Annotated in this window: 49 protein-coding genes (2 of these 49 only partly in view); 19 read left to right on the top strand and 30 right to left on the bottom strand. The window is 63.8% G+C overall.

Annotated elements, in window-relative coordinates:
- On the top strand, positions 1 to 1601 hold the 3' portion of the coding sequence (locus AC13GA_RS17520) for an EAL domain-containing protein (protein WP_482998642.1). 346 nt of this gene lie to the left of the window's left edge; the window shows 1601 of its 1947 coding nt (coding positions 347-1947); its start codon lies off the left edge, out of view; it ends in the stop codon at positions 1599 to 1601.
- On the opposite strand, the gene AC13GA_RS17515 is transcribed toward AC13GA_RS17520, so the two are convergent.
- The gene (locus tag AC13GA_RS17515) at positions 1598 to 2209 is read right to left on the bottom strand and encodes a TetR/AcrR family transcriptional regulator (protein WP_337303024.1); all 612 of its coding nucleotides are present in this window, start codon (positions 2207 to 2209) and stop codon (positions 1598 to 1600) included. The two genes, AC13GA_RS17520 and AC13GA_RS17515, sit on opposite strands and share 4 nt — an antisense overlap.
- Positions 2210 to 2313: 104 nt before the next feature.
- Between AC13GA_RS17515 and AC13GA_RS17510 the strand changes: the two genes are divergently transcribed.
- The 3 genes from AC13GA_RS17510 (at position 2314) to AC13GA_RS17500 (ending at position 7063) form a co-directional block, all read left to right on the top strand.
- Positions 2314 to 3390, top strand: coding sequence for an MBL fold metallo-hydrolase (locus AC13GA_RS17510; protein ID WP_482998641.1), 1077 nt, complete (start codon positions 2314 to 2316; stop codon positions 3388 to 3390).
- 162 nt (positions 3391 to 3552) lie between these two features.
- Positions 3553 to 6672 (top strand): discoidin domain-containing protein, encoded by a 3120-nt coding sequence (locus AC13GA_RS17505; RefSeq protein WP_482998640.1) that lies wholly within the window; start codon positions 3553 to 3555, stop codon positions 6670 to 6672.
- The gene (locus AC13GA_RS17500; protein WP_482998639.1) at positions 6635 to 7063 is read left to right on the top strand and encodes a hypothetical protein; all 429 of its coding nucleotides are present in this window, start codon (positions 6635 to 6637) and stop codon (positions 7061 to 7063) included. Before AC13GA_RS17505 ends, AC13GA_RS17500 begins: the two co-directional genes overlap by 38 nt.
- Before the next feature lie 126 nt (positions 7064 to 7189).
- On the opposite strand, the gene AC13GA_RS17495 is transcribed toward AC13GA_RS17500, so the two are convergent.
- From AC13GA_RS17495 to AC13GA_RS17455, 9 genes are all read right to left on the bottom strand, one after another.
- Positions 7190 to 8164 (bottom strand): ABC transporter substrate-binding protein, encoded by a 975-nt coding sequence (locus tag AC13GA_RS17495; RefSeq protein WP_337303027.1) that lies wholly within the window; start codon positions 8162 to 8164, stop codon positions 7190 to 7192.
- Positions 8165 to 8180: 16 nt separating this feature from the next.
- A complete protein-coding gene (locus AC13GA_RS17490) occupies positions 8181 to 9926 on the bottom strand; it encodes an amino acid ABC transporter permease/ATP-binding protein (protein ID WP_482998638.1) in 1746 nt (581 codons plus the stop codon).
- Positions 9923 to 10474 (bottom strand): GNAT family N-acetyltransferase, encoded by a 552-nt coding sequence (locus tag AC13GA_RS17485; RefSeq protein ID WP_482998637.1) that lies wholly within the window; start codon positions 10472 to 10474, stop codon positions 9923 to 9925. The genes AC13GA_RS17490 and AC13GA_RS17485 overlap by 4 nt, the downstream gene beginning before the upstream one ends.
- Positions 10471 to 11691 carry a M20 aminoacylase family protein gene (locus tag AC13GA_RS17480; protein ID WP_482998636.1) on the bottom strand — a complete coding sequence of 407 codons (1221 nt, stop codon included), beginning with the start codon at positions 11689 to 11691 and terminating at the stop codon, positions 10471 to 10473. Before AC13GA_RS17480 ends, AC13GA_RS17485 begins: the two co-directional genes overlap by 4 nt.
- A gap of 4 nt (positions 11692 to 11695) precedes the next feature.
- Positions 11696 to 13039 (bottom strand): LLM class flavin-dependent oxidoreductase, encoded by a 1344-nt coding sequence (locus tag AC13GA_RS17475; RefSeq protein WP_111113774.1) that lies wholly within the window; start codon positions 13037 to 13039, stop codon positions 11696 to 11698.
- An 18-nt stretch (positions 13040 to 13057) separates the two neighbouring features.
- Entirely contained in the window at positions 13058 to 14035 is a 978-nt protein-coding gene (locus AC13GA_RS17470; protein ID WP_482998635.1) for an MsnO8 family LLM class oxidoreductase, read from the bottom strand.
- Positions 14036 to 14049: 14 nt separating this feature from the next.
- The gene (locus tag AC13GA_RS17465; protein WP_482998634.1) at positions 14050 to 14427 is read right to left on the bottom strand and encodes a DUF3088 family protein; all 378 of its coding nucleotides are present in this window, start codon (positions 14425 to 14427) and stop codon (positions 14050 to 14052) included.
- 142 nt (positions 14428 to 14569) lie between these two features.
- Positions 14570 to 15151, bottom strand: coding sequence for an FMN reductase (gene msuE, locus AC13GA_RS17460; protein ID WP_136638699.1), 582 nt, complete (start codon positions 15149 to 15151; stop codon positions 14570 to 14572).
- Positions 15152 to 15202: 51 nt separating this feature from the next.
- Positions 15203 to 17779, bottom strand: a complete 2577-nt coding sequence (locus AC13GA_RS17455; RefSeq protein WP_482998633.1) for a TonB-dependent receptor plug domain-containing protein — start codon at positions 17777 to 17779, stop codon at positions 15203 to 15205.
- Between the two features lie 261 nt (positions 17780 to 18040).
- On the opposite strand from AC13GA_RS17455, the gene ftrA reads away from it, so the two are divergent.
- Positions 18041 to 19042, top strand: coding sequence for a transcriptional regulator FtrA (gene ftrA, locus AC13GA_RS17450; RefSeq protein WP_337303034.1), 1002 nt, complete (start codon positions 18041 to 18043; stop codon positions 19040 to 19042).
- A gap of 33 nt (positions 19043 to 19075) precedes the next feature.
- Here ftrA and AC13GA_RS17445 read toward each other — a convergent pair whose 3' ends face one another.
- The 3 genes from AC13GA_RS17445 to AC13GA_RS17435 form a co-directional block, all read right to left on the bottom strand.
- Complete coding sequence (locus AC13GA_RS17445) at positions 19076 to 19570, bottom strand: hypothetical protein (protein WP_482998632.1); 495 nt, start codon at positions 19568 to 19570, stop codon at positions 19076 to 19078.
- Between the two features lie 91 nt (positions 19571 to 19661).
- Positions 19662 to 20249 carry a TetR/AcrR family transcriptional regulator gene (locus tag AC13GA_RS17440; RefSeq protein WP_428709024.1) on the bottom strand — a complete coding sequence of 196 codons (588 nt, stop codon included), beginning with the start codon at positions 20247 to 20249 and terminating at the stop codon, positions 19662 to 19664.
- Positions 20250 to 20371: 122 nt separating this feature from the next.
- Positions 20372 to 21316 carry an AraC family transcriptional regulator gene (locus AC13GA_RS17435; protein WP_482998631.1) on the bottom strand — a complete coding sequence of 315 codons (945 nt, stop codon included), beginning with the start codon at positions 21314 to 21316 and terminating at the stop codon, positions 20372 to 20374.
- Positions 21317 to 21418: 102 nt separating this feature from the next.
- Here AC13GA_RS17435 and AC13GA_RS17430 point away from each other — a divergent pair, with 102 nt between their 5' ends.
- Positions 21419 to 22258: an oxidoreductase gene (locus tag AC13GA_RS17430; RefSeq protein ID WP_482998630.1), complete on the top strand. Its 840-nt coding sequence runs from the start codon at positions 21419 to 21421 to the stop codon at positions 22256 to 22258.
- A gap of 48 nt (positions 22259 to 22306) precedes the next feature.
- Here the strand turns inward: AC13GA_RS17430 and AC13GA_RS17425 are convergent, their stop codons facing one another.
- Positions 22307 to 24076, bottom strand: a complete 1770-nt coding sequence (locus AC13GA_RS17425; RefSeq protein ID WP_482998629.1) for an oleate hydratase — start codon at positions 24074 to 24076, stop codon at positions 22307 to 22309.
- Between the two features lie 120 nt (positions 24077 to 24196).
- A complete protein-coding gene (locus AC13GA_RS17420; protein WP_482998628.1) occupies positions 24197 to 25291 on the bottom strand; it encodes an FAD-dependent oxidoreductase in 1095 nt (364 codons plus the stop codon).
- A gap of 82 nt (positions 25292 to 25373) precedes the next feature.
- Between AC13GA_RS17420 and AC13GA_RS17415 the strand changes: the two genes are divergently transcribed.
- Positions 25374 to 25829 carry a MarR family winged helix-turn-helix transcriptional regulator gene (locus AC13GA_RS17415; RefSeq protein WP_482998627.1) on the top strand — a complete coding sequence of 152 codons (456 nt, stop codon included), beginning with the start codon at positions 25374 to 25376 and terminating at the stop codon, positions 25827 to 25829.
- 12 nt (positions 25830 to 25841) lie between these two features.
- Here the strand turns inward: AC13GA_RS17415 and AC13GA_RS17410 are convergent, their stop codons facing one another.
- On the bottom strand, positions 25842 to 26366 hold the full coding sequence (locus tag AC13GA_RS17410) for a GNAT family N-acetyltransferase (protein ID WP_136638694.1): 525 nt from the start codon (positions 26364 to 26366) through the stop codon (positions 25842 to 25844).
- A gap of 290 nt (positions 26367 to 26656) precedes the next feature.
- Between AC13GA_RS17410 and AC13GA_RS17405 the strand changes: the two genes are divergently transcribed.
- The 3 genes from AC13GA_RS17405 to AC13GA_RS17395 are packed head-to-tail and all read left to right on the top strand — an operon-like array spanning position 26657 to position 27896.
- Positions 26657 to 27112 carry an SRPBCC family protein gene (locus AC13GA_RS17405; protein ID WP_480982470.1) on the top strand — a complete coding sequence of 152 codons (456 nt, stop codon included), beginning with the start codon at positions 26657 to 26659 and terminating at the stop codon, positions 27110 to 27112.
- Positions 27113 to 27120: 8 nt separating this feature from the next.
- Positions 27121 to 27435: an ArsR/SmtB family transcription factor gene (locus AC13GA_RS17400; RefSeq protein WP_046982874.1), complete on the top strand. Its 315-nt coding sequence runs from the start codon at positions 27121 to 27123 to the stop codon at positions 27433 to 27435.
- Between the two features lie 2 nt (positions 27436 to 27437).
- The gene (locus AC13GA_RS17395) at positions 27438 to 27896 is read left to right on the top strand and encodes an SRPBCC family protein (RefSeq protein ID WP_482998626.1); all 459 of its coding nucleotides are present in this window, start codon (positions 27438 to 27440) and stop codon (positions 27894 to 27896) included.
- 39 nt (positions 27897 to 27935) lie between these two features.
- On the opposite strand, the gene AC13GA_RS17390 is transcribed toward AC13GA_RS17395, so the two are convergent.
- A complete protein-coding gene (locus AC13GA_RS17390) occupies positions 27936 to 28607 on the bottom strand; it encodes a hypothetical protein (protein ID WP_482998625.1) in 672 nt (223 codons plus the stop codon).
- A 178-nt stretch (positions 28608 to 28785) separates the two neighbouring features.
- Between AC13GA_RS17390 and AC13GA_RS17385 the strand changes: the two genes are divergently transcribed.
- On the top strand, positions 28786 to 29550 hold the full coding sequence (locus AC13GA_RS17385; RefSeq protein WP_482998624.1) for a COG4705 family protein: 765 nt from the start codon (positions 28786 to 28788) through the stop codon (positions 29548 to 29550).
- Here AC13GA_RS17385 and AC13GA_RS17380 read toward each other — a convergent pair.
- Together AC13GA_RS17380 and AC13GA_RS17375 are read right to left on the bottom strand one after the other, a co-directional pair.
- Positions 29547 to 30329 (bottom strand): 3-hydroxybutyrate dehydrogenase, encoded by a 783-nt coding sequence (locus tag AC13GA_RS17380; RefSeq protein ID WP_482998623.1) that lies wholly within the window; start codon positions 30327 to 30329, stop codon positions 29547 to 29549. The two genes, AC13GA_RS17385 and AC13GA_RS17380, sit on opposite strands and share 4 nt — an antisense overlap.
- A gap of 61 nt (positions 30330 to 30390) precedes the next feature.
- Complete coding sequence (locus tag AC13GA_RS17375; protein ID WP_482998622.1) at positions 30391 to 30870, bottom strand: tetratricopeptide repeat protein; 480 nt, start codon at positions 30868 to 30870, stop codon at positions 30391 to 30393.
- Between the two features lie 166 nt (positions 30871 to 31036).
- Here AC13GA_RS17375 and AC13GA_RS17370 point away from each other — a divergent pair, with 166 nt between their 5' ends.
- The 5 genes from AC13GA_RS17370 (at position 31037) to AC13GA_RS17350 (ending at position 36604) form a co-directional block, all read left to right on the top strand.
- Positions 31037 to 32455, top strand: a complete 1419-nt coding sequence (locus AC13GA_RS17370; RefSeq protein WP_482998621.1) for a M1 aminopeptidase family protein — start codon at positions 31037 to 31039, stop codon at positions 32453 to 32455.
- A gap of 133 nt (positions 32456 to 32588) precedes the next feature.
- A complete protein-coding gene (locus AC13GA_RS17365) occupies positions 32589 to 32936 on the top strand; it encodes a hypothetical protein (RefSeq protein ID WP_482998620.1) in 348 nt (115 codons plus the stop codon).
- 101 nt (positions 32937 to 33037) lie between these two features.
- A complete protein-coding gene (locus AC13GA_RS17360) occupies positions 33038 to 33388 on the top strand; it encodes a hypothetical protein (RefSeq protein ID WP_482998619.1) in 351 nt (116 codons plus the stop codon).
- Complete coding sequence (locus AC13GA_RS17355) at positions 33388 to 36354, top strand: zeta toxin family protein (RefSeq protein ID WP_482998618.1); 2967 nt, start codon at positions 33388 to 33390, stop codon at positions 36352 to 36354. The genes AC13GA_RS17360 and AC13GA_RS17355 overlap by 1 nt, the downstream gene beginning before the upstream one ends.
- The gene (locus AC13GA_RS17350) at positions 36239 to 36604 is read left to right on the top strand and encodes an XVIPCD domain-containing protein (RefSeq protein ID WP_482998680.1); all 366 of its coding nucleotides are present in this window, start codon (positions 36239 to 36241) and stop codon (positions 36602 to 36604) included. Before AC13GA_RS17355 ends, AC13GA_RS17350 begins: the two co-directional genes overlap by 116 nt.
- A gap of 98 nt (positions 36605 to 36702) precedes the next feature.
- Here the strand turns inward: AC13GA_RS17350 and AC13GA_RS17345 are convergent, their stop codons facing one another.
- Together AC13GA_RS17345 and AC13GA_RS17340 are read right to left on the bottom strand one after the other, a co-directional pair.
- Complete coding sequence (locus AC13GA_RS17345) at positions 36703 to 37440, bottom strand: hypothetical protein (RefSeq protein ID WP_482998617.1); 738 nt, start codon at positions 37438 to 37440, stop codon at positions 36703 to 36705.
- 98 nt (positions 37441 to 37538) lie between these two features.
- The gene (locus AC13GA_RS17340) at positions 37539 to 38378 is read right to left on the bottom strand and encodes a type 1 glutamine amidotransferase domain-containing protein (protein WP_482998616.1); all 840 of its coding nucleotides are present in this window, start codon (positions 38376 to 38378) and stop codon (positions 37539 to 37541) included.
- A 96-nt stretch (positions 38379 to 38474) separates the two neighbouring features.
- Here AC13GA_RS17340 and AC13GA_RS17335 point away from each other — a divergent pair, with 96 nt between their 5' ends.
- Together AC13GA_RS17335 and AC13GA_RS17330 are read left to right on the top strand one after the other, a co-directional pair.
- Positions 38475 to 39398, top strand: a complete 924-nt coding sequence (locus AC13GA_RS17335; protein WP_482998615.1) for a LysR family transcriptional regulator — start codon at positions 38475 to 38477, stop codon at positions 39396 to 39398.
- A 549-nt stretch (positions 39399 to 39947) separates the two neighbouring features.
- Positions 39948 to 40304: a hypothetical protein gene (locus tag AC13GA_RS17330; RefSeq protein ID WP_482998614.1), complete on the top strand. Its 357-nt coding sequence runs from the start codon at positions 39948 to 39950 to the stop codon at positions 40302 to 40304.
- Between the two features lie 402 nt (positions 40305 to 40706).
- Here the strand turns inward: AC13GA_RS17330 and AC13GA_RS17325 are convergent, their stop codons facing one another.
- The 9 genes from AC13GA_RS17325 to AC13GA_RS17285 all read right to left on the bottom strand — a co-directional run bounded on the left by AC13GA_RS17325 (position 40707) and on the right by AC13GA_RS17285 (position 56832).
- Positions 40707 to 42215 carry an SMODS-associated NUDIX domain-containing protein gene (locus tag AC13GA_RS17325; protein WP_482998613.1) on the bottom strand — a complete coding sequence of 503 codons (1509 nt, stop codon included), beginning with the start codon at positions 42213 to 42215 and terminating at the stop codon, positions 40707 to 40709.
- Positions 42215 to 43990: a phospholipase D-like domain-containing protein gene (locus AC13GA_RS17320; RefSeq protein ID WP_482998612.1), complete on the bottom strand. Its 1776-nt coding sequence runs from the start codon at positions 43988 to 43990 to the stop codon at positions 42215 to 42217. The genes AC13GA_RS17325 and AC13GA_RS17320 overlap by 1 nt, the downstream gene beginning before the upstream one ends.
- Entirely contained in the window at positions 43987 to 47571 is a 3585-nt protein-coding gene (locus AC13GA_RS17315) for a DEAD/DEAH box helicase (RefSeq protein WP_482998611.1), read from the bottom strand. Before AC13GA_RS17315 ends, AC13GA_RS17320 begins: the two co-directional genes overlap by 4 nt.
- A 380-nt stretch (positions 47572 to 47951) precedes the next feature.
- On the bottom strand, positions 47952 to 49517 hold the full coding sequence (gene guaA / locus AC13GA_RS17310; RefSeq protein WP_482998610.1) for a glutamine-hydrolyzing GMP synthase: 1566 nt from the start codon (positions 49515 to 49517) through the stop codon (positions 47952 to 47954).
- A gap of 111 nt (positions 49518 to 49628) precedes the next feature.
- On the bottom strand, positions 49629 to 51086 hold the full coding sequence (gene guaB, locus AC13GA_RS17305; protein WP_032976170.1) for an IMP dehydrogenase: 1458 nt from the start codon (positions 51084 to 51086) through the stop codon (positions 49629 to 49631).
- A 430-nt stretch (positions 51087 to 51516) separates the two neighbouring features.
- Positions 51517 to 52395 carry a bifunctional methylenetetrahydrofolate dehydrogenase/methenyltetrahydrofolate cyclohydrolase FolD gene (folD, locus tag AC13GA_RS17300; protein WP_014036908.1) on the bottom strand — a complete coding sequence of 293 codons (879 nt, stop codon included), beginning with the start codon at positions 52393 to 52395 and terminating at the stop codon, positions 51517 to 51519.
- Positions 52396 to 52572: 177 nt separating this feature from the next.
- Complete coding sequence (locus AC13GA_RS17295) at positions 52573 to 54405, bottom strand: monovalent cation:proton antiporter-2 (CPA2) family protein (RefSeq protein ID WP_482998609.1); 1833 nt, start codon at positions 54403 to 54405, stop codon at positions 52573 to 52575.
- Positions 54406 to 54682: 277 nt separating this feature from the next.
- Complete coding sequence (gene moeB / locus AC13GA_RS17290) at positions 54683 to 55819, bottom strand: molybdopterin-synthase adenylyltransferase MoeB (protein WP_482998608.1); 1137 nt, start codon at positions 55817 to 55819, stop codon at positions 54683 to 54685.
- A gap of 92 nt (positions 55820 to 55911) precedes the next feature.
- Positions 55912 to 56832, bottom strand: a complete 921-nt coding sequence (locus AC13GA_RS17285; RefSeq protein WP_429000991.1) for a LysR family transcriptional regulator — start codon at positions 56830 to 56832, stop codon at positions 55912 to 55914.
- A 119-nt stretch (positions 56833 to 56951) separates the two neighbouring features.
- On the opposite strand from AC13GA_RS17285, the gene AC13GA_RS17280 reads away from it, so the two are divergent.
- Positions 56952 to 57671, top strand: the 5' portion of a protein-coding gene (locus tag AC13GA_RS17280; RefSeq protein ID WP_482998607.1) for an alcohol dehydrogenase catalytic domain-containing protein. Its footprint extends 315 nt past the window's final position; the window shows 720 of its 1035 coding nt (coding positions 1-720); its start codon is at positions 56952 to 56954; the stop codon falls past the right edge of the window.

Below are 57671 nucleotides of genomic sequence, written 5' to 3'. Positions count from 1 at the left end.
AGTTCTTCCTTCCCGCAAGCATCGAAGCCACCCTGCAGATGATGGCCGGCATCTGGCTGCGCACGCGCCTGCACCCACGCATGCTCGGCGAGCTGTCAGCGCGCATGATCCTGCAGGCGTGGGGCGTGCGCATCGCAGTGACGGCGCTGGGGCTGGCGCTGGGCGTGGCCATCATCGGGGCCGCGCAGCTGCCGGTTGCCGAGCTGGCGATCCAGCGCGTACTGGCGCTGCCGGTGTCGCTGCTGGTGCTCGGCGCAGTGTTCGCGCTGGTCTACAACGATGCACAGATCGATGCACAGCGGCAGCGTGAGCAGGCCTGGCTGCGCATCGACCCGATCAGTGGCCTGCCCAACATGCGCGCGCTCGGCGAGCGGCTGAAGCACTACTGGCGTGACAATGATGGCGTCGGCAAGGCCTGCCTGGTGGTGGCCGAGATGGGCAACCTGCGCGACCTTCGCCTGCGCTATGGGCCGCTGCAGGACAGCGGCCTGTGGCGGCACGACAGCACCGACGAAGTGCATCAGCTGCTGCCCTCGCTACCGGCGCACCAACTGGAGATCTACCAGTTCGGCGACGCGGCGTTGGCGATCTTGGTGCCTGACACCTCGCTGCCCGAGCTGCGCACGCAGGCACAGATCACCGACCTGGCACGCAACCTGGCTGATCTGGTCGGCCGCGACTGGCCGGGTTTCCGCCCACTGTTCCGCTGTGCGGTGGTCGAGCTGAAGCCACCGGCCACTGCCGACGATGGCCATCTACCATTCCGCGCGATCACCCTGGCGCTGAGTGCGATCGAGTCGGGCGTGGTGTTTTTCGATGATCCGGTCCAGCGCGACAGCGAGATCGACGCGTTGATCGAGCGCGCGCTCGAGCACTGGCTGCAGCATGGCGACGCGCCGCTGTGCTACCAGCCCAAGCATCGCCTGCGGGACCGGCAGCTGGTCGGCGCCGAGGCACTGCTACGCATGCGTGACGGCGAGGACCGGCTGATCGCACCGATGCGGGTGATCTCGTTGCTGCGTCGGCACGGCCGGCTGGCCGATCTGGAATGGGCGACGCTGCAGTCAGCCATCCATTTCCTGCAGCGCTGCCATCAGGAAGGCAGCAAGCTGACGATCGCGGTCAATGTTTCCGCCGAGTCCCTGCGCCTGCCCGACTTCGGCCTGCGCCTGCAGGAGCTGCTGCAGTTGCACGACGTGCCGGGGTTGATGCTGCGCCTGGAAATCGTCGAATGGACCGAGATCGTCGAGCGCGATGTGGTCGACGCCAACATCGCGCAGCTGCTGGCCGCCGAGGTGACACTGTCACTGGACGATTTCGGCGCGGGCTACTCGACCCTGATCCTGCTCTCACAGCTGGCCATTGCCGAGGTCAAGATCGAGCAGGCGCTGATCGCCACGCTGCCCGATGCAAAGTCACAGTCCATTGTCCGCTTCATCGTCGAAGTCGCGCATCGCTGCGGCGCCATCGTGGTGGCCGAGGGCACTGAGACCCTTGCCCAGGAGCAGCAGCTGCGCGCCCTGGGCGTGGATGTCGGGCAGGGTTATCTGTACTCCGCAGCGCTACCGGCGGATGAGTTCCGCCGTTTCGCTGCCAGCTAGATCGCGTAGAAACCCAGGAACATCGCCACCGCCGATTCGGCCACGCGTGCGCGCTCCTGTTCGTTCAACGGCGCCTGCCCCATAGTCACCTGCGGCCAGAACGCAAAGCTTTTCACCAGGCCGTGCAGCTGGTGGCCAGCAAACTCCGGATCGACCTTGCGCAGCCGCCCATCGGCGATGGCCGCACGGATCCAGGCACTCTCGCCACTCTCCTTCTCGCCCATGCGGCAAACGATCGCCTGCGCCCGTTCCGGTGAATGGATGATCTCGGCCATCGCCACCCGCGCCAGGTCGATGAAGTTGGCATCGCTGAGCAGTTCCAGCTTCTGGCCCAGCAGCTGCAGCAACTGTGCCTGCAGTGACTGATCGGTGCGATACGGCAAAGCGTCGCTGGCCACGCTGCGCTCCCACAGCTCCTCCAGGATCATCGAGAACAACGCTTCCTTGCTCGGGAAGTGGTTGTAGACGGTGCGCTTGGAGACCCCGGCCACCTCGGCGATGCGATCCATGCTGGTCGCCTCGTAGCCGGCCGCGCGGAACTCCTCCACCGCCGCCCGCACGATGGCTTCGCGTTTGCGGTCGGTCAGGCGTTGCGGGGCACGGGGCATGGCGGAAACCAGATAACTGAACGGATGTGCACATTTTACACCCGAGAGTGTACTTTTGAAAAACACGAAACTACACTGTGCAGTGTACCCAGCGGACGTCACCCATGAAGCGCCTGCTCCTTGTCCTTTTGCTTGGAATCCTCGCCGTGACCGCCTACACCTTCTGCAAGTCCTGGTCCCTCCCCGACTTCCCCGATTCGCCGCAGTACCGCGATGGCAGGTTCCGCAATGCCCTGCCGCGTCCGGCAATGGGCCTGCGCGATGGCGCGGAGATCTGGTGGACCTTCCTGTTCAACAAGCCCAAGGGCACCGTGCCGGCGCACCCCATTCCGGTGCAGCCGCTGGACCGCGCAACCCTGGACGCCGCACCTGATCGCAGCCTGTTCCGGCTTGGGCATTCCACGATCCTGCTGAAGCTGCGCGGGCAGTACTGGCTGACCGACCCGGTGTTCTCCGAGCGCGCCTCGCCGGTGCAATGGATGGGCCCGGCCCGCTTCCACGCGCCGCCGATCAGCATCGACGAACTGCCGCCGATCGCCGGCGTGATCCTCTCGCACAATCACTACGACCACCTGGACCACGCCGCGGTGATGCAGCTGGCCGGCAAGACCACGCGCTTCATCGCCCCGCTTGGCGTGGGCGACCAGTTGATTGCGTGGGGCGTGGACGCCAGCAAGGTGGAACAGCTGGACTGGTGGCAGTCGACCGAAGCCAGCGGCCTGCGCCTGACCGCCACCCCGGGCCAGCACTTCTCCGGCCGTGGGCTGGGCGACAGCGACCGCAGCCTGTGGGCTTCGTGGGTGATCCAGGACGGCGACTTCCGCATCTACTTCAGCGGCGACACCGGCTATTTCGATGGCTTCAAGACCATCGGCGAGAAGTACGGCCCGTTCGACCTGACCATGATCGAGACCGGCGCCTACGACTCGCGCTGGGCGTTCGTGCACATGCAGCCCGAACAGACGTTGCAGGCGCACCTGGACCTGCGGGGCAAGTGGCTGCTGCCGATCCACAACGGCACCTTCGACCTGGCCCTGCACGCCTGGCAGCAGCCGTTCGAGCGCATCACCGCCTTGGCCGCCGCAAAGAACGTGCCGGTGGCCACGCCGATGATGGGCGAAGCACTGGACATGCAGGCGCCCGAAGCGGGCACGCGCTGGTGGGAGATGGTGGAGCTGTAACGGGGTAACTCGACGCAATGCATCCCACGGCTCTACACCGGAAAGCAGACCGCGGTGGCACCGGCCACGCCCAGCAGCGTTGCAGTGCGTCATGTAACCGATTACACGCCCTGCTAGCGTAGCGCCTGCCCGATTCCGGCCGCACCTGCGAGGCTGTCCGCAATGACGTTGCGCGTTGAACGTTCCAGGTTCTCCCCCCTGCCCCCCTTCGTCCGGCCAGCCTTCACGCTGCTGCTTGCCACCCTCGCCTCGGCCGCACACGCGCAGAACCTGCCTCCCCGTACCCAGTGGCAGGCCAGCGCGTCGTCGCAACAGGTTCCGGCGATGGCCATCAGCCACCTGATCGACAACGATCCGAAAACGGTGACCGGTGGCGCGTTCAGCCCCGGCCACTGGTTCCAGGTCGATCTCGGCAAGCCTGCGATGCTGGCCGGTGCACGCCTCACCTGGGATGTCTCCAACCCCGAAGGCTATTCGCTGCAGACCTCGCTCGACGGCAAGCAGTGGCAAAGCGCCTACGTCATGGGCGATTCGCTGGGTGGCATCGAAACCCTGTACTTCGCGCCGCGACAGGCCCGCTACCTGCGCCTGGCCAGCCCGCAGCGCACCTCCGACTGGGGCGTATCCATCTTCGAAATGGAACCGCTCGACACCGCACTCAGCGCACGGGTGACCGGGCTGGACGCCACCCAGTCCGCTGCGCTGTGGCAGGGGGGCGGCACCGTTGCCATCCCCGCAGGCAAAGGCGGCATCCACACGCTCGACATCACCCTGCCCCGCGCCCAGCCCAGCACCGGGCTGGCAGTGGACTGGGCCAACGTGCACGGCGCTGCACGCCTGCAGGCACAGGACGCACAGGGCCGCTGGCACGAACTGGCGCGCGACGCGCAGGCGGCGACCCGGCAGCAGAGCTGGCTGGCGGCCGACGCGCCACTGGACATCAAGGCATTGCGGCTGACCGTGGAAGGTGATGCCCCCCAGGTCAAACGCATCCGCCTGCTCGGTCCGAAGGCGGTGATGACGCCGATGAAGCGCTACCAGATCGCCGCCAGTGGCGCGCAGCGCGCGTTGTTCCCTGCCTCGTTGCACATGCAGCAGACCTACTGGACCGCAGTCGGTGTGCATGCGGGCCGGCAGAAATCGATCTTCGACGAATACGGCAACATCGAAGCCTACAAGGGCGCACCGCTGGTGCAGCCAATCTGGCGCAGTGCCGATGGCCGCGCGACCGGTGCCGCCGAACAACCGGTGCAGCACGCACTGCGCGATGGCTGGAAGCCGATGCCGTCTGCCACGTGGTCACCGCAGCCCGGGCTGGAACTGCGCAGCGAAGCCTTTGCCATCGAGCGCGACGGGCAACCGGTCACCTTCGTGCGCCATCGCCTGCGCAACACCGGCAGTTCGGCCATCGAAGGCACGCTGACCCTCGTAGTGCGACCGATGCAGATGAATCCGCCGTGGCAGAACGGTGGCCTGTCGCCGATCCGCCAGGTGGCCGTCGAAGGCAACCGCGTGCGCGTCAATGGCCGCACGCTGCTGCAGTCGCTCAGCGCGGTGGATGCCGCTGGCACCGCGGCCTTCGGCAACGACGGTGACACCGAGATCACCACGGCCATCGCCAGCGGGCAGCTGCCTGCCGCACAGCAGGCACGCGATGAGCAAGGATTGGCCGCAGCCGCATTGAGCTACCGGATCCGCCTCGCCCCCGGTGCCAGCGACGCGGTGGTGGTGGCCTTCCCGCTCGGTACCGCCACCGCCGATGCCAATGGCGTGCTGCCGGAAGCACCGGCCCTCAGCCTTGCGTCGCTGCCGCGCGACGGCAACAAGGCCTTCGACACGCTGGCCAGCCGCGCCTCCGCCGATTGGCAGGCGCGGCTGGGCCAGGTCGGCCTGCGCCTGCCCGACCCTTCACTGGTGGACATGCTGCGCGCACAGGCTGCCTACATGCTGATCAACCAGACCGGCCCGGCCATGCAGCCCGGCCCGCGCAACTACAACCGCTCCTTCATCCGCGATGGCATGGCCACCTCGGCCGTGCTGCTGCGCATGGGCGAAGCCAAGGTGGCACGCGACTACCTGGCCTGGTACAGCGAACACGGCGTGCACGGCAATGGCCTGGTGTCGCCCATCCTCAACGACGATGGCAGCGTCAATACCGGCTTCGGTTCGGATATCGAGTACGACAGCCAGGGCCAGTACGTCACCCTCGTTGCCGACGTCGCCCGGCTCGATGGCGGGCCGGAAAGCGTGCGTGCCTACCTGCCCAAGGTGAAGGCCGCGCTGCGCTTCCTGCAGGAACTGCGCGAACGCACGCTGGTGCCGGGCTACATGGCCGACCAGCCATCGCCGGAGCGCTTCGCCGGCATTCTTGCGCCGTCGATCAGCCACGAGGGCTATCCCTCACCCACCCACAGCTACTGGGACGACTACTGGGGCCTGAAGGGCTGGCATGACGGCGCGTGGCTGGCCGAATCGCTGGGCGACCACGAAACCGCCACGTGGGCGCGCGAACAGTACAAGGCGCTGTATGACGCACTGCATGCCTCGATCCGCGCAACGATGGCATGGAAGGGCATCGACTTCATTCCCTCATCGGCCGACCTCGGCGACGGCGATCCGACCGGTGTATCGATCGCTCTGGACCCCACCGGCGCCCAGAGCGTGCTGCCGGCCGAAGCCCTGCGCACCACCTTTGCCCGCTACCTGGACGATGTGCGCAAGCGCAACCAGCCTGGTGCGCTGTATGCCTACACGCCGTATGAAATCCGCAACGTGCTGAGCTACGTGCACCTGGGCCAGCCCGAAGCGGCCGACGAGCTGCTGCAGGGCCTGTTGCACGATCGCAGGCCGCTGGAATGGCAGGTGCTGGCCGAGGTCGTGCACTCGCGGTTGCGCTTCCCACGCTACCTGGGCGACATGCCGCACACCTGGATCGGCGCCGAATACGGCCGCACCCTGTTCGGCATGCTGATGCGCGAGGATGACGATGCGTTGTCGCTGCTGCCGGGCACGCCCCCTTCCTGGGTCGCTGGCGAGGGCCTGGCCGTGGACCGCCTGCCCACCGCCTATGGCACCCTGCAGATGCAGGCACGCCAGCGCGACGGCAACCTGACCGTGTCGCTCGGCATGGGGCTGCGCAAGGGCACGCCGGTACGCGTATGGTGGCCCAGCCGCACCCTGCCCAAGGACGTGCGCGTGGATGGGCGATCGGTACGGAACTTCGACAAGGATGGCGTGCTGCTCGATGACCCGTTCCGCACCCTGGAGGCACGCTGGCAGTAATGCCGATGCAGGAACCGAAGTGATCGAACTTGTACTCGATGGCAGCCCTGTCGCCGCCGCTACCGACGATCAGCTGGCCAGCGCACTGGCGCTGGCCGCATCCATGCCCCAGTTCGAGCTGTGGGCATCGGTGCCCGACGGCCCATCGCTGTGCATGCTGCGTAACGCGGAGCATGCATGGCTGATGTACCTGCGCGAGCCCGGCGACGACGGCTTCCACTCCTGCGGAAACGAACACCGCGCCGGCAACGCTTATTTCCGGCTCGACAATGGCCAGGTGGATGGCTATCCCCTGGAGTGGTGCATCGGCATCGAGGCGTGCTTCGCCGCGATCAGTTTCTTTCACGGCACTGGAGGCGCCCGCCTGGAACACATCGATTGGCAGCCCTGACCCCGGTAGAGGCCGACCTTGGTCGGCATGCCCCGCCTCGCATTCCGGTGGCTGCCCTCCGGTAGATGCCGACCTTGGTCGGCACGCCTTCCGTCGAGCAAGCTCGACGCCTACCAAGCGGCATCGCTAGAACCCTGGCAACCCCGGCGGATTGGTCTGCGACTGCGGCACCGCTTCTTCGGCTACGTTCCAGCGCGCCAGCACCTTCGCGTAGGTACCGCTGCTGATCTGGGTGTTCAATGCCTGGGTCACCGCATCGGCCAGGCCACTGCCCTTGCGCGTGGTCACCGAGATCGCCGCTGCGTCCGGCCAGCCACCCGGGAACAGGCCAACCCGGCGCACCTTGCCATCGCGCGCCGAGTAGGCGCCGGTGGCATTCGGCTCGAACGACACGTCGGCGCGGCCTGTGATCACTGCCAACCGCCCGATCACCGCATCATCGAAGTACTGGTACTCCACCGGTTTCAGGCCTGCGGCGATGTTCTGCTTGTCCCATTGGCGCAGGATCTGGTCCTGGTTGGTGCTGGCGCCGACCACCACCTTCAGCCCGGCCACGTCGGCTGGCTTTTCGATCTTCTGGATCGGCCCATCACTGCGCGTGTAGATGCCGAGCAGATCGTAGCGGTAGCTGGAGAAGTCGAACTTCTTCTTTCGCTCTTCAGTGACGGTCACATTGGACAGTACTGCATCGTACTTGCCCGACTCCAGCCCCAGCGGCCAGTCGGCCCAGGCCACCGGCACCACCACCAGTTTCAACCCCAGCCCATCGGCGATCAGGCGGGCGATATCCGGCTCGACGCCCACCACGTCCTTGCTGTCGGCGCCGTAGTCGGCCAAGGGCAGCTGGCCAGGATGGGTGGCGATGGTGAACGCACCGGGCGTGACGAAGCGGTAGCCGGCCGGGATCAATGCCTGCGCCTTGGGATCGAGCGTTCCTTTCAGCACCGCCGTATTCGCACCGGCAAGGCTGGTCGCGGCCACGACGCTCGCGTCCGGTGCCTGGCGCACGCGTGAGTAGACGATGCCGGCAATGCCAATGACCAGCACACCCACGATCAACAGGGTGCTGCGCGAGGGGCGACGCGGTGCGGCAGGGCTCATGGCGTTCCTTTCGGGGTTACAGTGTTTTGGCGAGGAAATCGGCGGTGCGTTGCTGGCGCGGGCGCTCGAACAGAGCCTCGGGCGTGCCCTGCTCGATCACCCGGCCCTGGTCCATCATCACCACGTGGTCGGCCACGCGGCGGGCGAAGCTCAGTTCGTGGGTGACAATTACCAGGGTGGTACCGGAGCGGGCCAGTTCCTCGATGACGCTGAGCACCTCGGCCACCAGTTCCGGGTCCAGCGCCGAAGTGGGTTCGTCGAACAGCAGCACCTTCGGCTGCAGCGCCAGTGCGCGGGCAATCGCAATGCGCTGCTGCTGGCCACCGGACAGCTGGCGCGGGAAGGCGTCGGCCTTGTCGGCCAGGCCGACCCGCTCCAGCAATGTCCGCGCCTGCTGCTCGGCCTGCGCACGCGGCACACCACGCACCGCGATTGGCGCTTCGATGATGTTCTCCAGCGCGGTCAGGTGGGGGAACAGGTTGAACCCCTGGAACACCATGCCCACCTCCGCACGACGGCGGCGGATCTCACGCTCGGGAAGCTCGTACAGGGTGTCACCGTCGCGGCGGTAACCGATCAGCTGCCCGCCCACAGTCACATAACCACTGTCGGCGCGTTCCAGATGATTGATCAGCCGCAGCAGCGTGGACTTGCCGGCGCCGGAGGGACCGATCAGCACCGTCACGCTTCCAGCGCGCAGATCCAGGTTCACCTCTTCCAGCACCGGCTGATCGCCGAACACCTTGCCCACACCATGCAGCGACACCGCCGCACCCTCGCCCGCTTCAACCTGAGTGGCGATGCGTGGGCGATTGACCACCCGCGGCGCAGCATTGCGTGCCGTTCGCTCCGGCGACGATATACGCGAAACGCTGCGCTCGCGCTGCAGCTGGCCGCGCGCGAACCGCTGCTCCACCCGCCGCTGCAGCAGCGACAGCACGGTCAGGATCACCAGGTACCAGACCGTGGCCACCATCAGCAGCGGCACCACTTCCAGGTTGCGGCGGTAGATCACCTGCACGGTGTAGAACAGTTCGGGCAGTGCCAGCACGTAGACCACCGAGGTGCTCTTGGCCAGGCCGATCACATCGTTGAAGGCGGCCGGCAGGATCGAACGCATCGCCTGCGGCAGGATGATGCGGCGCACCTGGCGGCCACGCGGCAGGCCGAGCGCGGCTGCGGCCTCGTACTGGCCGTGGTCGACCGAAAGAATGCCACCGCGGATCACTTCGGCCGAGAACGCCGCCTGGTTCAGGGTCAAACCCAGCACCGCGGCGGTGAACACGCCGATCAGCTGCGTGGTCGGGTACGAGAACAGGCTGATGCCGGTGAACGGCACCCCCAGCTCGATGGTGCTGTACAGATAGCCCAGGTTGTTCAGCAGCAGCAACAACACCAGCAGCGGGATCGAGCGGAACAGCCACACATAGCCCCACGACACAGCCGACAGCAGCGGTGAGCCGGACACCCGGGCCAGCGCAAGCAGCGTACCCAGCGCGAAGCCGAGGCCGGTGCCCAGTGCGGTCAGTAGCAGCGTGCGGCCCAGGCCTTCCAGCACCGGGCGCGCGAAGAACCATTCGGCGAAGGTGACCCAGCCCCAGCGCGGATTGCCCAGCACTGATTGCAGCCCGATCAGGATCAGCGCCAACGCCAGAAGGGTTCCGACCACCTGTAGTGGATGCCGGGCCGGCACGATCTTCAACGCCGGGGTTGGCGCCGGGCGTGTGGCAATTCCATCCAGCGCAGTCGAAGGCGTGCTCATGCGTGGGCTCCATACAGCACGGTCTGTGATGGCACAACGGCTGGCGCCGATACGCCCAGGCGCTTCTCGAACGGCAAGTGGGCGATGGATTCCGGATCGGCATCCAGATCGAACAGCGCGGTGTAACCGTGGCTGAGATACAGGCCAACCGCTTCGGGCTGGCGGAAGCCGGTGGTCAGGAACACCCGTCGGTAACCCTGCCGCGCCGCCTGCTCTTCCAGCTCCTGCAGCACGCGCCGCGCGATGCCCTGGCGGCGCAGCCCGGGCAGCGTCCAGATGCGCTTGAACTCGGCAGTGTCCGGATCGCGGTGTGGCATGAAGGCGCCGCCGGAGATCGCCACACCGTCGCGCAGCAGTAGCACGAACGCCCCTACCGGCGCCGCAAAGGCCTGCGCCGGGTAGCGCTGCAGCTCCTCGCGGGCGCTGCCACCGATACGGCGGCGCACATCGGCGTAGCGACTGTCGTACTCCTGTTCCAGCCCATCGAACAGTGGACGGGCCAGTGGATCGTCCACCGAGGTGTAGAGGAAGCGTTCGTTGCTGCTCATGCCACGTCCTTCACCAGGTAGTCTTCGGCCAGCCGCGCCCACAGGCTGGCGGCGGGTGCGATGGCGGCGTCATTGAACACATAGCGCGGGCTGTGCAGCGGCGCGCTGTCGCCGTTGCCGACGAACACGAAACTGCCCGGCCGCGCCTGCAGCAGGAACGCGAAATCCTCACTGGCAGTGCGCGGCGCGAATTCGGGCACCACGCGTTCGCTGCCGAAGCCCTGCACGGCCACCTCACGGATGTAGGCGGTCTGCTCAGGGTGGTTGATCACACTGGGGAAGCCGCGCGGGAACTCGATCTCGGCGCGCGCGCCGAACGCGGCGGCGGTCTGCTCGGCAATCTCGGTGACCCGACGCCGCAGCGTGTCGCGTACCTCCGGCAGGTAGGCGCGCACGGTCAGCTTCAGCTCCACCAGGTCCGGAATCACGTTGGCGGCCTGCCCGCCGTGGATCGAACCGACCGTGACCACGCCCATCTGCCGCGGATCGACATTGCGCGACACCACGCTCTGCAGCGCGGTGACGATGTGCGCTGCCACCAGAATCGGGTCGACGCTTCCCTGCGGCTCGGCGCCGTGACCGCCCTTGCCGATCACCTTCAGCCGCGCCCAGTCCACCGACGCCATCGCCGGGCCATCGACGAAGCCGAAGTGGCCGACCGGCACACCCGGCCAGTTGTGCAGGCCATAGATCGCATCCACCGGGAAGCGCTCGAACAGGCCGTCGGCAATCATCTTCGAAGCCCCCGAGCCGGTTTCTTCGGCCGGCTGGAACACCAGCTGCAGGGTGCCGTCGATATCGCCGTGATGGGCCAGGTAATGCGCCGCGGAAAGCAGGATGGCGGTATGCCCGTCGTGGCCGCAGGCATGCATCAGCCCCTCGTTCTGGCTGGCGTAGGCCAGGCCGGAGTCCTCGTGGATCGGCAGTGCATCGATGTCGGCGCGCAGGCCGAGGCGACGGCTGCCCTGCCCGCGCTGCAACGTACCGACCACGCCGGTACCGCCGAGGCCGGTGGTCACCTCATAGCCCCACTGCTGCAGCAGCTCGGCCACGCGAGCGCTGGTGCGGTGTTCCTCGAAGGCCAGCTCCGGGTGGCGGTGCAGGTCATGGCGGATCGCGATGGCCACCTCGGCGCGTGCCGCGATTTCCGGCAGCACGCCAGTCGTTGGGGAATTCAGTCGGGCATGGCCCGGCGCTACGGCGTTTTCTCCGCTCATCGCCTTACCCCACCTTCCGCGCCGGTTCGGCGTCGGTCGAATGGCGGCTGGCCTTGTACGGCAGGCCCAGATGCTCACGCAGGGTCTGCCCTTCCAGTTCACGCTGATGGTAGCCACGCGCCTGCAGGATCGGCAGCACCTGGGTCACGAAATCGTCCAGGCCTTCGCGCTGCGCCGCGAAGCCGAGGATGAAGCCGTCGCTGGCACCGGCATCGAACCAGCGGATCAGCTCATCGGCTACATGCTCCGGTGTGCCGATGAAGTTCGGCCGCGGGCTGACCGCTTCCAGTGCTACCTGGCGCAGGCTCAGGCCCTTCTCGCGCGCGTCCTGCTTGATGCGGTCGGTGGTGGAGCGGAACGAGTTGCTGCCGATGTCACCCAGTTCCGGGAACGGCGCATCCGGGTCGTACTGGCTGAAATCGTGGTGATCGAAGAAGCGGCCGAGATAGGCCAGCGCATCCTCCAGCGTCGCCAACGCAGCAATCGCCTGGTACTTGGCCTCGGCCTCCTCGGCGGTGCGGCCGACGATGGGGCCGATGCCCGGGAAGATCTTCACGTCATTGCCGCTGCGGCCATGGGCGATCGCAGAGTTCTTCACCTTCTGGGTGAACGCGCGGGTCTCCTCCAGCGATGGCGAATGGGTGAACACCGCATCGGCGTACTTGCCGGCCAGCGCGATGCCATCGTCGGACGACCCCGCCTGGAAGATCACCGGCTGGCCCTGCGGCGAGCGCTGGATGTTGAGCGGCCCTTCCACCTGGAAGAAGCGTCCCTTGTGGTCGAGGCGGCGGAACTTTTCCGGCGCGAAGAACGTGCCACTGTCGCGCTCACGCACGAAGGCATCGTCATCCCAGGAATCCCACAGCCCTTGCACCACGTCCAGGTACTCGTCGGCGATCTGGTAGCGCAGCGCGTGCTCCGGATGCGGCCGACCGTAGTTGCGGCCCGAGCCCTCCAGTGGCGAGGTCACTACGTTCCAGCCGGCGCGGCCGCCGCTGAGCAGGTCCAGCGAAGCGAACTGCCGGGCCACGGTGAACGGATCGCTGTAGGAGGTCGACAGCGTGCCGGCCAGGCCGATCTTCTTCGTTGCCGTGGCCAGCGCCGACAGCAGTGAGATCGGCTCGAAGCGGTTGAGGAAGTGCGGGATCGACTTCTCGTTGATGTACAGGCCATCGGCCACGAAACCAAAGGCGATGCCGTTGTCCTCGGCGGTACGCGCGATGTCGATGTAGAACTGCAGGTTGACGCTGGCATCGGCCGGATTGGACGGATGCTTCCAGGCATGCATGTGGCTGCCGGGGCCCTGCAACATGATGCCGAACGGAATGTGGCGCGGGGTCGTGCTCATGGGAATCGCTCCTGCAGGTCAGGCCACCGCCGCGCGCGGCGCGGGCGACAGCAGTTCAAGGGATGTGAGGCGTGCGTCGAGGTCGGCCACCGGCGCATCGAGAATGAATTCACCCACGCCGAAGCGGCGGTGCAGCGCGTCCAGTTCGTCACGCACGTGCTGCGCATCACCGGACAACACGCTCGGGCGTGTCTCCTCGATGCGGAAGTCGGCCACGCCCACCTGGCGCGCGTACTCGGCAGCTGCTTCGGGGCTGGGCAGGTTCACCGTCTGCCCGGGACCGAGGTGCAGCTTGTAGACGCGCAGTGCACCGATATGGCGGGCTGCGGCTTCAGCCGTCGGCGCGGCGAAGGCCACCGTGGCCAGCAACGGTGGCTGCGAGGAGACGCTGCGGTAGGCGTCGAACGCAGCTTCGATGTGCTTCGGCTCACCATCGAAATGAGCGGCATAGACAAAGCGCCAGCCCAGTTCGGCCGCCTGCTGCGCGCTCTGCGGGCTGGCCCCGAGCAGGAAGCGCTCCGGCGCCTGCTGCGGCACCGGTCGGGCCAGCGCCTCGGTGTCTGCCCCCGACAGATAGCCTTCCAGGTCGCGCAGTTGCTGATCGAAGTCGGCGAACGCCGGGCGCCCGGCCGCCAGCGCGGCAGTCGAGGCCGGCAGGCCACCGGGGGCCTTGCCCACGCCCAGATCGACGCGCCCCGGCGCCAACGCCGCCAGCAGATTGAAGTTCTCCGCCACTTTGTAGGGCGCGTAGTGGCGCAGCATCACCCCACCACTGCCGATGCGGATGCGCCGGGTCTGCGCCAGCACCCAGGCCGCCAGCACTTCCGGTGCGGGGCTGGCCAGCGTCGGTGCGGCGTGGTGTTCGGCAAACCAGTAGCGGTGGTAGCCCAGCTGTTCGGCGCGCTGCGCCACCTGCAGGCTGTTGCGCAGTGCCTGCTCCGGCGAAGCGCCCTCGGCCACCGGGCTCTTGTCCAACACGCTGATCTGATAGCTCATGGTTACGTCCTCTCTCAGGGGTGGGCCACGGGAATGCCGAGCAACCCGTTCAGCGCAGCCAGGATCGACTCGGCACCGGAGATGTACTGGCGGTCCTGGTGCGCGCCACTGGCGAGCTCGCTGCGCACGCCCTGCGGCAGCACCAGCTTCGGCAGCGACTGGTCCTGCTCTCCGATCTCGGCAATCACCTCACGGCGCGGCCGCGCGAAGCCGATGCGGCGCACGTCCAGCTGCGCGTCCAGGCCGTCGATGCTCGACAGCGCGCCCTCCAGCAACAGGCTGTGCCGGCAGAAAAAGCGCTGGCCGGGAATCTGGCCGTCCTCGAACTCACGGTCGAGCAGGAACAGGATGGGTTTGCTTGCTGCGTCGAAGGTCACTGGGGTCGTCCTCATCGGGGCCGGCAATGCGATGCCGCTTCGATATCGATGCTAGAGATGCCGACGGCCGCAGCAGCGATGCCTGGCGACAATCGGCGGTCAGATCCGGCCACGCAGATGCGGTGTAGCCATAAGCAAAGCGCCGCCGGTTATGGCGTCAGGCAATACGTCGCAGCGGCGCCGGAACAGTCAGCGCCTGCGCGGCCAGATGCCCGGCTGCGCGCTCGGTCGCCAGTTCGATGCGCGCCTGCAGGGCGGCACTGTTGATGTGCTCGCCCTCGAAGTCGGCCGCTGTGGCATACACCCCGATCGGCAGCGTGTGCGCCTGCAGGAAACTGAACAACGGCCGCAGCTGGTGGTCGATCACCAGCGCATGTCGCTCGCTGCCGCCGGTGGCTGCCAGCAGTACCGGCACATCCACCAGCGCCTCCAGCTCGATGAAGTCGACCAGGTGCTTGAACAACCCAGGATAGGAGCCGCGATACACCGGCGCGGCTACCACCAGCAGCTCTGCCGCCTCGATGGTCTGCAATGCCTGCTCCACTGCCGGCTCAGCCTCGCCGCGCGACAGCGACTGGCCCAGCGCGCGCGCGATAGGTGCCAGCTCCACCAGCTCCACGCTGACATGCACCCGCTGCTGCAGCGAGTCCAGCAGATGACGCACCAGCAGCAACGTGCGCGATGTCGCCGAGCTGGTCGGCGACCCCACCAATGCAACCACCCTCAATGCAGAAGACATGACCCCCTCCTCGTAGCGCCGGGCCATGCCCGGCGACGCTTCGCCTGAACCTCAGAACCGGTAATTGATCCGCCCATACCAGTACGTACCAACGTTGCCCAGCACATCGCCGCTGTCCCACGTGGTCTGGATGCTGGCCACATCGGTGGCACTGCGCGCGTACTCCGGCACCTTGCGGGTGCGCTTGTCGAACACGTTGTTGATGCCCAGCGCCGCGCTCCAGCCCGCGCCCAGTTCCACGCCACCGGAAAGATTGGTCACCAGCACCGGCGGCTGCTTGTACTCCACGCCGTTGTTCAGGCGCTTGATCGGGCCGTAGTAGGTGAAGTCCAGGTTCGAGCGCCAGCGTCCGTTCTGCCAGCCAAGTCCCGCCACCTGCGTATAGCTGGGCGTGCGGAAGCGCAGCGCGTACTCGCTGGATTTGGTCAGCAGGTTGATGTTCGGCAGCCCCTGCAGCGCCGCCGGAATGTCGCTGACCTTCTGGATGGTGGTGCGGCCGACGTTGGCCGCGTAACTCCAGCGCAGCTTGCCCCACGCCGTTTCCTGGTTCGCTTCCAGGGTCAGCTCCACACCGCGTGTGCGGGTGTTGCCCACGTTGGTGAAGTAGCTGGCGTAGAACGCATCACCCGGCAGGATGCTGATGCCGGCCGAACCCAGCAGTGCATCGATCGTGTTCTTCTGCACCGCACTCAGCACCGTGCCGCTGTTGTCGGTGACGCGCGCCGGATCCTGCGCGTTGTAGCCGATCTGGCTGGACTGACCGAGCTGGCCGCGGATGTCGATCTGATAGGCATCCACTGCCAGGTGGAAGGCCGGGCTCGGGTCCCAGGTCACGCCCAGGCTGTAGTTGGTGGCCTTTTCCGGCTTCAGCGGTGTGGCGCCCAACGCAATCGCCGCCGGCGAAGACACCTGCGCCACCAGCGTGGTACCGCACGGGCAGCTGCCGGTGGCCTGGTAGTACTGCGCCCCCAGGCTGGGCGCATGGAAGCCGTTGCTGACCGTGGCGCGCACGCCCAGCGCATCGGTGAAGTCGAAGCGCGTGGTCAGGCGGCCGGTGGAGACGGTGCCGAAGTCGGAATGGTCTTCCCAGCGCGCGGCCGCATCCAGGTACCAGCGCGAGGTGATGTTGGTGGCCGCACCCGCGTACACCGCCTTGCTGTTGCGGGTCGCCTTCACCGCATCCGCAGTGGAATAGCCGACGAAGGCCGCGGCACCGAAGCCGGTGTACGACTCCCACTGCCCTGCCCCGCGCTCGTACTGCTCGTGCTGGTACTCGGCGCCGGCGCTGACTTCCAGCGGCGAAGCAAATGCCGCCACCTCGAAGCCACGGCGCAGGTCCAGGTTGGCGATGCCCTGCTGGTAATCGAGCTTGCCGTCGTAGAAGTCGGTGGGCGAACCGGGGTACGGCAGTGAGTAGTTCACCGAGTTGCGTGTGTAGGTGCGCACCGTGCTGCGGTTACCGGTCAGGCTGGCGTCGTAGTCCCAGCCTGCAATCTGCCCTTTCACGCCAGCCGTACCGGTGTACTGCTTCTCCTTGGTTTCCAGCACTGGCAGGAAGCCATCGGGAAACACGCTCAGCACGCCGGGGGCCTTGTAGGTGGTGAAGATGGTCGCCGGCAGACGGAAGTTCTGGATCGCCTGCGCGGTGCGATCGCTGGCCGTGGCGTTGGCGTAGAACTGCGCGCTCTCGCCCAGGCCATGGCCCACGTTCACCGCGAACGCTTTCAACGCATACGACGGCGAGCTGAGGATGGTGTTGGCCTCGGCATTGCGGTTGGCTTCCGCCGGGTTCGGCGTAGCACCTGCTGGCAATCGATTGTTCGGGCGCAATGCCACCAGATTGCCATTGCCATCCACCGCCGGATAGCTCAGATAGCCGTCGATGTAGCGGCGGGTGCGGATTGCATGATGCTGGCGGGTGGTCTCGCCGGACAGGTTGACGAAGCCATCCTCGCCCCACGGCAGGCCCACGTTGGCACGCACGCTGGTACGCGAACCATCGCCATCGGTGCTCTGCCCGCTCTCTACCGACACATCGCCACCGTGTGCCTGCGATTTCAGGATCACGTTGACCACGCCGGTGATCGCGTCCGAACCGTAGATGGCCGAGGCACCATCGCGCAGCACTTCCACGTGGTCGATGGCCGACACCGGAATCAGCGCCAGGTCAGCCCAGGCATGCCCGGGGAAGCCGCCACCATTGGCCCCGCTCACATAGGCGCTGGCGTTGCGGCGCTTGCCGTTGACCAGCACCAGCGTGTAGCCCGGTGACAGATTGCGCAGCTGGTAACCGCGGATCAGGCTTTCCTGGTCGCTCTGGTAGCCACCGATCTGGCTCAGTGACGGCAGGCTGCGCTGCAACGCTTCGAGCAGGTTGCCCTGTCCGGTAGCAGCGAGGTCCTCGGCGGAGATCACATCGATCGGCGTGGAACTGTTCTTCACCGTGCGCGTGCTGGTGCGTGAGCCGGTCACCACCACCGCATCCAGCGTGGAGGCCGCCACGTTGGCCGTCGCGGCGGTGGTAGCAGGATCTGCATCGGCTTCAGCCGCATGGCTCGGTGTGGCGGCGAGAATAGCTGTGATCAGAACAGCGAGAGTGCGCGGGACAGGGGCGTGGGCGGCAGGCATGGGGGCTCGTGGGGGTGGGCCGGAAACACGCTTCCATTCAAGGGCCTGTTCACCTGCCGCGACAGGCGGGATCACGTCACCCAACCGTCATATCCGGCCATCCACATGACCGCTGGTAATGACGTTAGGCAGCCCACACGCACGGGGTCGGATCCCTTTCCAAAGGAAAGGGCTCTGACCCCAGCCTCCATATACCCACCCGGTATCACCTCATGCCCTCGCACCACGCAGCGCCACGCACCGCCCCCGTAGCATCAAGACATGCCCAGCCCACCCGCCGATCCCACCGCGCCGCTCGTTGCCATCGTCGCCTGCCACGGCCAGGGGCTGTTCGAGTTCGGCTGTGCGGTCGGCCTGTTCGCGCCGGTGCGGCCGGAACTCGGCGTCGCCTGGTACCGCACCCAGCTGTGCGCAGGCGAGCCCGGTGCACTGCGCATGCTCGGCAATGCACAGGTGCAGCTGCCCTACGATCTCAGCACGGTTGATGATGCCGACATCATCGTCATCCCCGGCTGGCGCGAGCCCAGCGAACGTCCGCCGCAGGCACTGCTCGATGCACTGATCCGCGCCCACGCACGCGGCGCGCGCATCGCTTCGATCTGCTCCGGCGCGTTCGTGCTGGCCTGGGCCGGGCTGCTCGATGGCCGCCAGGCCACCACCCATTGGCGCCTCACCGAAGCGCTCGCACGCGAGTTTCCGCACATCGATGTGCGCGAGGATGTGCTGTACGTGGACACCGGCAGCATCATCACTTCGGCCGGTTCGGCCACCGGCATGGACATGATGCTGCACATGGTGCGCAAGGATTACGGCGCGCGCGTGGCCAATCTGGTGGCCGAGCGATTGGTGCTGGCGCCCTGGCGCGATGCGGGGCGCAGCCAGCGCGTCAGCCGCGCCATTCCCAATGGCGAGCCCACGCGGCTGGCAAAGCTGATGGAATGGATGCGCCGCAACCTGCGCGAGCCGCACTCGCTCGGCAGCCTTGCCGAGCAGGCCGCGCTCAGCCAGCGCACCCTGCAACGTCAGTTCCTGGAAGCCACCGGCCTGTCGCCCATCGACTGGCTGATCCGTGAGCGCGTGGCCTTCGCCCGCGACCTGCTGGAAACCACCGACCGGCCATTGCAATGGATCGCAGAGCAGGCCGGTTTTGGTTCGCAGGAATCGTTTCGCCGCCACTTCCGTTTGCAGGTGGATGCCAGCCCCACCGAGTACCGCAGCCATCATCGCAGTGGCATCGGTGCGGACCGCTTGGTGGGCTGCTGATTCCAGGTAGTGCCGGCCGCTGGCCGGCAGGGTTCACGACCGGATGGCGCGTCGATGGATCCGCCAGCACTGCCCCGCAAAACCGATCACGAATACGCCCAGGCAGCCGAGCAGTGTCTGCAGCACCACCGGCGCCATCGGCGCGGCTGCCAGCGGATGCGCAACCGGCAAGCGCGTCAGCGTTTCGTTTACGCCCGGCACCAATGACAGCAGGAAACTGAAGGACAACGCGAACGTCGACAGGTAGCGCGCCGAGCGTCCCAGCCAGCTCAGGCGTGCCGCCAGCACACCGCCAAAGGCCACCAGCAGTACGATCACACCGAATGCATGGCCCGGATTGAGCCCGCCCGTGCTGGAGACGGTGAACGAGGTCGCCACCGACAGCACCAGGCCAATCAGATAAACCCTGCCCGAGCGCGTGCCGGGATCGATCGCCCGGTAGCGGATGAAGCCATACAGGCCAGCCAGGATCGGCACCAGGCTGATGGCGGTATGGATCGCACCGGGAAGGGAAAGCGGATGTGCCATGGGAATCTCCATCAGTTAAATAAACCTACTAGTAGGTAGGCATTGGATGCAAAAAGAAGGCCCGCGCTGCCGCAGGCCACTACACATCACCTCAGGTGGCCGCACTCACCCGCGCGATTGCCAACCGCGCGAGCGTCGCGAACGTCGCCGCATCACCAAAACCACGGGCTGCCAGCATCGCGCCATGCACCGATGACATGAACGCCTTGGCCTCGTCCACAGCCGAACCCTGCAGTCGCAACTGGCCCTGCGCGGCACCCTTTTCCAGTGTGACGGTCAGCCACCCGCTCAGATCCTCGAAATGCCCCCGTACTTCATCGGCAATCTCCGCAGGCATCATCGGCGCCTCCGCCGCCAGCATCGCGCAGATGCAGAACGACGACGTGCCACCCGCGATGCAGCTGGACCAGTAGTCCACGTAGGCGTTGAGCTCCTGCAGCGGGTCATCCAGCTGCCGGTCCAGCAGCGCCAGGCCCTCGCGTGCCTCGGCCCGATACAGTTCAACCACCGTGCGCACCAGGTCCGCCTTGCTGGGGAAATGATGGTGGATGCTTGCCTTGCTGATGTTCACCCGCGCCGACACATCCGCGTAGCTGAAACCGTTGTAGCCACCGGCCTCCAGCAACGAGCGGGCGTGGGCCAGGATTTCCTGGGCCTTGGGGGAGAGAGACTCTTTCACGGCGCTTAACCTACTAGTAGGTAGATTTCCTGTCAATCATCCACTGCCGCACTCACGGGGCATCGTCCCCGGTAGAGCTGGCCGCTGGCCGGCTTGCTGGCAACGTGACCTTCGATTGCGCCTCAATGCGAAGACACGTACACCGCATCCGCTGGCGCTGGTGGCAGCGCAAAGCTGCGCCGCATCCGCGCCACCTCGGCCGCCGGCGGCAGCGCGAACAGCCGCTTGAACTCACGGTTGAACTGGGACGGGCTGGCATACCCCACCGCCAGCGATGCGGCCTCGGCGGTCATCGCCTCCCGCAGCATCAGCAGCCGCGCCTGATGCAGGCGGGTGGACTTCACGTACTGCATCGGCGATGTGCCGGTAATGGCGCGGAAGTGGTCGTGGAAGGTGGCCACACTCATGCCCGCCTCGGCCGCCAGTTGGCCCACGTCCAGCGCCGTCGCATACGACGCATGGATCGTACGCAGAACCCTGCCGATGCTGCCGAAGCGGCCGCGCATGGCCAGCGCCTCCCGCATCGCACCGCCCTGCGCACCGGTCAGCACGCGGAAGTACAGTTCGCGTACCAGCGCCGGGCCCAGCACGGCCGCTTCGAGCGGGTCGGCCAGCGCTTCCAGCAGGCGCAGCACCGTGGCCTGCATCGGCGCCTGCATCGGGCTGGACATCATGCTCTGTGCCGGTGCCTGCGATGTGCCCACCTGTTCGCCCAGTTCGATCAGCAGGTCTGCCGCCAACTGCAGATCCAGATGCAGGTAGATCGCCAGCAGCGGCGCCTCTGCAGAGGCATCGGTTTCCATCGTGAACGGCACCGGCACCGACACCGCCAGATAGTGCTGCGCGTCGTACTGGTACACCTGCCCGCCCAGGTAGCCGCGCTTCACGCCCTGGCAGACGATTACGATGCCGGGGTCGTACAACACCGGCGTGCGCGCCAAGGGCCGGTCGGAGCGCAGCAGCCGCACTCCCGGCAGCGGCGTGAGCGTATAGCCCTCCTCCACCGCCAGCGTCTTCAGCAGGCCGACCATGCGCGCCTGCACCTGCCGTTGCAGGGAATCGACCACTGGCACTCCAGAGGAATAGGCAAGAATGGTCGAATCCTAGGCCTGGGGCGGGCACCGTTCAAGCACTAACGTGCAAGCCCTGTCCACCGTGAGCGCCTCCCCATGTCCCCATCCCGCCTTCTCCTCATCACCGGCGCCAGCAGCGGCTTCGGCCGTGCCCTCGCCCAGCAGGCACTGCTGGCGGGTCATCGCGTGGTCGGCACCGTGCGCAACGAAACCGCCCGCCACGCGTTCGAAACGCTGGCGCCCGGCCGCGCGCTCGGCCGCCTGCTGGACGTGACCGATACCGCCGCCATCGACGCGCTCGTCGCCGATATCGAAGCAGACATCGGGGCCATCGACGTACTGGTCAACAACGCCGGCTACGGCCACGAAGGCATCCTCGAGGAATCCACGCTCGCCGAGCTGCGGCAGCAGTTCGAAGTGAACGTGTTCGGCCCTGCGGCGTTGATCAAGGCCGTGCTGCCGCACATGCGCACGCGCCGCCGTGGCCACATCCTCAACATCACCTCCATGGGCGGCTTCATCACCCTGCCCGGCATCGCCTGGTACTGCGGCAGCAAGTTCGCCCTGGAAGGCATGAGCGAAGTGCTCGGCAAGGAGGTTGCGCCGTTCGGCATCCACGTCACTGCCGTCGCGCCGGGCTCATTCCGCACCGACTGGGCTGGCCGCTCGATGGCGCGGGCACCGCGCAGCATTGAAGACTACGATGCCCTGTTCGACCCCATCCGCAGCGCGCGTGAGGCAAAGAGTGGTCACCAGCTGGGTGATCCGGTGAAGGCTGCACACGCCATGCTGCAGATCATCGACAGCGATGCCCCGCCCAGCCACCTGCTGCTGGGCAGCGACGCACTGCAGCTGGTACGAGCGAAGCTGGATACGATGGCCAAAAGCATCGACGCGTGGGAACAGCTGAGCCGTTCGACCGACGGCGTAGCGTGAGACCTTGAGGCCGCCGATGCCGTCACCGGCGACCTCCCTCCTACCTGCTCAGTCTTCCTGCACCAGCTTGAACTCGCGCAGCAGGCCACCGATCTGGGTCTTGTCCAGCTTGTTCATCAGCAGGTTGCGCAGGAACGCCGGGCCTGGAATGTCCAGTTCCTTGCCATCGCGCAGGCGACCGGTGGCGGCCAGCAGCGAGCGCACGTCATAGGTGGAACTGAACACCTCCGGCACGCCACGTTCGATACCCAGCAGCGTGTACACCGCTTCCATCGGTGTGCGCACCGAATACTCGGTGGTGAAGATGCAATCGCGCTGCTTCGATTCGGCGAACTGTCCGATGAAGGCGAAGTTCACCGCTCCCTCCGGCACCACGTCCGGGCGGTCACCGGCCTGGCGCGGCATGAAGAATGCGGTGATGTACGGCATCATCACCGGCACCGTCTTCGCGCCGGTAGCAGCCAGTTCATCGATCTCTTCCAGCGGCACGCCCAGGTGGTACAGCCACTCGCGGGTGATCTCCTCGCCGGTGCAGTCCTGCATCGGCTTCTTCACGTAGTCACCGGGCGTATCCACGAACAGCGAATACACCCAGACCACGATCTGATCCTTGGGCTGGTTCTTGAAATGCGGCTGGCGGTTCACCGTCCAGCTCATCAGCCAGCGAGAATCGCGCACGCTGACGATGCCGCCGGTCACCACCTTGCCACTGAACGGGTCGCGCTTGGCAATCTTCTGGATGTAGGCCGGAATGCGTGCATCCAGCGTGGTCACCGTCGCCGATTCCCACTTGGTTTCCGGTATATGCGCGCCGAATACATCCGGGCGCCCGAACGCCGCATCCTTGGCCGCGATGCGCCGCCACAGGTCCCACGCCGGTGCCGGGCCTTCATTCAAGTGCGCAGCGGTGTGGTGATCGCCGTTGTCGGAATTCTCGGTCAGCGAGCCGATCGTCATGAACACCAGATCGTCCGCGCCCAGGTCCACGCCACCGGCCTGGCCGTCCCGCGTCCAGTGGATGCGCGTGGCCTGCTTGCGGCCCTCCTGCAGGTCGAAGTCAACATCGGTCACTTCAGTGCCGTACTGGAACCGCACGCCGCGCTCCTGCAGCCACTTCACCAGCGGCAGCACCAGCGATTCGTACTGGTTGTACTTGGTGAACTTCAGCGCCGAGAAATCCGGCAGGCCGCCGATATGGTGGATGAAGCGGTGCAGGTACAGCTTCATCTCCAGCGCCGAGTGCCATTCCTCGAACGCGAACATCGTGCGCCAGTACAACCAGAAGTTGCTGTCCAGGAAGTCGCGGCCCAGCACCTCGTTGATGCGCTTGTTCTCCATCTCCTTACGAGTGGCCAGGAACAGCGCGATGATGTCCTTCTGCGCCTGCTCGCTCAGGGTGAACAGGCCGTCGGTATGCGCATCCTCGCCGCGATTGATCGTGGCACGCTGCAGCGAATAGTTCGGGTCGTCCTTGTTCAGCCAGTAGAACTCGTCCAGCACACTGGCATCCTCGATCTCCAGCGACGGAATCGAGCGGAACAGATCCCACAGGCACTCGAAGTGGTCTTCCATCTCGCGGCCACCGCGGATCACGAAACCCTTCTCCGGCACCTTCAGGCCATCCAGCGCGCCACCGGCAATCTGCTGCTGCTCGAGAATGGTGATGCGCTCACCGGCCATGCGGCCATCGCGCACCAGGAACGCGGCACCGGCAAGTGAGGCCAGGCCCGAACCGACGAACCATGCGCGCTTGCCATCGACACCGGCGGGTTTGCGCGGACGCGCGAAGGCTTCGTAGTTGCCACTGCTGTAGTACATGCGTTGCTCCTTCCTGGAGGGGGTAGCCCTCACTCTAGCGCTGATCCGATGTACCGCATCCTGCAGATAGGCTGCGACGCAGTGACGCAGGTGCTTGCTGTCCCCGCATTTCCAGCGGCCTCAACCGCCGTCAGCCGTCGACTCGGTAGTGAACCAGCGCTGGAACCCCTGTATGGCGTCCGGCATCAGCGCGCAGGCGCGCTCGCAGACCACGGATTCGGCCTGGCGGATAGCACTCACTGCATCCGGATGCGCACACACCGCCATCGCCACATCCGACGCGTCCAGCATCGCCAGGTTCACGCCCACACCCACTGGCGGCATCAGATGGGCAGCATCGCCGATCAGCGTCACGCCGTTGCGCGGTGTCCAACGGAAATCCGCCGGCAGGCTGTAGATCGGCCGCCGCACGAATTCGGTGCACGCCTCCAGCAGCCGCCGAAGGTTCGGTGCCCAGCCGATGTAGCTGCCGGTCACCAGCGCACGCATGCCTTGCTGCGCGACCTGCGCATCAAGCCAATCAGAGGGCCGCTTCAGCGCCGCGTACACGCAGAATCGATCGCCGCTGTTGCGCTGCACGAACAGCGCTTCCTCGCCGCCAAAGCAGAACAGGCTGCCCTGACCCACCATGGCCGCGATATCCGCCGCCGGCTGCGCGATCCATCCTTCAAAGAAGGTAATGCCGGTCGGCAACGGCTGGCAGGCACTCAGGGCTGTGCGCACCTTCGACCATGCGCCATCGGCACCGATCACGATGTCGGCCTCGGCCTGCACACCATTGGCGAAGCGCAGGCTGTGGGGTCCTGCCTGCGCAAGCGCCAGCTCGGTCAAGCAGTGGCCCCACTGCACCGTGTCGGCCGGCAACGCGTCCAGCAGCAGCTGGCGCAGGTCGCCGCGGTCGATCTCCGGCTTGTCCATGCTGCCCTCCGGCCCGAATCCACCGGCGACAATCGCTCCAGTCCACGGATCCCCCATCCGCTCCTCCTGGCCTTCATGGCGCGCCACCGCCCGGAACGCCTCCAGCAGACCGGCGCGCTGCAACGCCACCTGGCCGGAATCCTCGTGCAGGTCCAGCGTGCCGCCCTGGGTACGCTGCTGCCCCGATGATTCGCCCTCGTACACGCTCACGCGATGACCGCCGCGATGCAGGATGAGCGCAGCAGTCAGGCCGGCGGGGCCCGCGCCGATGATGGCGATACGTGGAGGGTGCGGCATGAGGTGGCCTGCTGGTTGGTTGACATATCAACCGTAGAGCGTTCGGGTTGACACGTCAACCAACCACGGGCAACGTGGGCGCATGACCCCACCCACCATCACCCCTGACGAGTGGGCCGCTTGGCGCGGCTTCCGGCGCATGGCCGAGATCACCTCCGGCCGCATCGTCCACGAAATCACCCGCAGCACCGGACTCTCCAGTGCCGACTTTGTCGTGCTGATGGAACTGAGCAAGGCCAAGGACCGCTGCCGCCGCCAGCGCGAACTGCTGGACTATCTGGAATGGGACAAGACCCGGCTCTCGCACCAGCTCACCCGCATGGCCGGCCGTGGCCTGATCGAGCGCGACACCGACAGTGACAACGTGGTGGTGATCCGCATGACCGCAGAAGGCCGCACCCAGCTGAGCGCGGCACGGCCAGTACATGTCGCCAGCGTGCGCCGGAATTTCCTCGATCATCTCTCAGCCGATGACCTGGCCGCGCTGCAGCAGATCACCGACAAACTGCATGCAGCACTACAGGACGCAGAGAACTGAGACGCCGCCAAGTCACAGACGGCGGCCCAACACCTGCCCCGGCCAGCCATCCACGTTGAAGGTCGACAGCCGTTCGTAACCGCACGATTCGTAGAAGCGCACCAGCTCGCCACTGCCACCGCCATAGCAATCCACACGCAGGTAATCCAATCCCGCTGCGCGTGCCTGCTCGTCCGCGAACGCCATCAAACGCCGGCCGATGCCACGCACCCGCGCATCGCGCGAAGCAATCAACACGCGTACATACAGCTCCGGCTCGGTCGCCGCGGGCACATAGGGCATGGCCTCGCCCAACGCCAGGAACGCACGCACCTCACCCTGCGCGGTTTCCGCCACCCACGCACCGGGCAGTGCGCAGGCATCGGTCACCTGGGTAATACGCCGCGGAATGGACGACCACGCCTCGGTACCCCACTGCTGCGGATTGCCGATGGCCACGAACCACGCAATCACTTCATCGAACAACTCCAGCACCGCAGGCGCATCGGCCGCGCTGGCGCGACGGATCGTCAGCGCCTCTTTTCCAGCATCACTCACGCGTAGTACTCCTTTCATTCAACGAACCCGAACGGCTGCAATCAACCGGCTCCGCCCAGAATGCCGCCGCGCACCAGGCATCACCACGGCCAAAAGTCCATTGCGCGCCGCCAACCGGTAGTGCCGGCCGCTGGCCGGCAGCTGCAATCCTCCAACTCCACCAGGGTGCCGGCCAGCGGCTGGCACTACCACGGCCGGGCATTCACGGCGGCGGAGTTGACATGCAGGCATTTACCTGCCTATTGTGATCCCACGGACGGCACCCCGCCGCCCATCGTGGAGCCACAGTCATGGTGGATATCGCTCACAGAGTCGGCATCAAGGCCCCATCAGCCCAGGTCTACCAAGCCTTGGCCACCCCCGAGGGCATCGCCGCCTGGTGGGCCGAAGACACCACCGGCGACCGCCACATCGGCGGCACAATCACCGCCCGCTTCACCGCCAACGGCCAGGAAATCGGCGCCATGCAGATGAAGCTTCTGCAGCTGCAGCCGAACGAGCTGGTGCTGTGGGAATTCATCGACGGCCCACCGGAATGGATCGGCACCACCGCGCGCTTCGCCCTGCACCAGGACGGCGACTGCTGCATCGTGCTGTTCAGCCATGAAGGTTGGAAAGAACGGGTGGAATTCATGCACCACTGCAGCACCAAATGGGCCATCTTCCTGATGAGCCTGAAATCCCTGCTGGAAACCGGGCGCGGCCAGCCCAGCCCGCACGACGTCAAGATCGACAACTGGAACTGAAGGCCCCCATGGATGCAGACAAGGTGTTCAAGGCCCTGGCCGACCCCACGCGCCGCACGTTGTTGGACCTGCTGTGCGAGCGCAACGGGCAGACGCTGGGGCAGCTCTGCGAGCACCTGCAGATGGCCCGGCAATCGGTCACCCAGCACCTCGGCCTGCTGGAAGACGCCAACCTGATCAGCACCGTGCGCCGTGGCCGCGAGAAGCTGCACTTCATCAACCCGGTGCCACTACATGAAGTCTACGAGCGCTGGGTACGCAAGTTCGAACAGCAGCGCCTGAGCCTGCTGCATGACCTCAAACAGGAACTGGAAGGAGAATGACGATGACCGCAGAATCCACCCGTTTCATCCACGTGATCTACATCGCCTCCACACCGCAGAAGGTGTTCGAGGCCATCACCCGGCCCGAGATCGCCAGCCGCTACTGGGGCCACGAGAACGTCTCGGACTGGAAACCCGGCTCGCGCTGGCAGCATGTGCGCGCCAACGAAACGCGCTCGGTCGAGCTGGTCGGCGAAGTGGTGGAAAGCACCCCGCCCTCGCGGCTGGTCATCACCTGGGCCGCGGCCTCGCAGGCCGAGAACCCGGACGCCTACAGCCGCGTCACCTTCGACATCGTGCCCTACCAGGACATGGTGCGGCTGACCGTTACCCACGACGAACTGGAGCCCGGCAGCGGCATGGATACCGGCATCCGCCAGGGCTGGCCGATCGTGTTGTCGAGCCTGAAGTCGTTGTTGGAGACGGGCAAGGGGTTGGATGTGTTTGCGAAGCCGAGTTGAGCGAGCAAACACTTTCCGTTGGTGATTCGCCCGCCACGCCTACTGATGCGCTTTGGCTACAACGCGTTTGACACCCAACTGATCGAGAGTTCCATCCAATCCACGGCTGTAGTCAACCACGTTCTTCTGGTACGCCCCCATCAGACCCGACATTTCCTCTCTATTCTGACGATCATCTTCAAGATGATCAATTAGCTCAACTTGCAGAATTTTCGCGCCTTCCTTGTCGAAGACCATCCTGCTTATCGCAGCGCGCCGAATTGAGTACTCGATAGCATCCGCATGATCCCTGAAGTTATAGCTTTCGGTATCGGCCGCCAGCACATTCGAATCAGACGCACCACTGAGATCAACCAGCTTCTTTGCTGCACCAGTTCCAAAGTAGCGCTCAATCTTAAAGTAATGGGCAATCAACTTCTGATTCCATTGGCGGTTGAACTCCATGTAATCCAGCCAAGGACCGTCTTTCACTTCCTCCCATCCCTTTCCGTCCGTCGCCCATTGCAGCTGCTTCAGGGCCAAGTAGCCTTCATTGAGGAGAACTACCGTTTCCTGGAAGGTAAGCTGGGCGCCTTCAGCGAATCTTTCAGCTTCGCTCTTCTCTGATATGTACGATTGCAGCATCAGACCGCCCCCCAGAGTCAGGACAGAGCTGAGCACGGAAGAAACAACTGCAACAATTATGCTGGACCTTAGCGATACGTCGGACATCCTTGACTCCTGAAGCGGTGATTCTGTACGGATGAATCGCTTACACGATTGTCTATGATATCGACTGACCAGCGCCGGCTGAACGCCGCCCTACGCTCACCCTCACCGAACCCGGTTCCGACTGCACTCCGACGCCGCCCGCCACAGCATCACCCGCAGGCTCCCCAGACGACCCTCGATGAGTGCTTCAGACGCAGATTCCCTGCACAGCAAAGTGGCCGCGGTCACCCTCGGCTTCTGGGTGATGAAGATCGCCGCCACCACCCTCGGCGAGACCGCTGGCGATCTGCTGTCGATGACGCTCAACCTGGGCTACGTGGCCAGCTCGGCCATCCTGCTCACGGTCTTCGCCGGCCTGCTGGCCGTGCAGCTGTCGGCGCGGCGCTTTCACCCCGTGCTGTTCTGGTCGGTGGTGTTGGCCACCAGCACCGCCGGCACCACCCTGTCCGACCTGCTCGACCGCACGCTCGGCCTGGGCTACGCCACCGGCGCCAGCCTGCTGGCCGGCTGCCTGGCGCTGGTGCTGTTGGCGTGGCGCCTGTCGGAAAAGTCGATCTCGGTCAGCAACATCGCATCGCGCCGCGCCGAAGGTTTCTACTGGACCGCCGTGCTGTTCTCCAACACGCTCGGCACCGCCCTGGGCGATTTCCTCGCCGACGATTCCGGGCTCGGCTTCACCGGCGGCGCGCTATTGATCGGCAGCCTCATCGCGCTCACCGCACTGGCCACCCGCATCAAGGGCATCAACCGGGTCATCCTGTTCTGGATCGCCTTCGTGCTCACCCGCCCGTTCGGTGCCACCTTCGGCGACCTGCTCACCAAGCCACTGGAAAAGGGCGGCTTGGGCTTCAGCACGGTGGGTTCGTCGTTGGTGCTGTTCACCATTCTCGCCACGCTGGTGGCGCTGCCGATGCTGCAACGACGGGCACAGCCCGCCAGTTAGCGCGCCGTCCAGCCCCCGTCCACCGGCAGCGCCGTGCCGGTAATCTGCGCCGCAGCGTCCGAGGCCAGGAACACCACCATCTCGCCCAGCTGCTCGTGCGTCACGAACTGCAACGAAGGCTGCTTCTCAGCCAGCAGCGCGCGCGCGGCGGATTCCTGATCCGTGCCTTCGCGCTCGGCCAACGCGGTGATCTGCCGCTCGACCAGCGCCGTCCGCACCCAGCCCGGGCAGATCGCATTGGCGGTGATGCCGGTGCCCGCGTTCTCCAGCGCGGTCACCTTGGTGAACCCCACCACACCATGCTTGGCCGCCACATAGGCCGACTTGTTCACCGAGCCCACCAGCCCATGTACCGACGCAATGTTGATGATGCGGCCGGCGCCCTGCTGCTTCATATGGGGCAAGGCGGCCGCCGTTGCATGGAACACCGCCGAGAGATTCAGCGCGAGGATCGCATCCCACTTCTCTACGGGAAATTCCTCGATCGACGCGGTGTGCTGGATGCCGGCATTGTTCACCAGGATGTCGATGCGGCCCATCGTCGCAACGGCGTGGGCGATCATTTCGCGCACTGCCTCGCCACGGGAAAGGTCTGCGCCATCATGCGCCACCCGTACGCCGAACTCGGTTTCCAAGTTGGTACGGATACGTTCGATCTCCGCTGCATCGCCAAAGCCATTCAGCACGACGTCGGCACCCTGCCGCGCCAGTGCGGTGGCAATGCCAAGACCGATACCGCTGGTGGAGCCGGTAACCACCGCAACCTTTCCACTGAACATGGGCAAGCTTCCATCGGGCGTAGGCAGCCAGTGTAACTTCACCGGCCGCCGCACCCACCTCCTACGCGTCCACGCCCAATGAATACGCCAACAGGAACTCCCTGGCGTACTCATTCCCACCCTGCGCCGAAGCGCGGATCAGGTACACCGCACGTGGCACGTCCCTGGCCACGCCCTTGCCATGGAACAGCGCCAGGCCAAACTCGTACATGGCCGACGGATACCCGGCCTCCGATGCCCGCTCAAAATGCGCGGCCGCCCGCGTGGCGTCCTGCTCAACGCCGTCACCCATCAGCAGGCACAGCCCCATCGAGTAGATGGCCGGGATGTAACCCTTCTCTGCGGCCCGAGTGAGGGTCGCGAAGCTCTCAGCCTCGGCACGTGCGTCGTCCTCGCCAGCAGGTATCGAAGAAGAAAGGAACAACGCTTCGGCACAGCCACGCGCAAGAAGCGGAGCGAGCAGCCGCCGCGCCTCGGCAATGTCACCACGGTCGAGCACCCCATCGAAGTCAGTCGTGAGCTGGGTGGGCATGTTCGTCATGGCGCAGGTGTCCTTCCTGTTCGCGGGCATCCGTTCGCCCCGCTGGCATTATGCCTGCACCATGCCAGGGCATTCCGCCAGCCCCACAAGACCGGGTGACCAGAAGACTCTCCGCGTCCATCGATGTTGGCCCTATAGTCAACGCCATCCACCCAAGGATGGCCCGATGAAGCCCTGCAACGCCCTGCTGCCCGCCACCCTGATCGCACTGCTCGCCCCTGCCATCAGCCAGGCCGCGCCGCCTGCTCAGGACGCGACGCCACTCACCACCGGCAGCGTGCGGCTGGATATCGCCAGCGGCCGCGTCGAGGGCGATGTCTGCGTGTCCGCCCGCCCTGCCGAATCGATGGGCTCGTTCGTGCTCAACGCTGGCCTGAATGTCGCGCGGGTCACCGATGGCGATGGCGCGCCGCTGGACTTCGAAGGCTGGTACGACCCCGGCGTGGATGGCGAAGCACGCGTGTACACCGTGGCCAAGCCACCCGCCACGCTCTGCGTGCAGTACGTGGGCGCCTTCCCGGTCTACGCCCGGCACGATGCCCCGACCGACTTCAAAGGCCTGATGGCCTTCAACGGCGACAGCGCCCGCTTCACCGAACAGTCCGCATGGCTGCCGCAGGCGTTCGATCCCCGGGCCCGCGTGCGCAGCAGCGAAAGCCGCTACGACCTGCAGGTGGACTGCAGCGGTTGCCGCTTCCTGTATATCAACGGCAGCCCGGCCATCGAAGGCGCGCAGGGGCGATTCCGCAGCGACAACGCGCGGCCCATCCTCCTCTTCGGCGGTAGCGGCCCCATCACCCGCACCGCGCAGGTCACGATCCTCAACGAGACCCTGCCCCCGGCGAAGGTCGATGCACTGTCCAGCACGGTGCAGAAGATCGCCGACGTTCACAGCCGCTACATGGGCGTGCCGCTGGCCGACCGCCCCACCTTCCTGCGCATGGTCACGCTCAACCAGATCGAGCGCGACCGCGAAGGTAGCGAATGGGGCTTTGCCACTTGGCCGACCATCGCCATGAGCGGAAGCATCGGCAACGTGGCCGATTCGCTACTGGCCGGCGGCGAGAAGGCCGAGCGGCGCGTGCAGTACATCGCGCACGAAATGGGCCACTACTACTTCGGCACGCTGAACCGTCCGCAGGGCCCCTACTTCTGGGTGCTGCTGGAATCCACCGCCGAATTCCTGTCGATCAAGGCGCTGCGCGAGATCAGTGGCGATGCTGCGGCCGATCGCTACATTGCGCGACTGCAATCGGTCATCGACAAGCAGGACAAGCCGTTGCCCGCGTTCGATGCCATCGACGGCAACTCGGATCTGGGCGAGATGTATCGCTACGTCTATGCCCCCTTGCTGTTGCTCTCGTTGGAGAAGCAGGTGGGCGAAGCGAAGATGCAGGCCTTCATGCGTGGGCTGCTGGCCTCGCCTTCGCCGAGGAACTGGGCGGAGCTGCAAGGCATTGCGATGAAGGCCGGCATCGATGCCAAGATCTGGGAGCATTGGCGGGCAAGCTGTGTGGCAGGTGGCAAGTCAAGCTGTAGATCCACGCCACGCGTGGATTCACTGCCTCAGCGCCCGCATATTTGAATCATCCAGTGCCGTGTTCAAGGCCACGGTGCCAACGCCCCTACCGATGTCGCAAATGACATTGGACCCACCCAAGAATATGCGGATACCTTTGAATCCGCATGGATATTCCGAAGAGGTAGAGGTGGCAGCCATGGATTTCCCCTCCCCGCCTGTTCCGGCGAAGCTCCGGGAAATGCTTAAGGACTATCCGGAGCACATCGAACAGCTACAGAAGGCTCTCGATTCGGTAAAGGACAGAAGAATCCAGTCCATCCCGCCCTATGAATCCGCAGTCTGGCTACTGGAGGACCACCTCAGTGGCTTTATCTCCGAAGCGCGAGCTGAACTGGCAACCGCAGAAGCGTCAGGCGACCCGGAGGCCATTGCCCAGGCGCAAGGAAAGGAGAGGCTCATGTACTTCGCCAGGTCCGGCGGGATTGGCATGCTCAGGCTCGAAGAACTCAGAAAGTACTTCGACCTTCATTCAAGAGGCATCTAACGGCGCCCTCCGATGGTCGGCAGCGACAGATGGCATTGAACTCGCCACTACAAGTACAGATACTCATGAAAACGCGTCAGACCGCTGAATAGGTGTCGACCATGCTTCAAGCCACTCCTCCAGTTCCAGCCAAGCTCCGCGAAATGCTCAAGGACTATCCGGAGCATATCGAAAGACTGCAGGCAGCTCTCAATCGATCGGTTGAACGATCGCGAAGAGTTCCGCTGATGCCGTTCGATGACGCGATCTGGGCCTTGGAAGGGGTTCTCGGGGCGTTCATCATGGAAGCTAGCGATGAGCTCGAGGCTGCGGAGACGTCGGGCAATCCAAAGGCGATAGCTGAGGCCAATGAGAAAAAACGACTGATGTCGTTCGCCAGGTCCAAAAACATTGGCATGGCTGAAATTGACGATTTGTGGGAGTACTTTCAAGTCAACTTCAGAGGGACCTGATGGCTTCCACCGCTAACCCTCTTTCGCCGGAGTTGCACCAGCAGATTCTATGGGAACAGATCATTCCCAAGAGCGGCCTGGATAGCCGGACGTCATATGGAAATCCCCAGGCAGTGATACTCGCCGGTCAACCTGGGGCTGGCAAGGGTGGCCTAGCGGGTCAGGTTCGGCGGGAACTGCACAACGATGTCATCACTATCGATCCCGACGCACTACGTGATGAGCATGAGTACGTTCGGAGTCTGCGCAAGCAATATCCGTACTCTTGGGCAGGTCACACTCACGACGACGCCAGCCAATGGGCCAAGGAACTACGATCTTCAGCAGTCGATGGTCGCAAGAACCTCATCCTCGATACTACGCTGGGCAATGGTGACAGCGCAGTCGCCTTGATCAGAGATCTACAAACCAAGGGCTATGAAGTCGAGGTTCGGGGAGTTGTAGCACACCGGCTGGAGAGCGAGCTTGGTGTAGATAGACGTTTCACGTCTGACTTGGACTTGGTCGGATTCGGCCGCTACGTCCCCGAAGATGTGCGCAAACACGTTTACGAAGCGTTGCCCGGAAATTTGGACAAAGTCCAGGCCGAAACAGGCATCCAGATTCGACTCTACGGACGCGAAGGCGCTCAGGTCTACGACAGTCATAGCGATAGCCGCCCACCAGGCGCAGCTCTGGAAGCCGAACGCGAAGCTCGCCTGAAAGACCCTCGAATCACCCAAGCACTGCGCGATGGCTGGCGCGCACAAGGCCGTTGGCACACCGAACTTACGGACACCCTGCCACTCAACGAAAAGGTCAGTCCGCCAACAGCGGCAGCCGTTCTCGATGAGCGCGCAACGTTGAAGGTTGTTGAAGGCATAACGCCCAACATCCAGGAAGCGCGCGGCATCGACCACACCATCCGCGTCCGCCCAAACATGGTGCGGGGCGCCGTCATCGGTGGCGCCGCAGCGACGGTCGTTGAAGCAGCCTCAGAAGGGACAAAGATTGCCGACCTGTACGCGCGCAACAACCAGACGGGCGCGGAAGCCGTGCTGCTGGACTTCGGTGCACGCAGTGTCGGCGGCTGGACCGGCGCAGCAGTGGGCGCCAAGGTGGGTACGCTGCTGGGCATCGAGTCCGGCCCCGGCGCCATTGTCACCGGCATCATCGGCGCCGGGTTCGGCGCTTGGGGAGCCAGCGAGGTCGTTGAATGGATCGAGAAGTACCAGATCAACAACCAGGCGGACAGCACCGGCCGGATCTGGACGTTTGATCCGGCGAACCCTGAAAAGGGCTGGACGCACAGCGAACGGGAAATCATAGGCACCGTCGGCACCCTTGCGGATCGCCCGATCTACGGCGCAACCACGTTGCTCACGGCCGATGCCGAATTGACCCAGCAACTGAACTACCAGGCCTCAAGCCGGGCCGTCGGGCTGCGGCTGTCCGAGCCTGATCAACCGATCAATCCCTTCAGCATTGCCGGCGACGCCAGCGATACACCCGGCGTTCTTCCACGTTCCTGGGAGCGCAACCCGGAGAACGGCGAATGGCGGCGCGAGGTCGTCCATCAGGTCCTCGAGCACGGCATCAAGAACACCACGGTCGAAGTTGCCGACGCCACCAAGGCTGCCCAGCTTGATGAGGCCGCACAGGGCATCATGGCCTTCAACGCCGCCCGAAGCTCAGCCGCCTTCGCCAAGCAGTACGAGGAGGCCTACACCGCACAGGGGTGGTCCCGGTATGGGACCATTCCTGACGAAGTGATCTGGGCCCGGGACCATCCCGATCACGTACTCGCCTCCGACGGGCGTACCTATCAGCACCAGGGCGATGGCGAATGGCTGCATGACGGCTGGATCTACGATTCGCTGGCCGAGGGCAACATCCGCGACGAGCTGAACAGCACCTACCCGCAGATCCGCGCCATCCAACAGATGGAGGCGCCCGTACCCGGTGTCCACGAACGTCGTATCGAGGCATTGACCGCCAACGAGCGCGATGCCCACGATCAGGCCATGCAGGAAGCCAATCGACTGGGTGTCGCTGCACCGCAGGCGCAGCAGGTGGCCGCCGCTGCCGTGGCTGAGGTTCGCGGCGAACACACCGAAGAGCGTCTGACCCCGCAAGCGGTGATCGATGCGCGCACCGATGGGCAGGCTGCACTGCCGCACAGCGCGCCGCCTCTGGCGCAGGAACATCGCACCTCTACGCCTGCAGCTCCAATGCCATCGGATCATACGGAACCCGTACAGGAACCGGCTCGCCGTGAAGCACCACGACCGGAGCCGACCGCAGTCGTGACGCCGCCGGCATCGAAAGAGTCAAGCGAGCGGCAAGCGCATACCGAGGCAGATCCTCCCGCGCGCCCGATGCCGGCTGCACCTATGCCATCACCCAGCATTCCCTCCGCTGATCGATCTTCCGCCCAGCCTGAAGTGAGTGCGCTATCTACGTCGAATGTCGACCGTCCCGCTCCCACGCAGGACTCCGTTGCGACTCACACCCCCTCCCCGGCCCCGTCGATCCAGGCCGAAGTGGCTGACGCCGCGCCGGTTACTGCTCGCCTCCAAGAGGCCGAAGCAACGCCTGCGCCAATCCAGCTTGAGTCAGACGTTCCAGCCACCCTTGCAGCAGCCGAGCCCGCTGCACCCACGCTGGTAACAGACGCCGTATCCAAGGTCTCTGAGCACGAGTCTCCTCACACGCCACCTCCAGCGGAAGCACCGGTAGCACCGGTAGCACCCCCCCCCAAGCGCAACGGCCCAGCAAGAACCCGAAGCACCGCCCGCGCCCCTGCTACCCACCCAGCCGGAGCATCCCGATCACGCCCTCTACCAACAGGTACGCGAAGGCGTGGCGACGCTGGATGCAAAGCACGGTCGCACCTTCGACGAAGCCAGCGAGCGCATGACTGCCAGCCTGCTGGTGCTGGCCAAGGACAACGACCTGGACCGCGTCGACCACGTGCTGCTGAGTAACGCCACAGCAGACAAGCCCGCCGGTCACACGCTATTCGTGGTCCAGGGCGAGCCCAGCGATCCCGCACACCAGCGCGCTGCAATGCCGACCGAGCTGGCCGCGCAGACTTCGGTTGAGGAGTCAATGCAGCAGTTCGATGCAGTCAGCCGCGAAGCGCAGCAACGTGCCATCGCCAACCAGCTTGAGCAGCAGCTGGAAGACCAGCGCGTCCAGCACGATATCCAGATCCGCGCCGCCAGTATGGGCTGACCGAACTTACAGCGTTGCGTGGATGCTTTGCCCTACCCCGCGCCCGATTGCTTCAGTAGATCCACGCCACGCGTGGATGCTCTGGCTTCAACGCCCCATCACTTCCAATGATCCGGCCCCAGGAACGGCAGGCTCAACACAAACACCGGAACCGCCACAGGTATCAGCGCCGCGCCCAGCACCTTACCGGCCGCCGTACCCGCCCCTGGCTTATCCGCCTCCTCCGGCTGGATCCGCTCAGCCCGTGCAGTAATCGACTGCGGCAGCTTCGCCTTCGCGGCCAGCGCAGCAGCGTCCGGCAATTGCACCCGCTCGCCATCCCCCTCGAACAGCGCGCTGTAATAGCTGCCGCCCTTCCTGGAAAGATTGCAGTCCGGGTCGGCCGCCAGTTCGTAGCGGGTCCGGGCTTCAAGGATGTACGGCCGGTGTGTCAACTCGTCGATGGCCTTCGCCACCCGCGGGCTGATCTCCAACCGCTCCAGCTTGAACTGCGCCGCCTGTTCCGGCGTCACCTGCTCCGGCCGCAGCAGCAGCGCGTAGCTGCCATGCACCTTGGTCCTGTCGGCCGGAACGCGCCAGTCCTCACGGATGTACATCTGCGCGCACACCACGGCCTCGCGCAGCGGGCTGTCCATCAAGGCGCGGTAATCACGGAACGGCGCCGCATCGAAGCGCATCGGCTCGTCATAGACCGGCAGCAGGTACAGCTTGCCGTCGTCGGCCACGAATGCGCTGGTGATCTCGCGACTGTAATGGTGATACTCCGGCCCGCTGGCGCAGCCAGACAACAGGGTCAGACACAAGGCGGAGAGAATGAAGAGGACGGACGTTCGCATGTCGTAGTGAATGGCTTCCCTGGGTAACCGGCCTCGCCGATAAGAACGAGGCCGATCCAACATGGTGCCACGGCACCGCATGCGATGCAGATCCCGCCTTACTTCAACCGCTCCACCAACCGCTGCCCCACCTCCAGCGCCGAAGCCGGGTTCTGCCCGGTAATCAGCTCACGATCCACCACCACATGCCTCGTCCACGGCGTGGCATTGCTGCTGAACCGCGCACCCGCCCGCTGCAACGCGGTCTGCGGGTAGAACTTCATCTCGCCACCGCCCAGCAGCGGCTTGGCCTGCTCTTCTTCCTGGTTGCTGATCACCGTCATCTGGTAGCCGCTGTAGATCCACTTCGGCGTGGCCGGCATCGCACCCGCTTCCAGCTTCGCCACGAAACCCTCAGCATCCGGCAGCGTGGACAGCAGCGCGATCGGCCCGTGGCAGACCAGCGCGGTGGTCTTGCTGCGCTGGTGGAAGTCGGCCAGCAAGCGGCCCAGCGCCGGGCTCTTCAGCAGGTCCTGCATCGGCGCGTGGCCACCGGGAATGTAGACCGCATCGAAACGCGCGTAGCCCTGCTGCTCGACGCGCGCCAGGCTGACTACCGGCGAAGCCGTCGGCGAGGTCAGCGCCAGTTTCTCCAGCAGGTCCTTATGCAGCGTCAGTTGCGCGGCATCGTTGCCGAAGTACGCCGGCGTCACCGAGGACACATCCACCGTTGGCGCCCGCCCCTGCGGCGTGGCGAAGGTCACCTCGTGGCCCGCATCCAGCAGCAGCTTGACCGGCTGCATCAACTCGTTGAGATAGAAGCCGGTGGACAGCACCTTGCCGTCCTTCAGGTCCAGGTGGTTTTCGTCGGACAGCACCACCAGCACGTTGGCGGCATATGCGCCGCTGGCGGCCAGGGTCAGGGCCAGCGCTGCGGCCAGCCGGGTCATCAGGTTCATGGGGAGCTCCTATCGGGGAATGGCCGCCACTTTATTCATCGCTCCAGCGGCGATAAATTGGCCCCATCGCAAAACATCTGTTCCCCGGAGAGCCAAATGAGCCGCAAGTTCGACTACCTGGGCGATGTGGAGGTGTTCCTGGCGGTGGTCGAGCACGGCTCGTTCACGGCCGGCGCGGTGGCGCTGTCCACCACGCCCTCGGTGCTGAGCCGCGCGGTCACCCGCCTGGAAACGCGGCTGGATCGCCAGCTGCTGCAGCGGACCACCCGCCGCGTGGGCCTGACCGACGCCGGGCGGCTCTATCTGGAACAGGTACGCACCGCCTTCGGCCTGCTGGACGACGCCGAGCGCGACGTGCTGGCCCAGGACGGTGCGCTGGCCGGCCGCGTGCGCATGAGCGTGCCCACCACCTATGGCCACTACCGGCTGCCGCCCGTGCTGGCGCGCTTTGCGCAGCAGTACCCGCAGGTGCAGGTGGAACTGAACATCACCAACCGCAACGTGGACCTGGTGGCCGAAGGCTTCGACCTGGCCATCCGCCTGGGCCAGCTGCCGGACAGCGGGCTGGTGGCACGCAAGCTGGAAGACGCGCCGCTGCTGCTGGTTGCCGCGCCGGACTACCTGCAGCGCCGCGGCACGCCGCAGACGCTGGACGATCTGCAGCAGCACCTGTGCCTGCCCTTCGTGATGCCACGCACCGGGCGGCTGGCGCCTTGGATCTTCCGCGACGGCGCGCGCGACGTGGACTGGCTGCCGCGTTCTTCCATCGAGACCTCCGACGATGTGCTGGGCGTGGTGTCGCTGGCCGAACAGGGCATCGGCATCTGCCAGAGCTATGCGTTCATCGTGCAAGAGCGATTGCAGCGCGGGCAGTTGGTGGAAGTGCTGCCGCAGCTGCGGGGACGGTCGCGACCGTTCTCGGTGATCTATGCGCCGCATCGGCGCCAGTCGGCGGCGGCGCGGGCGATGATTGAGTTGCTGGTGGGGAATGCGAGCGCGGCTGAGGATGGCGTTGGTTGAAGTCGCGAGTTTCGCTGGAGGTGTCGCCTTTGAACCGTTCTTCGGAGTGTGCGGCTGATCGGGCGCCGTTGCTTGGCGAGGCGGACTAAGAACTGTTGCAAAGGAGGCCGTCGCGCTATTCGCTTGTGGCATGGGCGATTGCGCCACTTTGATTCGCTACCGGCAGAGCAGCTGCGCAAATGCGTCTACTGACGTCGCGGCCTGCACGTATGGCGCATGCAACAATAGTTCTTCGCTCTCGGATTCCGCGATTCCTTCGCGAATTTCTATTGGCATTCGAAGCGGCGGCGTAAACACCATGGCGTGCCACCGACAACGGGTGGCTCCGGGTCTGCAAACCCGCGATGAGCAACGACTGTTGTTTACGCTTGCCCGTCGGCACCGTCCTTAACCGGTGCCGGCGGGCAATCCGTCGGCCTATCTGGCGGGCGGTGCGTGGGGGTCTTCGGACCCACCGGTCATTCGTTGCTTCGTCCCGGTTTGCAGCCACGCATCGTCCGCCACCTCTTCACGGTGGCGCTGTTAAGCACAGCCACGGAAGCCGACGCCATGAACGAATCCGACACCATCTCTTCGTACACCGTTGTTGAACCCATCAACGACGACACTCCCCTGCCCGACCTGAACTCCCTGCTCGGCATCCTCAAGCGCATGCGCGGCTGCGAGGGTGCTGATGGGCATCCTTGGCCAGAAACCGATGTCTCGCCAGGCCGCCGCGTGAGTCTGGCCAGGAGCGAGCGCGCGATGGTGGGAGCGCTGACGGTGCTGGAGCTGTTGCACGCGGCGGACCGCTGCCGAGTCGCAGCGGAGCCGGAGCGGCACTTGGATGAGGGGGTTGTGGATGGGTTGTTTCTTGCCTGTAGGGGGCTGGTTGAGTGGGCTTGCCACGAAGTTCGATCTGAGTGACGCCCTGCTCATCACTAAATCATACGAGCCCTCGCTCGTCGCTAAGGTACAAGAGCGGCTCGATTGATGACCTAATCAACATAGACAACAATATCTGGTCAAAAATCAGCGCTCCCACCGAGTCTGCCATCAACCGCATCTGTGATGGCAGTGCCTCCGACGAAATTCTTTGGCCAGGGTGGAGAGCATACACAGAGGCCTAGAACAGTCCTTGGAGCGGAATAACCTTGCGCCCCAGTGCCAACATAGTGGCGACTATTCTCCCTTTATCTCACCCAAGCATGCCTGCCTCAGAAAGGCTCAAAAATGTCCAGCTGCACACCAGCGGCCAGCAGATCATCTAAACGCCCCGAATAGCATCATGAATCTCCCCATGAAAACAAGAGGACTCATGAGACTGATTTAATCGCCAACCCCGTCAAGAATCCAGGTCGAATGCTCTGAGATTCTAGCAACCTGCGTTTTACTAATTGCATCATACCCACGGGCCCTAATAAGCGCAGGGCTTGCCCAAATTACATCCGGATTCTCACCACGCCCCTTCACTGCCCTCAGCTCTCGAATCTGCTCGTCGTTTGGAACAAGTGAGTATATTTCCGAAATTAAAACTTCGTAACACTGGAAATGATTAGTCCAGCGAATACCCTCGACTCGTCGCCCTATATACTCAAAAAACGGAACACTGAAAGCAGCGGAACTGAGTATGCCACCCTGAACCAACTCTTCGCCAAACTCTCGCCCGGGGTAAACCTCACGACCACGCCCTTCCAAGAACCATCGCAAGAATGGTTCAACCGACCGCCGGGGAACGAAAACTCGAAGATCATCCTCACTATCTTGATCGATTGGAATTTTACTATCTGCTTTAACACCCATATTAGCGAGATTGAAATGCGCGCTCTTATAAACCTTTAGAACGCCACCAACAGGTTGAAATTGATCGATTCGACCTCCCTTCACCAACAAGTATTGCTCATCAACCTTAACGCTAACTAGAGCTGAGATGGAGAAGCGGACCTCCGTGTCATTGCCAACCTCCGGAGGGCAAGTCAGCCCTATGACAGGCGCCTCCCCACTTATCGATAGATGATACGTTCTACTTGTATTGGCGGGCTCAACAAAGAACTTACTTCCTGCAGAAACCCCTCTCTCGTAGAGATCCGCCTTCTCAGCATCGCTCAAACCAAACTGCGTACTGGAAACACTCCCAGGGTCAATTTCGATCAGTCCTGCGAGTCTCTTTGTCTGAACATCGTAATTATCGCGCCCATCCAACATAGCACCCATGATCGCGACCAGATATTCCTTGTAGCCTTCGGCTGAGAACTTGACAGACGTTGACTTCGAATGAAGCCTAAAGCCCAATGTTTCATTTCCGTCAAACAAAGATAGAGGAAAATTACTTAAGACCCCGCCATCAACCATCAAGCTTCGTCCCATCTGAACCGGCTCAAAAACGAAAGGAATACTCATCGACATCCTAATCGCCTCGGCCACCTCCATGCTTGGGTGGGTCTGCATGTCCAGAGTTACCAGCGTTCTTTCTGTGAGGTCAGTAGCAACGATCCTTAGATTCCTTTTACAGTCGCTGAAAGTGCGAACGCCTTTTCTTAACAGTAGCCCATGGAGCCACCTCTGAAACTTACGCCCTCGGTAGAGCCCCAATCTCTTACCCAGCGCCAAACGAGCAAACCCAACACCGTCAAGCATTTCGTCAAAATTAATTGCCTCAAAAATCAATCTCATTTCTGCGGCCGTGTAGCCTGCCGCGTACAGCGCTGCAACAATCGCCCCGGCAGATGCGCCCCCAACGCCTTCAAATGAAACACCCTGCTCCTCTGCCACCTGCAATGCGCCCACCAGGGCAATACCCTTGACGCCGCCGCCTTGAAAAACTGCATATTTGTACATCAGCTACGCCCCCCTGTCTCAATTATTTCGTCGGAACCCCGCGCTGCATCGAAGTGGTCGATGAGCTTCCTCGCGACGCCAGCAGACTCTACCATCAGCCCAATTTCCCTTCTAACATTCGACTCCCCGGGATCGGCCGATAGCCAATTTTGACTAGTAATAAGAGCATGGTCATCGTCCCAAGCGAGCACCTTCGCATGAAGACGCGGAGACAGAACTGGAGATGGTAACAATCCAACATTTTCGGCAATGAACAGTTCATTGGAGATTTCCGAAGGACCCTCCAGTCCGTAGAACATTCTGGCTTCCACTCCATTTTCTCGGACAGCCGCAAGAGCAGGCACTAACACGGATGGACGGGCTGCGGCTCCTATCTTATGGCTAGTAACAAATATTCGGTGTCGAGCGTTGTCTCGTGCAACTCGCGCAAAGTGCGCATGTTGCGGCCCAAGTACAAGAGTAACCTTCGCATTCGGACTTGAGGCTTGCTTCCGAATGCGCGCATCCGAGGCAAGCCTTGCCATTTCACTAGTCAAATCTGTCCAATGACGATCGCCGCCACGGGTAAGGTCCGCGATCTGTTCGAGAACCGCTGAGACCACCACAGGATCACTAAATCCAACCGAAGCCTCGTAGTTCTTGAAGCCTGTTGAGAGCCAGTTACATGACCCAACAATCGTAGAAAGATTCTCAGTTCTCCCGTCATCATAAACGACAATCTTCGCATGAGATCTAGTGGAGAAAGGACTAATTCGGATGCTTGAGGCCAGACCCATAGCTTCAATATGGCGGCGAATGATCGCAATAGTTTTAGCAGTTGTAACAGAATCAGTCTTATTTTCATCCTCGCCCCAAAGGATATCAATGATGGCCCCCCTCTTAGCAGCCGAGATCAGTTCATCCTGAACTTGCGAGAATCCGTCTTCAGAAACAAACGTTGAGTGGATTATTAACCTTCGCTTTACCTTACGTATCAGTTCGCGAAAAACCTTCTGATGAGCATCCCCCCCAAGGAGTAGATCTTCCATTTTAAAGGTCGCATCCATGCTTGAAGCAACGGACCTTTCCCGTTGAGGAAAGTGGCTATCCGAGTCGAAATGCGGCGATCTCAACGCCATCGGAGAAGGCCCGGCTGTACCGGCAGCCACCTTGACAAGATCGGAGAGCCAGGAGGGCGCACGGGGAGGCAGCCCCTCCACATTGTTGTCTCGCACAGTTGCAATGGCGAATCTTCGCACCATTTTTTCCGCCGAGGGCTCAATTCCGAGAAATCTCTCGTCATCTTCAAAGAGGTTTGCCAGAACGGCCGCAGTGTCATCAAACGCATCGAGATTACGTGTCTTTAGCCATACCAATCGCTCTCTTGTCGCCCTGCTTTCCACAATGTGCCTTTCAAAGAACGGCATCTCACGACTCCGATATAGCGTACCTGTGACTTCGTCAATGACGAAATTCATCCAGCGGCTTGTCGCCTTAGCTAGCCTTGGAAGCTCGTCTTGATCGACAACCACATGTCCCATTTCGGTGGCGCTAAAGATCACACCCCTGCCTTCCTGCTGCAGCGTGACCCATCCGGCACGCATGAGCCTAATCAGCGCCTCCAAAACTAGACGACGAGGAACATCTCCATCCTCGGCAAGCTCTTCTACAGTTCTGGGCTTCTTTACCAGCGCCGCAAGAAACACATGTTCCGGAAGGCTCCAGGACCGCCCCTTCTCCAGGAAGAACTTTCTCTTGCCTTTAAGAAGGGGGATAGCCACCCGCACAACGCTCATTCTCTACTCCCCAGTAGTTCGCCGAATGGAACGAACACCACGTCACCGTTGTCTCTACCGCAATGGAGTTCATCAAGCAGCGAGCTTATGAACCCAACATTGCCTTCATTTGATCGGTTACGCTCAGCACGCATCACCTCGCCAAGAAACTCAGTGCTGGTAACAAGCACAAGCTGCCATTTCGCGCGACTTAGCAATACATTCATACGCCTAGCATCCCCCAGAAAGCCAAGAGCGCTCCGGATCGAGGAGTGGTGATTGTTACGGACCAAGGACACTACTACCACGTCCGCCTCACTCCCCTGGAAAGAGTCCACGGTGTGGCACCAATTACCGCTAGACGTCGGAGATCGGAAGTCCCGCATGTGGCCAAGCCTTCCATTCAGCTGATCGCTAATGGCATCGTTGAGCGCCCGGACCTGCCTTCCATAAGGAGACAGCACGGCCAGCGAAGGCACATAGTCGACATCCTGCCCCGCGCGAAGCAGACTCAGAATTTCTGTCACTGCTTTCACTTCGGCAGGATTATGCCAGGCAGGGTATTGATCTCCCGACCTTTGATTCTGAGTAGACTGCACATATGGCATGTCAATTACAACAACAGGTGCCGCAGGAAGCCGGACATTATCTACCGTGCAGAAAGGCCTAGGCTCCACCCTAAATCTATCCGCACATGCAGGATCGGTTTGTAGATCTCCATAGAAGCAACTTGAGACTATAGAGGCGATTGCGGGATGCATCCGGTGCTGTGAGGTAAGCCTTTTGGCAATTGGACGCCCCTTCTTCCCCTTCGCCTGTCGCTCAAACTCTGCCTCTATGGCCGACTCAAAGTAAGAGAGAACTCGAAGCGCCTGAGAGCAGAGTGCAGGAAAATCAGGCTTATTTTCAGAAACACCATCCAATAGCTCTTCGGTGGTTGCATCTCGAAGCGACTTCCCGAGGAATTCCTCTCCAATTCTCAGTGCCTCCTGAACCTTTTCCGGCTGCGCAAGCAAGCGCTTCATTTGATCGGATGCAAACGCGGGAAGCTGCTTGTGATCGCCAATCATGAGCCTTCGGTGAGAAAGAAGCAGCGGTGAAATGAGCTCGCTTCCAGTCGCCTTTCCTGCTTCTTCTACAATAGCCCAGTCAAACTGCCCTCTCTCATCTATCAGACGCTCAAGCTCGCCCGAGTTGGTGGTCGCGAATACGATGTTGGCAGCGCGAGCGACAAGCCCCTCAAAGGTCCGCAGCGACTGCTCCGCGACCCTACCGGCCGCCAATCCAGCTTTGCGGTCCGCTGCAGAGTAGAGGTTCGCTGCATGCGCTAGCTCTGAAATTGACGCCTGAAGTCTTGGCGGCATCTCCTTTGTCAAGGCACTGGCCGCAAGGCGCCCTACCAGTCGACAAGTCTGTTCTCTAATATCGAACTGACTGGGCGCTTCAATTGCATCACGCTTGCTAGATCTCACGACGAGCGGCCCATTTGGGTCATCCGCCTGCAGTACACCTGCTAGCTCATCCATTAGATGATCGATGGCGGCATTGCTTTGGGCTGTTAGCAGGATTCGGGAGGTCGGTTCTCGAGAAAACCGCCTACTGACTAGGTCGCGCACCAGGCGCGTCTTACCCACACCGGGCGGCCCCTGGACTAGAAAGAGCGGCAATGTAGTCGTAATCTGCTTCAAAGCCAATCGCTTCGGCTCATCAAGCTTCTCGAGCTCGTCATCCTCCTCAAAATCATCATGACTATCCAAAACCCTACGCCGGGGATCGACGATCATCTGGAGTAACTCATGATGTGTTTTAAGGGCTCTGAGCGCCTTGAGCCTTCGTCGAAACTGGACATCCCTTCCTACCGAGGCCGGCAGCATCACGGGATCATGAAGAAATGGCACAGGTCCGGGGCCATCAAATAAGAACGCTGGAGGCTGACCTGGTCGCTCTATTATCTGCCTGAACGTCCATTCCGCGCCAGATGCTTCTTTATCGCTGAGCGATCGGCCATCCACCAACAGCCAATCTTCAGATCCGAACCCTTCGGCCTCCACAAGATCCATAAATCGATCCGCCGGCGACTTGAGACCCAAGACTGAAGAAAGCGCGGACCTTTCTGCATCCGCACGAAGCTGAACAGACAACCAGTATCTGCCATGCTCCTCACCTTCTTTGTACTCAGGTAGCTGGAGCAGGTCGACCGCGTATGCGTCGGCGGCCGCGTAAATGGACTCGATCAACTGCAGAAGAGTAAGCGCTCTATGCGCACTCTGCTCCGCTGAAACAGGCTCACTGACTTTTCTAAAATCGCTCCTAATCTCATCCCAAGAAATGAGCCTCCCCCGAACACGCGGAAAAATACTTGACGCTTCGCGAAGTCGCATTACTTCAATTGACTCAGAGCTCAATCTCCGCTGTTCCATTAAATTGAACGGCGCAGGCGGACTAGGATCAACTCTCTCGCAGTAAGAAAAGTCCCAGCTAAGAGTGGAACCGTTTGGCGCACGGTATTCCTGAAGACGATATAGCAGGTGTCGCCCCCGCAGAACCATTCTAAATTCGCTATGCGTATCTGACTGTCTAATACACAATAGCAATGGCTCGCCAGACAAGTCATTCTTAACGAAATCTAGTTGAGCCTCGGTATCGTCAATTTCTATCTCGAAATCGGATACCTCTCGAATACGCTGGCTCAGCGCGCTTCCCGGTCCTAGTCGAATCGCCATATGAAGCTTTGCTTGACGACTAGCGATCTCTGATTTCAAGACGACAAGCGCTCCATCTATTCGGGAGGATATTCCATCACCGTCTAGTGGCTGCTCAGGATTCATTTGCACAAGAATACGAAGAAGGCGCGCTTCCTCCAACGTAAGGTGGTCGGCAATTTCAAAGGGCGCGATTGCCGGATCAAGAATTCGCTGACGCTTAACGCCAAGAAGATCTGCAACGAGCAGGCCAAAGTCCCTCCAGTCTTGGCCAAATGAATCAGAAATTCTGACACTCCCCTTATTGGAGCGTCGACTTGAAAGGCCCTCTGCACTTGTAATCCGCATTGTCCACTCAAAGCCCGTGAGCTGGAAATCTGGCTCCGTCCCCCCAGCTGTCAGAACAGCCCAGGTGTCGATGCTTCGATGGAGAATTCCCTGCGCATGAAGGGTCTCCAGTCCATGAACAAGCAGCTTTATATTCGTCCACATTCGCAACCGATTTGATGGGACGCGCGGCTGTCGAAGCCAATGATCACCCGAAAGATTCTTGCGAAGAAACTCCAAAGGCTGTCTTTGACCCGGCGCAATAACGAGATAGAAGCCGGCAGCGTCGAATCCGGCATCATGGAGGTGAGCAATACAGGAAGCCGAACCTGGGTAACCGGCTAACCGATGCAGCTGCCTCAGTTCATGACGCCAAATCTGCTCTAGATTGCTATCTGGCGCTTTCCCAATGCCACTCCATTCACGAATAAGAACAGAGTTTCCATCAATATCCCTACCGCTGGTCACTCCAGGACGACCTGTTGCACCATCGGGCCTCTGGAGGTAGGCCTCGTCCACCGTGTAGTTAGCTAAGAATCCAGTCTTGCGACGACGCCTAGAGTTTTTGTTCATTGACATCCCCCTTGTCACGAGCATACGCCAAAACACGACTCCCTTCGAACCCCCACATCCCGGACGTTGTGCCCACAAGGTACAAATCAGTGAATTGTTCTAGCATTAAGCAGCTGTAGAGATCAGCACAAAGAGAGCATGGCACGGAATTTGTGGCGCGAACTCTACCCTGAATCCCCAAATTGCTGCGACTGAACATCCCTATCGTCAGTGCCGGCTTACCGACGCAAGTGAATCTCGCCTTTTCCTGGCATCGGACACTAACAATTGAAGAACACAAGCCCAAGCGTGAACTCATCAACGCTCTGCATAGCGGGAGATCAATCTAGCGACATCACCCCAAACAAAAGGGCGCCTCTCGGCGCCCTAGTTCTCTCAACTCACTCCCACTCAATAGTAGCCGGCGGCTTCCCCGAGATGTCATAAACAACCCGCGACACCCCCCGCAACTCATTGATGATCCGGTTACTCACCGTTCCCAGGAACTCATACGGCAGATGCGCCCAATGCGCCGTCATGAAGTCGATCGTCTCCACGGCCCGCAGCGCAATCACCCACTCATACGCCCGCGCATCACCCACCACGCCCACCGACTTCACCGGCAGGAACACGGCAAACGCCTGGCTGGTCTTGTCGTACAGGTCGGCCTTGCGCAGCTCATCAATGAAGATGGCATCAGCCTTGGCCAGCAGTTCGGCGTATTCGCGCTTCACTTCGCCCAGGATACGCACGCCCAGGCCCGGGCCCGGGAACGGATGGCGATACACCATGCTGCGCGGCAGGCCCAGCTCAACACCCAGGCGGCGCACTTCGTCCTTGAACAGCTCGCGCAGCGGCTCCACCAGGCCCAGCTTCATGTGCTCCGGCAGGCCGCCCACGTTGTGGTGGCTCTTGATCACATGCGCCTTGCCGGTCTTGCTGCCGGCCGACTCGATCACGTCCGGGTAGATGGTGCCCTGCGCCAGCCACTTGGCGTTCTTCAGCTTGTTCGACTCTTCGTCGAAGATCTCAACGAACAGGTTGCCGATGATCTTGCGCTTGGCTTCCGGGTCGCTCACGCCTTCCAGCTTGGCGAAGTAGCGGTCGGCGGCATTCACGCGGATCACCTTGACGCCCATGTGCTCGGCGAACATCGCCATCACCTGGTCGCCTTCCTGCCAGCGCAGCAGGCCGGTGTCGACGAACACGCAGGTGAGCTTGTCGCCGATCGCCTTGTGCAGCAGCGCAGCAACGACCGACGAATCGACGCCGCCGGACAGGCCCAGGATCACTTCGTCATCGCCCACCTGTTCGCGCACGCGGGCGATCTGGTCGTCGATGATGTTGGCGGCGGTCCACAGGGTCTGGCAGCCGCACACGTCCACTACGAAGCGGCGCAGCAGCGCCTGGCCCTGCAGGGTGTGGGTCACTTCCGGGTGGAACTGCACGCCGTACCAACGCTTTTCTTCGTTGGCCATGGCGGCCACCGGAATGCGGTCGGTGGTGGCGGTGATGGTGAAGCCCGGCGGTGCAACGGAGACGTGGTCGCCGTGGCTCATCCAGACATTCAACTTCGGCTCGCCACCGTGGTCGCTCAGGCCCTTGAACAGCGCATCCGGGTTGATGACGTTCACTTCGGCGTGGCCGAACTCGCGCTGGTCCGCCGCTTCGGTGGCACCGCCCAGCTGCGCGGCCAGGGTCTGCATGCCGTAGCAGATGCCGAAGATCGGCAGGCCGCTGTCGAACACTTCCTGCGGCGCGGCGGGCGCGCCCGGCAGCGTGGTCGATTCCGGGCCACCGGACAGGATGATGCCCTTGGCGCCGAACGCCGCGATCTCGGCCGGGTTGTGGTCCCACGCCCAGATTTCGCAGTAGACGCCCAGCTCGCGGATGCGGCGGGCAATCAGCTGCGTGTACTGCGCGCCGAAATCGAGGATGAGGATCTTGTCGTTATGGATGTTGGTCATGGCGCCCCGGCAATGCAGTAGGGAAAACGAAAATCTGAAAGAGAAAATGCAGCGGCAGATAGAGAAAGAGGAACGGGAAGTGCTTCCCCGTTCCTCTTTGCTCGTCCCGCATCAGGAGCGGTAGTTCGGCGGCTCTTTGGTGATCGTCACGTCGTGGACGTGGCTCTCGCGCTGGCCAGCGCCGCTGATCTTCACGAACTTGGGCTTGCTGCGCATGTCCTCGACGGTGGCGCAGCCCACGTAGCCCATGGTGGCGCGCAGGCCGCCCATCAGCTGGTGGATGATGCCGCCCACCGGGCCGCGGTACGGCACGCGGCCTTCAATGCCTTCGGGCACCAGCTTGTCGGCGGTGGCGGCGTCCTGGAAGTAGCGGTCCTTGGACCCCTTCTCCATCGCGGCCAGCGAGCCCATGCCGCGGTAGCTCTTGTACGAACGGCCCTGGAACAGCTCGGTTTCGCCCGGCGATTCCTCGGTACCGGCCAGCAGGCCACCGATCATGATGGTGGACGCACCGGCGGCCAGCGCCTTGCCGATGTCGCCGGAGTAGCGGATGCCACCGTCGGCGATCAGCGGGATACGGTCCTGCAGCGCTTCGGCCACCAGGTCGATCGCGGTGATCTGCGGCACGCCCACGCCGGCCACCACGCGGGTGGTGCAGATCGAGCCCGGGCCGATGCCGACCTTCACTGCGTCCGCGCCGCTGTCCAGCAGCGCCAGCGCGGCTTCACCGGTGCAGATGTTGCCGCCGATGACCTGCACGTTCGGGAAGTTCTTCTTGACCCAGCTGACGCGGTCCAGCACGCCCTGCGAATGGCCGTGCGCGGTATCGACCACGATCACGTCCACGCCGGCAGCCACCAGCGCTTCCACGCGGCGGTCGGTATCGCCGCCCACGCCGACGGCCGCGCCGACCAGCAGGCGGGTGGCGATGTCCTTGGCAGCATTCGGGAAGTCGGTGTTCTTCTGGATGTCCTTGACGGTGATCAGGCCACGCAGGGCGAAATCATCGTTGACCACCAGCACCTTTTCGATGCGGTTGCGGTGCAGCAGCTGCAGCACTTCATCAGACGCGGCGCCTTCCTTGACCGTGATCAGGCGATCCTTCTTGGTCATGATGTGGCGGACCGGATCGTCCAGCTCGGTCTCGAAGCGCATGTCGCGATGGGTCACGATGCCGGCCAGCAGGCCGTCGCTGCCCACCACCGGCACGCCGGAGATGTTGTGCGCCTGGGTCAGGGCCAGCACGTCGCGGATGGTGGTTTCCGGGCCGACGGTGATCGGGTCGCGGATGACACCGGCCTCGAACTTCTTGACCTTGGCCACTTCCGCGGCCTGCTGCTCCACGCTCAGGTTCTTGTGGATGATGCCCATGCCACCCAGCTGTGCCATGGCGATGGCCAGGCGTGCTTCGGTGACGGTATCCATGGCGGCGGACAGGATCGGAAGCTTGAGCTTCAGGTCGCGAGTCAACCGCGTTTCGAGGTTGACGTCCTTGGGCAGGATGGTCGAATGAGCGGGGACGAGCGAGACGTCGTCGTAAGTGAGTGCTTCAGCCTGGATGCGCAGCATCGGCATACCCGAGATGTGGGGAAGCGCGACATTTTACCCTGTTTTCGCGCCGTGTGGCAGGGGGTAGATGCGACGCAGTGTCGCGCGGGCGGTGATTGGTTCAGGGGGCCGGCTACTGCTTTGGTGGGTGCCAACCTTGGTTGGCACGATCCGTCCGGCACCTGGCCCCCAGATGGGGCAAAGGCCTCTCCCTGTTTGTGCCAACCAAGGTTGGCACCCACCAAGAGCGGATCATGCTGGGCATCCAAGCCATCCCGCAATTTGCCTTTGGTAGGCGCCAACCTTGGTTGGCACGATCCGTCCGGCACCGGTGCCCCAGATGGGCCATGGCCCCGATGGATGTGTGCCAACCAAGGTTGGCACCTACCAGGAGCGGGTCATCGGCCTGCCGGCATTGTGCCGACCAACGGTCGGCACCCACCCCAAAAGGTCAGCTCAGCGCTTCCGCCGCTTCCAGGGTGTTCTGCATCAACGTGGCCACGGTCATCGGGCCTACGCCACCCGGCACCGGGGTGATCCAGCTCGCCCGCTGCGCTGCGGCCTCGAACCCGACGTCGCCCACCAGGCGGCCGTCATCCAACCGATTGATACCGACGTCGATCACCACCGCGCCCGGCTTCACCCACTCGCCCGGCACGATGCCCGGGCGGCCCACCGCCACCACCAGGATGTCGGCGTTGCGCACGGCCTGTTCCAGCACGTCCTTGGGGGTGAACTTGTGGCAGCTGGTCACGGTGCAGCCGGCAATCAGCAGTTCAAGGCCCATCGGGCGACCGACATGGTTGCTCACGCCCACGATGGTGGCGTTGCGGCCGCGCACCGGCTGGTCGGTGTGGCCCAGCAGCGTGGTGATGCCGCGCGGGGTGCACGGGCGCAGTCCGAACTCGCGCAGGGCCAGGTGGCCGACGTTTTCCGGGTGGAAGCCGTCCACGTCCTTGCGCGGGTCGATGCGCTGGATCAGGCGGCGCGCGTCGGGGATGCCCGGCAGCGGCAGCTGGATCAGGATGCCGTTGATCTTCGGATCGGCGTTGAGCTGGTCGATCAGGTCGAGCAGCTCGGCTTCGGTGGTACCGGCCGGCAGATCGTAGTCATGCGCCTCGATGCCGACCTTCTCGGCGGCACGGCGCTTGTTGCGCACGTACACGGTCGAGGCCGGGTCGCCACCGACCAGCACCACGGCCAGGCCCGGGCGGCTGCCACCGGCGGCCACGCGGGCGTCGACGCGCACCTTCAGGCTGTCGAGCAGGTCCTCGGCGATGCGGCGGCCATCAAGGATGCGGGCAGGAAGCTGGGGGGCGGAATCGGTCATCGGGAGCGGGCGTGGGGCGGCGGGGACGCTATTGTCCCCGATTCAGGCCCCCTCGCCCACCGCGGAATGGGGTCCTGATGGGGTCGGATCCCTTTGCCACAGGCAAAGGGCTCTGACCCCAACATGGCAAAACGGGTCAGAGCCCTTTCCTTTGGAAAGGGATCCGACCCGCAGACCTTATTCTTCCTCTTCCGGCACATCCTGCGGGTTCAGCGTCTTGCTCTCCCGCTTCGGTGCGGTGAACGGGGTCGGTGTCGGCACGCCCTGTGGCGTGTTGCCGTACATCATCCGCGCTCCATCAGTCAGCCCGGCACCGGCAATCTCCAGCTCGAATCGTTCGGCATCGCGGCGGCGAATCTCGGTCGCGATCTCGATCGCATCGTCTTCGTCAGCGCCCAGCTCGACCAGTGCAGACTGGCCGAACAGCACTGCCGATTCAAAGGTCTCGCGGATCTGGAAATCGACACCGGCATGGATCAGCCGAAGCGAGTGCTCGCGGTCGAACGAACGCACCATCAGCTTGGCCTGCGGGAACTCGTGCGCCACCAGTTCAACGATACGGTCGGCGGCCTCAGCCTTGTCCACGCACACCGCAATCGCGCGTGCGGTGGCAGCGCCGGAGGCATGCAGCACATCCAACCGCGTGCCATCGCCGTAGTAAATCTTGAAGCCGAAGCGCGCCGCGCTCTGGATCATCTCCACATCGTTGTCGATGATGGTCACGTCCACGTCGCGCGCCAGCAGCGACTGGCTGGCGACCTGGCCGAAGCGGCCGAAGCCGATCAGCAGCACGCTGCCGGACAGGCCGTCGGCCTCATCCACGCCGTCCATGTTCACCGTCGGCTTCGGTGCGATGCGCTTGTAGACCAGCACCACCAGCGGGGTCAGCGCCATCGACAGCACCACCACGGCGGTGAAGTTGGCATTGATCTCCAGATCGATCACGCCGGCCGATGCGGCGGCGGAGAACAGCACGAAGGCGAACTCGCCGCCCTGCGCCATCAGCACGCCGCGATCCAGCGCCTGCGCGTGGTCGCTGCCCATGATGCGCGCCACCACGTAGATGCACAGCGCTTTGGCTGCCATCAGCGCCAGCACCAGGCCGAGGATGAGCTGCCAGTGCGCGGCCACCACGCTCAGGTCCAGCGCCATGCCCACGCTGAGGAAGAACAGGCCGAGCAGGATGCCGCGGAACGGCTCGATGTCCGCTTCAATCTGGTGACGGAAGGTCGACTCGCTCAGCAGCACGCCGGCGAGGAACGCGCCCATCGCCATCGACAGGCCGGACAGCTGCATCAGCAGCGCCGCACCCAGCACCACCAGCAGCGCGGCGGCGGTCATCACCTCGCGCGCCTTCGATTCGGCCAGCACGCGGAACAGCGGGTTGAGCAGGAAGCGGCCGACCAGCACCAGGCCGACGATGGCGCCGACGCCGATCGCCACCGACAACCAGCGCGAGCCTTCGCCATCGGCGCTGCCCGCGCTCGGGCCCATCCAGGCCACCAGCGCCAGCAACGGCACGATCAGCAGGTCTTCGAACAGCAGAATGGAGACGATCTTCTGCCCCGACGGCAGCGCGATGTCGCCGCGCTCGGCCAGCAGCTGCATCACCACCGCGGTGGAGGTGAGCACGAAACCGGTCGCGCCGATGAAGGCGATCTGCCACGGCAGCCCGAACAGCTTGGCGATGCTGGTCAGCACCAGCGCGCAGGTGACGATCTGCAGCGTGCCCAGCCCGAAGATTTCCTTGCGCAGGCTCCACAGGTGCGAGGGCCGCATCTCCAGGCCGATCACGAACAGGAACATCACCACGCCTAGCTCGGCGGTATGCAGGATCGCCTGCGGGTCGGAGAACCAGCCCAGCCCGAACGGTCCGATCGCCAGGCCAGCGGCGAAGTAGCCCAGCACCGAGCCCAGGCCGGCCCGGCGGAACAAAGGCACCATCACCACCGCCGCGCCCAACAGGGCCACGACCTTGACCAGCTCGCTGGTCGCTGCTTCTACCGCCATGCGGTGTTTTCCCCAAGATCCAGAATCGGGTTCAACAATAGAGCAATGCCGATGACGGCAATAGCACGCATGTTGCGTCGGATTGTCTTGGAGGTGGAACGATGCCGGGGACAGACCCCAACATCATCCCGAAACCTTGCATGCGCGTCGGTGGGGGCCAACCATGCATGCGCATCGGCGGGCGCCAACCATGCACCCGCTTCGGTAGGTGCCAACCTTGGTTGGCACGAAAGCGCCGACCAAGGTCGGCATCTACCAACGCACTCCCCGGACGGGTTCACCCACCCCGACAGAACGCGGCGTAATCGATATACCCCGGGAACGGCACGCCCGGTGCGCACACCGGGCAGTGCGGGTCCGGCCGGATGCCGGTCTCGCGGAAGCGCATGCCCAGCGCATCGAAGCGCAGCAGCCGGCCGACCAGCGGTTCGCCGATGCCGAGCAGCAGCTTCAGCACCTCGGTGGCCTGCAGCACACCGGCCAGGCCGGGCAGCACCCCCAGCACACCGGCCTCGGAACAGTTCGGCGCGAACTCCGGCGGCGGTGGCTCGGGGAACAGGCAGCGGTAGCACGGTGCCGCACCGCGCTGGCGGCCAGCATCGAACACGCTTACCTGGCCGTCGAAGCGCTCGATGGCCGCATAGACCATCGGCTTGGCGTGCTTGATGCAGGCGTCGTTGAGCAGGTAGCGCAGCGGGAAGTTGTCCGAGCCGTCCAGCACCACATCCACGCCGTCCAGCAGCGCATCCACATTCTCGGAAGTGACCCGCTCGGGCACTGCCTCGACCTCGATGGACGGGTTCAACGCCAGCAGCCGCTCACGCGCCGAATCAACCTTCAGCTGGCCGACGCTGGCCTCGGTATGCACGATCTGCCGGTGCAGGTTGCTGCGCTCCACGCGGTCGTGGTCAGCGAAGCGCAGATGCCCTACCCCGGCCGCAGCCAGGTAGAACCCAGCCGGGGCGCCCAGGCCGCCGGCACCCAGCACCAGCACGCGCGACTTCTGCAACCGGCGCTGGCCGGCCTCGCCCACCTGCGGCAGCAGCAGGTGGCGCGAGTAGCGGTCGTAAAAATCGCGGTCGGCGGCACTGGTCAGCGGCTGCACCAAGGGCAGCGATTGCTCGCGCCAGGCCACGGTGCCGCCGGAGACGGACGCGACGTGGGCGTAGCCGGCCTCCAGCAGGAACTGCGCGGCATCGGCCGAGCGCTTGCCGCTCTGGCAGATCAACAGGATTTCCTGGTCGTGCTTTGGCAGATGCGCGGCCGGGTCGGCCTGCAGCTCGCCCTTGGCCACGCCGCGCGCGCCCTCGGCCATCCCGCCGGCCCGTTCATGCGTCTCGCGCACATCGATCAGCACGGCGCCGTGGGCCAGGCGCTCGCGCGCCTGCGCGGGGGAAAGCTCTTGGATGCTCATGCGGCCATTGTAGTGCCGAGGCCCACCCGGTAGCGCCGGGTCATGCCCGGCGAGCACAGCGGCGTGCGGACGTACCCGATCATGGAAGCAGTCTATCGCTGCGCGCTGCCCTCAGCACTCTGCCCCTGAAGCATCCGGATCAGCGCTTTCAGCCCGGGCGGCACGTGCCGATGGCCCGGGTAGTACAGCGAAAGGCCGGGAAACTCGGGACACCAGTCCTCAAGCAACCGCAGCAGGCGGCCATCGGCCAATGGCTCCAGTGCCAGGTGCTCGGGAACGAACGCAATACCGATGCCGTCAACGGCGGCGTCGACCATCAACGGCTGGTCCGTCAGCGTGATCGGCCCGGAGACGTTCACCCGCTCGGTGGTGCCTTGATGCTCGAACTCCCAGCGGTAGATCGCCCCACTTTCGAAGCGGAAACGAATGCAGTCGTGCTGATGGAGATCCAGCGGCCGCAGTGGTCGGCCACGCGCCTGCAGGTACGCTGGCGAGGCAACCGCCGCGAACCGCATGGGCGCGGTCACTGCAATCGCGACCATGTCCTGGGGCACGGCTTCGGTCAGGCGGATACCTGCATCGAACCCATCCGAAACGATATCGCCCAACCTGCCGTCACTGACGATGTCCAGGTGGACCTGCGGGTACTGGCGCAGGAACCGCGCGAGCACGGGCTTCAGCACGAGCCGTATGGCGCCTTCACTGGCGTTGATGCGGACCGTGCCACGCGGCGTGCCGACCTCAGTATCCACCGACTGCAGGGCCTCTTCGATCGAGGCCATGGCCGGACGCAGTTTTTCTGCCAGTCGCTCCCCGGCGTCGGTCAGCGAGACGCTGCGCGTGGTGCGATTGAACAGGCGCGCACCCAGCCGCTGCTCGAGCGCCTTGATCGCATGACTGATCGCCGAGGGCGTGATGTTCAACTCGGCCGCCGCGCTGCGGAAGCTCCGATGCGCTGCAACCGCCAGGAACGCCGTGAAGGCGGCCAGATCACCTCCGCTGGATTGTTGAATGCGATTCACCATATCGTGAAATATTGGAGAGATTGTCTTGATAGTAAACCGATTCTACGCTCCGGGTTGTCCGCGGGCACACGCCCTCGGCGCTCACCCACCGGGACAGGATCAAGACGATGAAAACGATGAAAGCGGTTGTGATGACCGGGCCGAATGCGCCGTGGCAGGTACAGGACGTGCCGATGCCCGTGATCGAACCGGGCCAGGTACTGGTCAAGGTCCACGCATCGGGCATGTGCTACACGGACGTGTGGGCAACCCAGGGCTATGGCGGCGACATCTACCCGCAGACACCGGGGCATGAAGTGGTCGGCGAGGTCGTGGAAGTGGGCGCGGGCGTGCACACTCGGCGGGTGGGCGATCGCGTGGGCACCTCATGGGTCCAATCCGCGTGCGGCCGATGCCCCTATTGCCGCGAGAGCCGCCCCTTGTCCGGGCAGACCGCGATGAATTGCGATGCGCCCCGCACCACTGGCTTCGCCGCGCAGGGTGGACATGCACAGTACATCGCCATCTCTGCCGAAGGCACGGTACTGCTGCCTGACGGCCTGTCCTACGTGGACGCAGCGCCGATGATGTGTGCCGGCTACACCACCTGGAGCGGGCTGCGTGATGCGGCGCCCCAGCCACGGGAGAAGATCGCGGTACTTGGCATCGGCGGGCTGGGCCACGTCGCCCTGCAGCTGTCCAAGGCCTGTGGCTTCGAGACCATCGCCATCACCCATTCTGCAGACAAGCATGCGCTCGCCCTGCAGCTGGGCGCCGACCAGGTCGTGGCCAATGGCAAGGAGTTGAAGGCCATCGGCGGCGCCGATGTGCTGCTGGTGACTACCAAT

Source organism: Stenotrophomonas sp. 22DLJC03, from assembly GCF_056861405.1.
This window is presented reverse-complemented; position numbering and strand designations above follow the sequence as displayed.

Excerpts from the sequence above, each read along its gene's own strand:
- AC13GA_RS17315 (WP_482998611.1), bottom strand. The coding sequence starts at position 47,571 with ATGAACAAAAACTCTAGGCGTCGTCGCAAGACTGGATTCTTAGCTAAC.
- AC13GA_RS17400 (WP_046982874.1), top strand. The coding sequence starts at position 27,121 with ATGGATGCAGACAAGGTGTTCAAGGCCCTGGCCGACCCCACGCGCCGC.
- AC13GA_RS17320 (WP_482998612.1), bottom strand. The coding sequence starts at position 43,990 with ATGAGCGTTGTGCGGGTGGCTATCCCCCTTCTTAAAGGCAAGAGAAAG.
- AC13GA_RS17465 (WP_482998634.1), bottom strand. The coding sequence starts at position 14,427 with ATGAGGACGACCCCAGTGACCTTCGACGCAGCAAGCAAACCCATCCTG.
- AC13GA_RS17355 (WP_482998618.1), top strand. The coding sequence starts at position 33,388 with ATGGCTTCCACCGCTAACCCTCTTTCGCCGGAGTTGCACCAGCAGATT.
- AC13GA_RS17375 (WP_482998622.1), bottom strand. The coding sequence starts at position 30,870 with ATGACGAACATGCCCACCCAGCTCACGACTGACTTCGATGGGGTGCTC.
- AC13GA_RS17295 (WP_482998609.1), bottom strand. The coding sequence starts at position 54,405 with ATGGCGGTAGAAGCAGCGACCAGCGAGCTGGTCAAGGTCGTGGCCCTG.
- AC13GA_RS17330 (WP_482998614.1), top strand. The coding sequence starts at position 39,948 with ATGAACGAATCCGACACCATCTCTTCGTACACCGTTGTTGAACCCATC.
- AC13GA_RS17445 (WP_482998632.1), bottom strand. The coding sequence starts at position 19,570 with ATGGCACATCCGCTTTCCCTTCCCGGTGCGATCCATACCGCCATCAGC.
- AC13GA_RS17415 (WP_482998627.1), top strand. The coding sequence starts at position 25,374 with ATGACCCCACCCACCATCACCCCTGACGAGTGGGCCGCTTGGCGCGGC.
- msuE (WP_136638699.1), bottom strand. The coding sequence starts at position 15,151 with ATGTCTTCTGCATTGAGGGTGGTTGCATTGGTGGGGTCGCCGACCAGC.
- AC13GA_RS17345 (WP_482998617.1), bottom strand. The coding sequence starts at position 37,440 with ATGCGAACGTCCGTCCTCTTCATTCTCTCCGCCTTGTGTCTGACCCTG.
- moeB (WP_482998608.1), bottom strand. The coding sequence starts at position 55,819 with ATGAGCATCCAAGAGCTTTCCCCCGCGCAGGCGCGCGAGCGCCTGGCC.
- AC13GA_RS17425 (WP_482998629.1), bottom strand. The coding sequence starts at position 24,076 with ATGTACTACAGCAGTGGCAACTACGAAGCCTTCGCGCGTCCGCGCAAA.
- AC13GA_RS17325 (WP_482998613.1), bottom strand. The coding sequence starts at position 42,215 with ATGTACAAATATGCAGTTTTTCAAGGCGGCGGCGTCAAGGGTATTGCC.
- AC13GA_RS17515 (WP_337303024.1), bottom strand. The coding sequence starts at position 2,209 with ATGCCCCGTGCCCCGCAACGCCTGACCGACCGCAAACGCGAAGCCATC.
- guaA (WP_482998610.1), bottom strand. The coding sequence starts at position 49,517 with ATGACCAACATCCATAACGACAAGATCCTCATCCTCGATTTCGGCGCG.
- AC13GA_RS17510 (WP_482998641.1), top strand. The coding sequence starts at position 2,314 with ATGAAGCGCCTGCTCCTTGTCCTTTTGCTTGGAATCCTCGCCGTGACC.
- AC13GA_RS17335 (WP_482998615.1), top strand. The coding sequence starts at position 38,475 with ATGAGCCGCAAGTTCGACTACCTGGGCGATGTGGAGGTGTTCCTGGCG.
- AC13GA_RS17405 (WP_480982470.1), top strand. The coding sequence starts at position 26,657 with ATGGTGGATATCGCTCACAGAGTCGGCATCAAGGCCCCATCAGCCCAG.
- folD (WP_014036908.1), bottom strand. The coding sequence starts at position 52,395 with ATGACCGATTCCGCCCCCCAGCTTCCTGCCCGCATCCTTGATGGCCGC.
- AC13GA_RS17360 (WP_482998619.1), top strand. The coding sequence starts at position 33,038 with ATGCTTCAAGCCACTCCTCCAGTTCCAGCCAAGCTCCGCGAAATGCTC.
- AC13GA_RS17485 (WP_482998637.1), bottom strand. The coding sequence starts at position 10,474 with ATGAGCAGCAACGAACGCTTCCTCTACACCTCGGTGGACGATCCACTG.
- AC13GA_RS17505 (WP_482998640.1), top strand. The coding sequence starts at position 3,553 with ATGACGTTGCGCGTTGAACGTTCCAGGTTCTCCCCCCTGCCCCCCTTC.
- AC13GA_RS17420 (WP_482998628.1), bottom strand. The coding sequence starts at position 25,291 with ATGCCGCACCCTCCACGTATCGCCATCATCGGCGCGGGCCCCGCCGGC.
- AC13GA_RS17490 (WP_482998638.1), bottom strand. The coding sequence starts at position 9,926 with ATGAGCACGCCTTCGACTGCGCTGGATGGAATTGCCACACGCCCGGCG.
- AC13GA_RS17430 (WP_482998630.1), top strand. The coding sequence starts at position 21,419 with ATGTCCCCATCCCGCCTTCTCCTCATCACCGGCGCCAGCAGCGGCTTC.
- AC13GA_RS17365 (WP_482998620.1), top strand. The coding sequence starts at position 32,589 with ATGGATTTCCCCTCCCCGCCTGTTCCGGCGAAGCTCCGGGAAATGCTT.
- AC13GA_RS17495 (WP_337303027.1), bottom strand. The coding sequence starts at position 8,164 with ATGAGCCCTGCCGCACCGCGTCGCCCCTCGCGCAGCACCCTGTTGATC.
- AC13GA_RS17395 (WP_482998626.1), top strand. The coding sequence starts at position 27,438 with ATGACCGCAGAATCCACCCGTTTCATCCACGTGATCTACATCGCCTCC.
- ftrA (WP_337303034.1), top strand. The coding sequence starts at position 18,041 with ATGCCCAGCCCACCCGCCGATCCCACCGCGCCGCTCGTTGCCATCGTC.
- AC13GA_RS17385 (WP_482998624.1), top strand. The coding sequence starts at position 28,786 with ATGAGTGCTTCAGACGCAGATTCCCTGCACAGCAAAGTGGCCGCGGTC.
- AC13GA_RS17380 (WP_482998623.1), bottom strand. The coding sequence starts at position 30,329 with ATGTTCAGTGGAAAGGTTGCGGTGGTTACCGGCTCCACCAGCGGTATC.
- AC13GA_RS17480 (WP_482998636.1), bottom strand. The coding sequence starts at position 11,691 with ATGAGCGGAGAAAACGCCGTAGCGCCGGGCCATGCCCGACTGAATTCC.
- AC13GA_RS17500 (WP_482998639.1), top strand. The coding sequence starts at position 6,635 with ATGACCCGTTCCGCACCCTGGAGGCACGCTGGCAGTAATGCCGATGCA.
- guaB (WP_032976170.1), bottom strand. The coding sequence starts at position 51,086 with ATGCTGCGCATCCAGGCTGAAGCACTCACTTACGACGACGTCTCGCTC.
- AC13GA_RS17475 (WP_111113774.1), bottom strand. The coding sequence starts at position 13,039 with ATGAGCACGACCCCGCGCCACATTCCGTTCGGCATCATGTTGCAGGGC.
- AC13GA_RS17390 (WP_482998625.1), bottom strand. The coding sequence starts at position 28,607 with ATGTCCGACGTATCGCTAAGGTCCAGCATAATTGTTGCAGTTGTTTCT.
- AC13GA_RS17340 (WP_482998616.1), bottom strand. The coding sequence starts at position 38,378 with ATGAACCTGATGACCCGGCTGGCCGCAGCGCTGGCCCTGACCCTGGCC.
- AC13GA_RS17470 (WP_482998635.1), bottom strand. The coding sequence starts at position 14,035 with ATGAGCTATCAGATCAGCGTGTTGGACAAGAGCCCGGTGGCCGAGGGC.
- AC13GA_RS17455 (WP_482998633.1), bottom strand. The coding sequence starts at position 17,779 with ATGCCTGCCGCCCACGCCCCTGTCCCGCGCACTCTCGCTGTTCTGATC.
- AC13GA_RS17370 (WP_482998621.1), top strand. The coding sequence starts at position 31,037 with ATGAAGCCCTGCAACGCCCTGCTGCCCGCCACCCTGATCGCACTGCTC.